Source organism: Shewanella sp. SM20, assembly GCF_025654545.1.
Lineage (GTDB): Bacteria > Pseudomonadota > Gammaproteobacteria > Enterobacterales > Shewanellaceae > Shewanella > Shewanella oncorhynchi.
Genome location: NZ_JAKKRK010000005.1, coordinates 1 through 57,671 on the forward strand (window position 1 = coordinate 1; position 57,671 = coordinate 57,671).

49 protein-coding genes (1 of these 49 running past the window's edge) are annotated in these 57,671 nt (G+C 44.8%); 25 read left to right on the plus strand and 24 right to left on the minus strand.

The genetic code is table 11. From position 1 onward, the window contains the following. Positions 1-143: transposase (locus L5M18_RS03515; RefSeq protein ID WP_263196006.1), on the minus strand; the 143-nt coding region annotated here is incomplete at its 3' end. Between the two features lie 121 nt (positions 144-264). Beyond that, positions 265-1,131 (minus strand): LysR family transcriptional regulator, encoded by an 867-nt coding sequence (locus L5M18_RS03520; RefSeq protein ID WP_263195959.1) that lies wholly within the window; start codon positions 1,129-1,131, stop codon positions 265-267. A 117-nt stretch (positions 1,132-1,248) separates the two neighbouring features. Here L5M18_RS03520 and L5M18_RS03525 point away from each other — a divergent pair, with 117 nt between their 5' ends. After that, complete coding sequence (locus tag L5M18_RS03525; protein ID WP_263195960.1) at positions 1,249-2,355, plus strand: NADH:flavin oxidoreductase/NADH oxidase; 1,107 nt, start codon at positions 1,249-1,251, stop codon at positions 2,353-2,355. Positions 2,356-2,658: 303 nt separating this feature from the next. Here L5M18_RS03525 and L5M18_RS03530 read toward each other — a convergent pair whose 3' ends face one another. Further along, on the minus strand, positions 2,659-4,446 hold the full coding sequence (locus tag L5M18_RS03530; protein WP_263195961.1) for a DUF3413 domain-containing protein: 1,788 nt from the start codon (positions 4,444-4,446) through the stop codon (positions 2,659-2,661). A 66-nt stretch (positions 4,447-4,512) separates the two neighbouring features. After that, a complete protein-coding gene (locus L5M18_RS03535; RefSeq protein WP_011847036.1) occupies positions 4,513-4,731 on the minus strand; it encodes a YejL family protein in 219 nt (72 codons plus the stop codon). A 77-nt stretch (positions 4,732-4,808) separates the two neighbouring features. Between L5M18_RS03535 and yejK the strand changes: the two genes are divergently transcribed. Continuing rightward, a complete protein-coding gene (gene yejK / locus L5M18_RS03540; RefSeq protein WP_006081997.1) occupies positions 4,809-5,837 on the plus strand; it encodes a nucleoid-associated protein YejK in 1,029 nt (342 codons plus the stop codon). Positions 5,838-5,993: 156 nt separating this feature from the next. Here yejK and L5M18_RS03545 read toward each other — a convergent pair whose 3' ends face one another. Then, positions 5,994-6,992 carry a cytochrome-c peroxidase gene (locus L5M18_RS03545; RefSeq protein WP_028759686.1) on the minus strand — a complete coding sequence of 333 codons (999 nt, stop codon included), beginning with the start codon at positions 6,990-6,992 and terminating at the stop codon, positions 5,994-5,996. A gap of 469 nt (positions 6,993-7,461) precedes the next feature. Here L5M18_RS03545 and L5M18_RS03550 point away from each other — a divergent pair, with 469 nt between their 5' ends. Next, the gene (locus tag L5M18_RS03550) at positions 7,462-8,334 is read left to right on the plus strand and encodes a 6-carboxytetrahydropterin synthase (RefSeq protein WP_263195962.1); all 873 of its coding nucleotides are present in this window, start codon (positions 7,462-7,464) and stop codon (positions 8,332-8,334) included. Between the two features lie 298 nt (positions 8,335-8,632). Beyond that, the gene (locus L5M18_RS03555) at positions 8,633-9,571 is read left to right on the plus strand and encodes a M23 family metallopeptidase (RefSeq protein WP_411569169.1); all 939 of its coding nucleotides are present in this window, start codon (positions 8,633-8,635) and stop codon (positions 9,569-9,571) included. Between the two features lie 154 nt (positions 9,572-9,725). Here L5M18_RS03555 and L5M18_RS03560 read toward each other — a convergent pair whose 3' ends face one another. The 3 genes from L5M18_RS03560 to L5M18_RS03570 all read right to left on the minus strand — a co-directional run bounded on the left by L5M18_RS03560 (position 9,726) and on the right by L5M18_RS03570 (position 11,649). Then, positions 9,726-9,986 (minus strand): DUF5062 family protein, encoded by a 261-nt coding sequence (locus L5M18_RS03560; RefSeq protein ID WP_006081993.1) that lies wholly within the window; start codon positions 9,984-9,986, stop codon positions 9,726-9,728. 292 nt (positions 9,987-10,278) lie between these two features. Beyond that, the gene (locus L5M18_RS03565) at positions 10,279-10,962 is read right to left on the minus strand and encodes a VOC family protein (protein ID WP_263195963.1); all 684 of its coding nucleotides are present in this window, start codon (positions 10,960-10,962) and stop codon (positions 10,279-10,281) included. Between the two features lie 174 nt (positions 10,963-11,136). After that, positions 11,137-11,649 (minus strand): murein L,D-transpeptidase family protein, encoded by a 513-nt coding sequence (locus L5M18_RS03570; protein WP_028759690.1) that lies wholly within the window; start codon positions 11,647-11,649, stop codon positions 11,137-11,139. A gap of 172 nt (positions 11,650-11,821) precedes the next feature. On the opposite strand from L5M18_RS03570, the gene L5M18_RS03575 reads away from it, so the two are divergent. Continuing rightward, the gene (locus tag L5M18_RS03575; RefSeq protein ID WP_028759691.1) at positions 11,822-12,679 is read left to right on the plus strand and encodes an ion transporter; all 858 of its coding nucleotides are present in this window, start codon (positions 11,822-11,824) and stop codon (positions 12,677-12,679) included. 45 nt (positions 12,680-12,724) lie between these two features. Beyond that, positions 12,725-14,266, plus strand: coding sequence for an MATE family efflux transporter (locus L5M18_RS03580; protein ID WP_263195964.1), 1,542 nt, complete (start codon positions 12,725-12,727; stop codon positions 14,264-14,266). A 226-nt stretch (positions 14,267-14,492) separates the two neighbouring features. Here L5M18_RS03580 and L5M18_RS03585 read toward each other — a convergent pair whose 3' ends face one another. Next, on the minus strand, positions 14,493-14,690 hold the full coding sequence (locus tag L5M18_RS03585) for a DUF2986 domain-containing protein (RefSeq protein ID WP_028759693.1): 198 nt from the start codon (positions 14,688-14,690) through the stop codon (positions 14,493-14,495). A gap of 338 nt (positions 14,691-15,028) precedes the next feature. Between L5M18_RS03585 and yqfB the strand changes: the two genes are divergently transcribed. Then, complete coding sequence (gene yqfB / locus L5M18_RS03590) at positions 15,029-15,346, plus strand: N(4)-acetylcytidine aminohydrolase (RefSeq protein ID WP_173496818.1); 318 nt, start codon at positions 15,029-15,031, stop codon at positions 15,344-15,346. A 124-nt stretch (positions 15,347-15,470) separates the two neighbouring features. Here the strand turns inward: yqfB and L5M18_RS03595 are convergent, their stop codons facing one another. The 4 genes from L5M18_RS03595 to L5M18_RS03610 all read right to left on the minus strand — a co-directional run bounded on the left by L5M18_RS03595 (position 15,471) and on the right by L5M18_RS03610 (position 24,428). After that, complete coding sequence (locus L5M18_RS03595; protein WP_263195965.1) at positions 15,471-18,518, minus strand: efflux RND transporter permease subunit; 3,048 nt, start codon at positions 18,516-18,518, stop codon at positions 15,471-15,473. Next, entirely contained in the window at positions 18,515-21,766 is a 3,252-nt protein-coding gene (locus L5M18_RS03600; RefSeq protein WP_263195966.1) for an efflux RND transporter permease subunit, read from the minus strand. The genes L5M18_RS03595 and L5M18_RS03600 overlap by 4 nt, the downstream gene beginning before the upstream one ends. Positions 21,767-21,778: 12 nt before the next feature. Beyond that, positions 21,779-22,843, minus strand: coding sequence for an efflux RND transporter periplasmic adaptor subunit (locus L5M18_RS03605; protein ID WP_105252698.1), 1,065 nt, complete (start codon positions 22,841-22,843; stop codon positions 21,779-21,781). A 298-nt stretch (positions 22,844-23,141) separates the two neighbouring features. Continuing rightward, positions 23,142-24,428: a citrate synthase gene (locus tag L5M18_RS03610; RefSeq protein WP_105252697.1), complete on the minus strand. Its 1,287-nt coding sequence runs from the start codon at positions 24,426-24,428 to the stop codon at positions 23,142-23,144. 414 nt (positions 24,429-24,842) lie between these two features. On the opposite strand from L5M18_RS03610, the gene sdhC reads away from it, so the two are divergent. The 10 genes from sdhC to L5M18_RS03660 all read left to right on the plus strand — a co-directional run bounded on the left by sdhC (position 24,843) and on the right by L5M18_RS03660 (position 35,878). Continuing rightward, positions 24,843-25,238: a succinate dehydrogenase, cytochrome b556 subunit gene (gene sdhC / locus L5M18_RS03615; protein WP_263191605.1), complete on the plus strand. Its 396-nt coding sequence runs from the start codon at positions 24,843-24,845 to the stop codon at positions 25,236-25,238. Further along, the gene (sdhD, locus tag L5M18_RS03620; RefSeq protein WP_028759700.1) at positions 25,232-25,579 is read left to right on the plus strand and encodes a succinate dehydrogenase, hydrophobic membrane anchor protein; all 348 of its coding nucleotides are present in this window, start codon (positions 25,232-25,234) and stop codon (positions 25,577-25,579) included. The genes sdhC and sdhD overlap by 7 nt, the downstream gene beginning before the upstream one ends. After that, positions 25,580-27,346, plus strand: coding sequence for a succinate dehydrogenase flavoprotein subunit (gene sdhA, locus L5M18_RS03625; protein WP_105252695.1), 1,767 nt, complete (start codon positions 25,580-25,582; stop codon positions 27,344-27,346). Between the two features lie 11 nt (positions 27,347-27,357). Continuing rightward, positions 27,358-28,065 (plus strand): succinate dehydrogenase iron-sulfur subunit, encoded by a 708-nt coding sequence (locus tag L5M18_RS03630; protein ID WP_028759701.1) that lies wholly within the window; start codon positions 27,358-27,360, stop codon positions 28,063-28,065. Between the two features lie 214 nt (positions 28,066-28,279). Next, entirely contained in the window at positions 28,280-31,111 is a 2,832-nt protein-coding gene (gene sucA / locus L5M18_RS03635; protein ID WP_263171970.1) for a 2-oxoglutarate dehydrogenase E1 component, read from the plus strand. Between the two features lie 31 nt (positions 31,112-31,142). Next, positions 31,143-32,333: a 2-oxoglutarate dehydrogenase complex dihydrolipoyllysine-residue succinyltransferase gene (gene odhB / locus L5M18_RS03640; RefSeq protein WP_263195967.1), complete on the plus strand. Its 1,191-nt coding sequence runs from the start codon at positions 31,143-31,145 to the stop codon at positions 32,331-32,333. A gap of 105 nt (positions 32,334-32,438) precedes the next feature. Further along, positions 32,439-33,605: an ADP-forming succinate--CoA ligase subunit beta gene (gene sucC, locus L5M18_RS03645; RefSeq protein ID WP_006081976.1), complete on the plus strand. Its 1,167-nt coding sequence runs from the start codon at positions 32,439-32,441 to the stop codon at positions 33,603-33,605. After that, positions 33,605-34,477, plus strand: coding sequence for a succinate--CoA ligase subunit alpha (gene sucD / locus L5M18_RS03650; protein WP_263195968.1), 873 nt, complete (start codon positions 33,605-33,607; stop codon positions 34,475-34,477). Before sucC ends, sucD begins: the two co-directional genes overlap by 1 nt. A gap of 400 nt (positions 34,478-34,877) precedes the next feature. Beyond that, positions 34,878-35,285, plus strand: a complete 408-nt coding sequence (rnk, locus tag L5M18_RS03655; protein ID WP_028759704.1) for a nucleoside diphosphate kinase regulator — start codon at positions 34,878-34,880, stop codon at positions 35,283-35,285. A 95-nt stretch (positions 35,286-35,380) separates the two neighbouring features. After that, positions 35,381-35,878: a GNAT family N-acetyltransferase gene (locus L5M18_RS03660; RefSeq protein WP_263195969.1), complete on the plus strand. Its 498-nt coding sequence runs from the start codon at positions 35,381-35,383 to the stop codon at positions 35,876-35,878. Between the two features lie 84 nt (positions 35,879-35,962). On the opposite strand, the gene fur is transcribed toward L5M18_RS03660, so the two are convergent. Beyond that, positions 35,963-36,394: a ferric iron uptake transcriptional regulator gene (gene fur / locus L5M18_RS03665; protein WP_028759706.1), complete on the minus strand. Its 432-nt coding sequence runs from the start codon at positions 36,392-36,394 to the stop codon at positions 35,963-35,965. A gap of 257 nt (positions 36,395-36,651) precedes the next feature. Between fur and cobB the strand changes: the two genes are divergently transcribed. The 4 genes from cobB to corA all read left to right on the plus strand — a co-directional run bounded on the left by cobB (position 36,652) and on the right by corA (position 39,588). Then, complete coding sequence (cobB, locus tag L5M18_RS03670) at positions 36,652-37,383, plus strand: Sir2 family NAD+-dependent deacetylase (RefSeq protein ID WP_028759707.1); 732 nt, start codon at positions 36,652-36,654, stop codon at positions 37,381-37,383. Then, positions 37,380-37,829, plus strand: coding sequence for an ATP-binding protein (locus L5M18_RS03675; protein ID WP_263195970.1), 450 nt, complete (start codon positions 37,380-37,382; stop codon positions 37,827-37,829). The genes cobB and L5M18_RS03675 overlap by 4 nt, the downstream gene beginning before the upstream one ends. A 312-nt stretch (positions 37,830-38,141) precedes the next feature. After that, on the plus strand, positions 38,142-38,513 hold the full coding sequence (locus tag L5M18_RS03680) for a hypothetical protein (protein ID WP_168825387.1): 372 nt from the start codon (positions 38,142-38,144) through the stop codon (positions 38,511-38,513). Positions 38,514-38,640: 127 nt separating this feature from the next. Beyond that, positions 38,641-39,588: a magnesium/cobalt transporter CorA gene (gene corA, locus L5M18_RS03685; protein ID WP_105252689.1), complete on the plus strand. Its 948-nt coding sequence runs from the start codon at positions 38,641-38,643 to the stop codon at positions 39,586-39,588. A 189-nt stretch (positions 39,589-39,777) separates the two neighbouring features. On the opposite strand, the gene L5M18_RS03690 is transcribed toward corA, so the two are convergent. Then, positions 39,778-41,040 (minus strand): HD-GYP domain-containing protein, encoded by a 1,263-nt coding sequence (locus tag L5M18_RS03690; protein WP_028759711.1) that lies wholly within the window; start codon positions 41,038-41,040, stop codon positions 39,778-39,780. Between the two features lie 116 nt (positions 41,041-41,156). Here L5M18_RS03690 and L5M18_RS03695 point away from each other — a divergent pair, with 116 nt between their 5' ends. Beyond that, positions 41,157-41,852: a 2OG-Fe(II) oxygenase gene (locus L5M18_RS03695; protein WP_131523317.1), complete on the plus strand. Its 696-nt coding sequence runs from the start codon at positions 41,157-41,159 to the stop codon at positions 41,850-41,852. A gap of 15 nt (positions 41,853-41,867) precedes the next feature. On the opposite strand, the gene L5M18_RS03700 is transcribed toward L5M18_RS03695, so the two are convergent. The 4 genes from L5M18_RS03700 to L5M18_RS03715 all read right to left on the minus strand — a co-directional run bounded on the left by L5M18_RS03700 (position 41,868) and on the right by L5M18_RS03715 (position 45,919). Continuing rightward, entirely contained in the window at positions 41,868-43,217 is a 1,350-nt protein-coding gene (locus L5M18_RS03700) for a sensor histidine kinase (protein WP_028759713.1), read from the minus strand. After that, positions 43,208-43,882, minus strand: coding sequence for a response regulator (locus tag L5M18_RS03705; protein ID WP_028759714.1), 675 nt, complete (start codon positions 43,880-43,882; stop codon positions 43,208-43,210). Before L5M18_RS03705 ends, L5M18_RS03700 begins: the two co-directional genes overlap by 10 nt. A gap of 182 nt (positions 43,883-44,064) precedes the next feature. Then, positions 44,065-44,424 carry a hypothetical protein gene (locus tag L5M18_RS03710; protein WP_028759715.1) on the minus strand — a complete coding sequence of 120 codons (360 nt, stop codon included), beginning with the start codon at positions 44,422-44,424 and terminating at the stop codon, positions 44,065-44,067. A 172-nt stretch (positions 44,425-44,596) separates the two neighbouring features. Beyond that, complete coding sequence (locus tag L5M18_RS03715) at positions 44,597-45,919, minus strand: dicarboxylate/amino acid:cation symporter (protein WP_173496825.1); 1,323 nt, start codon at positions 45,917-45,919, stop codon at positions 44,597-44,599. A gap of 222 nt (positions 45,920-46,141) precedes the next feature. On the opposite strand from L5M18_RS03715, the gene L5M18_RS03720 reads away from it, so the two are divergent. After that, positions 46,142-48,583: a hypothetical protein gene (locus L5M18_RS03720; protein WP_263195971.1), complete on the plus strand. Its 2,442-nt coding sequence runs from the start codon at positions 46,142-46,144 to the stop codon at positions 48,581-48,583. A gap of 104 nt (positions 48,584-48,687) precedes the next feature. Here the strand turns inward: L5M18_RS03720 and astB are convergent, their stop codons facing one another. After that, positions 48,688-50,022, minus strand: a complete 1,335-nt coding sequence (gene astB / locus L5M18_RS03725) for an N-succinylarginine dihydrolase (RefSeq protein ID WP_173244483.1) — start codon at positions 50,020-50,022, stop codon at positions 48,688-48,690. 330 nt (positions 50,023-50,352) lie between these two features. Between astB and topA the strand changes: the two genes are divergently transcribed. Continuing rightward, positions 50,353-52,995 carry a type I DNA topoisomerase gene (gene topA / locus L5M18_RS03730; protein WP_105252683.1) on the plus strand — a complete coding sequence of 881 codons (2,643 nt, stop codon included), beginning with the start codon at positions 50,353-50,355 and terminating at the stop codon, positions 52,993-52,995. Between the two features lie 205 nt (positions 52,996-53,200). Here the strand turns inward: topA and zomB are convergent, their stop codons facing one another. Beyond that, positions 53,201-53,980: a flagellar motor control protein ZomB gene (gene zomB / locus L5M18_RS03735; RefSeq protein ID WP_028759720.1), complete on the minus strand. Its 780-nt coding sequence runs from the start codon at positions 53,978-53,980 to the stop codon at positions 53,201-53,203. Between the two features lie 228 nt (positions 53,981-54,208). On the opposite strand from zomB, the gene cysB reads away from it, so the two are divergent. After that, on the plus strand, positions 54,209-55,192 hold the full coding sequence (cysB, locus tag L5M18_RS03740; protein ID WP_028759721.1) for an HTH-type transcriptional regulator CysB: 984 nt from the start codon (positions 54,209-54,211) through the stop codon (positions 55,190-55,192). 63 nt (positions 55,193-55,255) lie between these two features. On the opposite strand, the gene L5M18_RS03745 is transcribed toward cysB, so the two are convergent. From L5M18_RS03745 to L5M18_RS03755, 3 genes are all read right to left on the minus strand, one after another. Further along, positions 55,256-55,918, minus strand: a complete 663-nt coding sequence (locus L5M18_RS03745; RefSeq protein WP_263195972.1) for a response regulator transcription factor — start codon at positions 55,916-55,918, stop codon at positions 55,256-55,258. Positions 55,919-56,138: 220 nt separating this feature from the next. Further along, positions 56,139-56,603, minus strand: a complete 465-nt coding sequence (locus tag L5M18_RS03750; protein WP_173244489.1) for an acyl-CoA thioesterase — start codon at positions 56,601-56,603, stop codon at positions 56,139-56,141. Positions 56,604-56,783: 180 nt separating this feature from the next. Then, a protein-coding gene (locus L5M18_RS03755) for a 3-deoxy-7-phosphoheptulonate synthase (protein ID WP_028759724.1) crosses the window boundary here: on the minus strand, positions 56,784-57,671 show its 3' portion. The gene runs 177 nt beyond the window's last position; only the last 888 of its 1,065 coding nucleotides appear in the window; the start codon falls outside the window, past its right edge; the stop codon is at positions 56,784-56,786.

A 57,671-nucleotide genomic window follows, 5' to 3' on the forward strand; every position in this document is an offset into this window, starting at 1 on the left:
GAAAGGGATTGCACGATAGATTGTCCTGTATGAGCTGCAAGTTGAGCCGCCAACTGTACAAGCCGTTTGGTCCTTCGTACATCCCCTAATTGTGCGCGCTGAAAAATGCTTTGTGCCCAGAGTGATGGTTCACTTAAAAACATGGTATGTGGTATCTGAAACAAAAGGTCAGGATCAGATCAGGGTAATTGAAAATGGTTCAAAAAAATCCCTCGGGGCAAACCGAGGGATTTGTGTAGAAGAGACAGATTTTTTAATGGGGTTTTATATTTTCCCCTTTAAAAATATAATCGCTTTTTGGGCTCTGCGTGATAAGGGCCATTCCGCACGGTGGATAAGCCAAATGGTGTCTACAACTTGGCTGCCACATTCCACAACATAGATATCTTCTTGTCGTTCAAAGGCTTTGCGGGCGTATTGCGGGATAACCGTAAATCCTAGCCCTTTTGCGACAGGTTCGAGAATGAGGCTGATTTGGTTGGTAAATCCCTTGCAGGGGATCTCTTGAATGCCGGGGTGAGTTGGATATTTACGGCTAAGCAGCCGAGTCGCCATGGCCTCACCATCGGGATGGGAGATAAACCCTAGCCGTTGTAAATCAGCCCATTCATGTTGTTTATGGTTTGCAGGTACCACAAGTTCAAGCGGCTCTTCGGTAAAATGTGTGCTGTGAATACGAGGATCGGAAGGTTTTAAGGTTACCATGCCGATTTCATGTTCATTGGCCAACACTGAGGCCACTATCTCACTGTCAGGTGCAAAACGGTGGCGAATGCTTAACGCCGGAAAGGCTTGTTGTAATTCGATTAATAGCGGAAAAAGCGTTAAACCAATGCTACCTGGAGTGATAAGGCTAATATCACCGACATTGGCATCATCATGGATCAGTTTCTGCTGTAAGCGCTTTTGCGCGCATTCAACTTCTTTGACGTAGGTCAGCAGGTTTTCCCCAATGGGAGTGATTTCAAGCTGGCGGGTGCGGCGTAAAAACAGTGTGCCGTAGGTTTCTTCTAAGCGACTGATATGCTGACTCACGGCCGCTTGGGTGATACCTATGGCTTCGGCGGTGCGGGTGAAATTGCCTTTCTCGACCAGAACGCTAAAGGTGTGTAACCATTGTGGATTTATCATAAGTAAAATTTATCAAATCTATAATCTGTATGTGCTTTTAATTATGGCACGATAAGACTAGTCTGTCGTCATTCAGTATTAAAATACCTTTTGATCTTAATAGACACAGGAAACACCATGGCCGATCTATTTTCATCCTTCAAACTTAAAGACATCACCCTCAAAAACCGTATTGCCGTTGCACCCATGTGCCAATACCAAGCCACAGATGGACTCATCAACGACTGGCATCAGGTACATTATACTAGCCTTGCCCGTGGCGGAGCGGGTCTTGTTGTGGTTGAAGCCACAGCGGTTTCTCCTGAAGGACGTATTACCCCCAAATGCCTTGGGTTATGGAATGACGAACAAGCCCAAGGCTTAGCAAAAGTGGCTAGTGCGATTAAAAATGCGGGTGCTGTTGCAGGCATTCAGATTGGTCATGCAGGCCGTAAAGCGAGTGCCAATATCCCGTGGGAAGGGGATGACCATATTGCCGATAATGACGCGCGAGGTTGGCAACCGATTGCACCATCAGCTGTCGCATTTGGCGCAAACTTACCTAAAGTGCCTACCGCTATGACGATTGAGGACATTGAGCGGGTTAAAGCCGACTTTGTGGCGGCGGCAAAGCGTGCTTTAGCGGCAGGATTTGAATGGTTAGAACTGCATTTCGCCCACGGTTATTTAGCGCAAAGCTTCTTTTCAACCTATGCCAATCAACGCACCGACCAATACGGTGGCAGTGCGGAAGGGCGCGGACGCTTTTTGTTAGAAACCATTGCCGCGGTAAGAGACGTTTGGCCATCGCATTTACCCTTAACGGCGCGATTTGGTGTGATTGAATTCGACCATAAAGATGAAGAAACACTGACGGAATCGATAGCCTTGGTGAAGCAATTTAAGCAAGCGGGGCTCGATATGCTGAACGTCAGCATTTGCTTCTCGACCCCAACGGCAAATATTCCATGGAGTCCGGCATTTTTGGCGCCTATTGCAGCGCGGGTTCGACAAGAAGTGGGGTTCCCTGTTGCGACGTCTTGGGGTATGGATGATCCACATCAAGCTAATGCGGCCATTGAAGATGAACAAATGGATTTAGTGATGATAGGTAAAGCGTTTTTAGCGAATCCACATTGGCCGTATCAAGCGGCGCAAACCTTGAAAATTGCGCGCCCATCTTGGGTATTACCCGCTTCCTACGCCCATTGGTTAGCACGCTACTCTACGGTTAAAGCCGATTGATTGTAGAGTGACTTGAGTTGATTTAAACCTAAGCCTTAAAAAGCCGTTATCTAAAGATAGCGGCTTTTGGCTTTAGTGGCAGGTAAGATCCATCATTAAGAGGCTAGCTACAAGAGACTAGCTACAAGAGACTAGCTACAAGAGACTAGCTACAAGAGACTAGCTTCAAGATACTGGCCACGCAGCTCTTCAACCCACACAGTTAAATCCAAGCTTCGTGCATTTCGTATTCATCCAGTCGCGAGGGAATAAAAAAGCCCCAATCCTGCGGGAATGGGGCTTTTTTAACTAAGATGATGAAGCTCAGTGGTTATAGAAACGTCGACCTTCACGCATCACTTCAATCAATTCAGGCGCGCTCATTTTTTTATTGAGCCTATGTTCATAGTTTTCATCGTAAATACGATATTTACCGTGGCGGTCAATCACTGTCACTTCTGCTTCTTGATAGATAGCAAAAATACGGCTATCACCTATATAGATCCACGTTTCTTTGTCAGGTTGTAATAGGCTGCGGCCAGCGCTGTAATCTGTCGTGTTATTGGTGCAACCTAGCACGTGGGTCATTAAAGTCGGCGCAATGCCGTAATGGCTGGTGCGGTATTTGACCTTAGAAGCACCCGTATTCGGCCAGTGGATCACTAATGGCACTTTGACACTCTGTGGTGACAGGTTGCGATTCGCTTCATCACTATTGCTGGTGAACATTTTGCCATTGACCCCAGTGATAATCACTAAGGTGTCGTTGGACACATTGGCCAGCATCGCCTTGAGTTGTTGATCGACAAAATACAGAGATTGGCGATATTGATTAAACAGTACTTTTTGTGCTGGCATCAGGTCGGTATTGGCTTTCACTGTTTCGATACCCAGAAAACCCACGGGAGTATCAAAATTTTCTGGCGCTTTTAAGTTAACGAGCGCCAACCAAGGTTTATGTTGGATGCTGTGCCACTCGTTAAAACTGGCCACTGTGTGCAAATCGGCATCGGCACTGCCATTGGTTTCTTTGGCTACGACAGGATTAAAGTCATTAAACATCGCTTGTGATGAACGCAAATTGAGATTGGTTTCAGGGAGGAAAAGCCCCAATTCATAGCCTGCTTGTTGAAAGCTTCTGGTCAGTAAAGGACTGGTGCTATTAAAAATTCGCGCATCGCCATAACTGCCTTGCAGGCCATAGAGTAGCGAAAACATGCCCGTTCTAAATTGGTTGCCGCCGCTGAAATGCTGGGTAAAAGATTGATTATTTTCAGTGTATTGGTGTAGGAATGGCATGCTTTTGCCATCGACCATATCCGCCCGTAAACTGTCGATGGTAATCATCAACACGTTGATTTTCGTGTCGGCTTGGCAGGTGAGTGGCTGCTCTGGATAACTGAGTACACTAGTGTTGTGATTGACGTCATCGCCTTGGTATGAACCATCGATACCGTGACTTTCCATAAAGGAGCGAGCTGTCGCGGGATAAGATAAAGGATAAGTATCGTCGAAACGGGTAATTTCGGTGATATCGGCGGCATCGGCCCAAATGTGGATCAAGTGGCTGCTGATAAAACAGATACACACTAAGGTGATAACTTTATTCCCTAAATTGAGTTTTTGAATTTTCTCTATGCGTTTCCACAAAAAATTGGCCATGGTCAGTTCAATGGCGATGATGGCCAACGGGGTGACGATATAAGAAGTACCACGGAGCAGGGCATTGAGATCCGCCCAAGCTAAATCGAAGGCAAAGGGGCTCAAGTGCATGCCATAATCGGCGTAAACAATGGTATCGTACAGTAAGATACAAAGACTTAGGGTCGCGATCACCGCCGCGACACCTCTTAATATCTTTGAATAGGGCAATATCAAGGTTAGTGGAAATAGGCAGATCAAATAGGCGATAAAGGCGAGAAAGCTAAACTGACCAATAGTGCTGACGCTCAGATAAAACCAGCCATACCAAGTTTCTGGATAACCCACGCTGCCAAGGTATCGGCTTCCGACTATCATGGCTAATAAGCCATTGAAGAAGGCGAACCAATGCCCCCAGTTGATGAGCCGGGAAACCCGATCGCGGCTCATTTGCTTTTTTCGCTCGACCATAGTGATCCGCTTATTCCTAAAAGGCCTTGTATCTTATATTCTTTTGATGATTATTACCCAGTTAACTTACTGGGATTTAACCGATTGTGCGAGTGCTTTTGCAAATTGTTCGGCCACGGCTTGGCGCGATTCGCTGGGCACTTTACGTTCTAGCAGGTTAGTCACGCAGTTACCCAATGCCATCAGGCTCAGGTCAGTCGGTGCTTTATGCTTTTCTAACACAGCCAATATTTCGGCGATTAATGATTCAACTTGGGTGTTTGAGTATTTCGATTGGATTGCCATAATCAAAAAATGTTTCACTTTGGAATGGATTAGCGGCATATAATAGCGGATTTATCCCAGTATCACTATCAGGGCTTATGAGTATTAACATCGAACACGCAATTATTCACGAGATTTCTCAGGACAGTCAGGGGCAATTACGCTGCCGTTTGCGTCCTCAACCTCTGCTGAACGGTCAGGCGGTCGAGGTGATGCTCGACGAGTTGCATCAGACATATACGGGAAAGGCCGGTAAAGGTTTTGGCTATTTTGGTATTCACGGCGACGACGGTGAGGCGAATCCTGCTTTTGCCAATGCGCTAACTCAATACCGTGGCGGCGATTTAGGGTTTGTGGAGTTTTCCGGTCAAGCCAGTAAATTGCTGCAAGAAGAATTGTCAAAGTACGACTTCAGTCAAGGCGGTTTCCTGTTGATGTCTTGCTATACCAGCATCACCAGCGATTATTTGTTTGTGGCTTTATTAAGTGCGAAGTCGTCAATGACAGTATTAGACGATATGGAACTGTCGCAAAATAACCACTTGGATTTAAATAACATCCAACTCGCGGCACGTATCGATTTAACCGAGTGGCAAGCCGATAAGGATTCTCGCAAGTATATCTCCTTTATCCGTGGCCGCGCGGGACGTAAAGTCGCCGACTTTTTCCTCGACTTTATGGGCTGTGTAGAAGGCGTCAACACTAAGGCGCAAAACAAAACCTTAATGAATGCGGTTGAAGATTTTGTTGCCAGTAGTGAGTTGACGAAAGACGAGCGTCAGCAGTGCCGTAATAAAGTGTTTGAATATTGCAGTGAGCGTTTCGATGAAGGCGCTGACATTGAGATCAAAGACTTGGCCGATGAGTTAGCCGATCAAGGTATGGACTCCTTCTATGATTTTGCCCGTGGCGGCAGTTATGATCTCGATGAAGAGTTTCCGGCCGATAAATCGACCCTGCGCCAATTGAAGAAGTTTTCTGGTACAGGTGGCGGCGTAACGTTAAGTTTTGATGGCGGCCACTTAGGTCAACGGGTGATTTACGATCCCATCTCGGACACGATTTTAATCAAAGGTGTGCCAGCAAACTTAAAAGATCAGCTTGATCGTCGTCTTAAAGGCGAATAGCACTTAATTAATCCATCGTTTTTAAGCGAAAGAATAACCAAAGGCCGAGAGTTTTTACTCTCGGCCTTTTTGCTAACTAAGTCGCGCTGACTTAGTGTCTATGCTAAGTGAGTACAGCTAAGTGAGTACTTCTTAGTCAGTGACTCGTCGCCTATGTTAATTATTGGAGCTAAATGGCACTGGACGTGGCGTATCTTTATTCGATGGTGGCAAAATAGGTAGCGTGATTTGCGGCTGATCGCCCGTTAAGGACTCAAGGAAGGCGACCATTTCTTTCACTTCTTGGTCAGAGAGTTTTTGCCCTAATTGAATGTCTGCCATGGTATTTACCGCTTCTTCCAAGGTCCAGACGCTGCCATCATGGAAGTAGGGGTAGGTGAGTTCAATATTGCGTAGTGTCGGCACTTTAAACACATATTTATCAGCTTCTTTACCTGTGACGCCCTTACGGCCTTCTGCTGGGTTATTGGTGTGGAACGGTTTGATGAGTCCCATTTTCATATACATGGTTCCACCAACTGCGGGGCCGTTATGGCAACTCACGCAACCTTTATCCTTGAAGAGTTGGTAACCCGCTTTGGCATTCGCGCTGATGGCATCTTGCTTGCCCAGAAGATATTGATCGAAGGGGCTATTAGGGGTAACTAAGGTTTTTTCAAAGGTGGCAATCGCATCGGTTAAACGGTCAATTGTGACTTTTTCATCGCCATAGACCTTGGCGAAGTGCGCTCGGTAGGCGGGCATAGAGGCGATAGTTTCAGTTGCGAGTTCATGGGTAAAGCCCATCTCTTTCGGGTTGGCGATAGGGCCCGCGGCTTGTTCTTTCAAATCACTGGCACGACCGTCCCAAAATTGAGCCAGCATAAAGTCGGCATTAAGCACTGTGGGCGAGTTAATTGGGCCTTCCTGCCAATGATGACCAATGGACGTTGGCAGAGCATCGACACCACCAGTGGATAAATTATGGCAAGAGTTACAAGAGATAAAGCCAGATTTAGACAGTCTGGGTTCGAAGAATAGCATTTTACCTAATTCAACTTTTTCAGGTTCGGTGATCTTGGCTGCTGTAATGACTTCGATGGGTTCTGCACTGATAGCATGGGTACTGGCTAACATACCTGCGATGAAAATGGCGATAGATGTAAGTTTGGTCATCTTATTTCTCCCTGTATAACCTTGGTTTTTGTATGGTTTAATAGGGATGCTAGCGGTTAATGATGCTGAGTGATAATGCTTTGTTTCGATTGGGTCTATCGCTGTTGCGGATTAAGCTTTTGCGATCTAATTCGCTGTTTTTACGTTGTTATTTTGCTAGGTTGAGTGGTATTTCTGTTAAGGCTTTATCTGTTAATCGGCAAGGTCGATGCATTGTTGCTTTCTGCCTATCGGTACCTGATGGTTGCAATGAGTTGCATTGCTGGATTTTCGAAAACCTGATACACACATCTGATACAAAATATTAGGCCGAGTGGATTCATTTGTCGCGACAACAGACGGAATTGATTAGAATCTCTGTTCATGTTGAGTTAACTCGTGTTGAGTGCCTCAAGTTAGCATGCTCGGCCATCGCCAAGCGGTGCTATAAAATTACATAGGCGGACTGTTTTTCTGCCGAGGAGCGTTAATGCAATTGTTTGTCAAAGATTTAACTGTGATCGATTTTTCCTATTTGTGCCCAAAGCGCGGCATGGTGGGGGAGAGTTGGATTGTTGATGTTCTGCTAGAGGGCGGATTAGACGAGCAAAACATGGTGCTCGATTTTGCTAAAGTCAAACGCACGATCAAGCAAACCATAGATGCGGTGGCTGATCATCGTTTATTAGTGCCTACGGCCTGCAGCAGTGTGCGATGGCAACAGCAGGGCGATAGAGTATGGATGGATTTTGATAGTCAGTTAGGTGAAATTCATTTAGCCTGTCCTTCCCAAGCCTTTGCCTTAGTGCCGACCGAAGAGATTGATATTCCCAGCGTGAATGCCTTTTTACAGAAAGCGTTGCGCGAAGCTTTACCTAAAAATGTCGAAGGGATCACGCTCACCTTGAGACACGAAATCCTCGATACGCCTTATTACCATTACAGCCATGGTTTACGTAAACACGATGGTAATTGTCAGCGTATCGCCCATGGGCATCGTAGTCCTATTCACGTTTATGAAAATGGCAGTCCAGTACCTAAGTGGGATGAGTATTGGGCCAAACGTTGGCACGATATTTATTTAGGCAGTGAAGAGGACTTGGTTTCAGTTAAGACCCTTAATCTTTCGCCGCAAACGCGGATAACCGATGACAGCCACTATGGCTTTCATTACCAAGCCCCTCAAGGGGATTTCCAATTGGCAATGCCAAAGGAATGCTGTGATTTAATTCCCCACGACACGACGGTTGAGTTGTTAGCCGATTATATTGCCACGACATTAGTCGCTAAAGTGCCAGGAAGTCAGTTTAAAGTGGTGGCGTTTGAAGGTGTTGGCAAGGGCGCGATTGTCGTTAAGGGATAGGCACTACGAGCTGATATAAGTGAATGGACTTAAACTATTCACCTTTTAATCACGGATTTAATAGGCCTCGGTAGATTATCGGGGCTTTTTTGTTTGTTTTTAGCATAGGCTGAACTGAGATTACGACAGGGATGTGGGTTTGCAGAATCGATTTTTATGGTGCGTTAGGTTAACGTGGCATTGATTGAATTCGGCTGCGTTTTGTGTCGCGATGAATGTATTGAGTGGGTCTTGATCCCTATTGCCCCTCGATAAGGATTTTTTGAAGATGTTGGAAACTAGGATATTGGAAACTAAGATGCTGGAAAATAATAAGATGTTGGGAAATAAAGTATCGCAATTTTTATCTCACGGTGGAGCCCCCCTAAGTTCAAATCCAGTGCGCTGCTTATCGGCATTATTCACTTTGGGCCTAGTGCTCATTGCGCCTCAGGTACAAGCTGAGGTGAGTTTACAGGGTAAGTTAGAGCAAGGCGCATTAATGCGGGGTCAAGCGCCAGCGGGCACTCAGATTAGCTTAAATGGTGAAGCCATCAAGGTCACGCCTGACGGTCATTTTGCCTTTGGTTTTGATCGCGACGGTGAATTGAGCCAGCAGCTAACCTTGGTTTATCCCGATGGTTTGACTGAGGTTAAGCCTTTAACCTTAACCAAGCGAGAGTACGATATTCAAAGTGTAAAGGGCATTAGCTCGAAGATTATGAAGCCTGATCCTGTCGCGCAGGAAAGAGCGGCGAAAGACACGGCGCAGGTGAAAGCGGCGCGGGCAACATTTAGCGAGCAAACGGCCTTTTTACAGGAGTTTATTTGGCCGCTGACGGGGCGTATTTCAGGGGTTTATGGTAGCCAACGTATTTATAACGATGTACCCGGTAATCCACACTTTGGGGTGGATGTGGCGGCGAAAACCGGCACTGTAGTGGTCGCCCCTGCCGATGGTGTTATTAGTCTTTCTGTGCCTGACATGTTTTATTCGGGCGGTACTATGGTGATCGACCATGGTTATGGCGTGAGTTCGAGTTTTTTGCACTTAAGTAAATTGTACGTCAACGCGGGTGAAGCGGTTAAGCAAGGCCAAGCTGTTGCAGAGGTGGGCGCAACAGGCCGTGCAAATGGCCCACACTTAGATTGGCGAGTGAACTGGTATCAAATGCGCCTCGACCCTACAACCATAGTGCCGCCAATGGCAACAGTGCTAGCGAATGAGAAAGCCAACAAAGCGGCCAAAAAGGGCTAGGTTTGATATCCAGTTCTGGCTCACTTAAATGGCGCAATAATGCGCCATTTAATGGTGATCCTTATCGTGAACACTTAGCGAGTTGGCTTCTTTCTAGGCTAGCTTCAAATGTCCGCTTGCCAATAATCATTTTTAACCGAGTCGTCTAAAAAGACTATTTCAACAGTGGATGATCAGCAGGCAACTGGCGGGTGATCCATAAAATCAGTTTGTGTTTCATGTTTGGCCCATCTTCTTTATCTTTGGCCAGTGGCTGGATTAAGTTGTCGGTGACCAATAAACGATAAATGCATTCCACTTTGTCTTTGGGTGAGATGCCTTTGTCAAAGTCTGCATATCCGCGTTTTTTGGCATAGCCCACGCCGATTTCCATGGCGAACTTCAATATTTGTGCTTCGTTCTTGTGTGGCTTCATTGGCGATCCTCTGTTTGCACATAGCATCCATCTAGTGGACACGATAATTTGTGCCTGATGGCATCTGCGAGTTATATGTCCTAAGTTACGCTAAATATGCTGTTTTTTAGATTTAATTTTGGCGATTTTTGACAAAACCACCAAAAAACTGGCCTAAAAATAACGAGAATATTGAATCTGATTAAATTGTCATCAACTCAGATGTTAACTCAGTTACTGTCGTAGGTTTTAGCTAAGGCAAGTGCCGATGAAAATCTAAGCTCAGTTTTATCTGCCTGAGTTTAAGTCTGACTTAACATTCGGATACTTGTTCGCTCGCGATGACCGCTTTTATGCCATGGGGATGCACTTTAATGCACACATTGCCGCGTTTAAAGGCGATAGTTGGATTGGCTAAACGTTCTTTATCGCCTTTGGGCGAGCTCATTTTGACTTTAATCTCAGCAAGGGATGGCAAGTCTGGTAATCTTGACTGCTCTGATTCAGCTGTCTGCTCAGATTGCGGCAATGGACTCAGTCCTAGGTTGAGTAAAGGGTGGAGTGTTGGACATAAGACCAGTAAATCTTGGCTTAAGGTATCGCAATCTTTGGCTTTAGAATCAATAACTAATTCTATGTGCTCCCAGCCTTCCTGTGGATAGACTTTGTCGCTGGGGTAGGGAAGCTCGACGCAGGCAATGCTAAATTGACCGAGTGTGAGTGGCGTGTCTAGCTCGATGATCAGAATCGTACGGCCATTGATGATGTTGTCTGAAATGATTTTTCCTATGCGGCTAAAGGCGTCGCGCAGGGCATCGGCACTGGCGATGGAATTGACGCGCAGCGCGACATGGTCGCAAACCAGTGCTTTATCTGCTAAGTCTAAGGTTTCAAGCAAGGCTAAAATCTGTGCTTCGAAGGCTGGCCAGCCTTGGATTAATTGCTCATAGCTGAGGTTTGCACTGTGCGGCGCAACAGGCTCGTTGAATTTAGGCATAAATACTCCAAGGCATTTCTATTGGCGTTAGTTTTATCCCTTAAGTAAATGACTGAGACGATTACAACTAACATCATGCTTTTAATGGTTAAATAAAAACGCCCATTAAGCTGGGCGTGTTTGATATCGTTCAATTATCTATTTGGCATTTTGCCATCTGGATATTGGCTAAGGTTACGGCCAAATCTCAATTGGTGTTCCTTCATCGACCACTTTCCACACTTCATCCATTTCGGCGTTGGTAATCGCGATACAGCCGTCAGTCCAGTTGTATTGCTGGGCTTGTTCTGGCGGCAGTGACGACTTAGGGTTTTGGCCGTGGATCATGATCATGCCTCCGGGTCTAATGCCTAAGGCTTTGGCTCTGAGTTTATCCTCTTCATTAGGATAGGAAATATGGATCGATTTATAATAAGCACTATCTGGCTTTTTATAATCTAGGGTATAACGCCCCTGTGGTGTGCGTTGATCGCCTTCCTTTAATTTGTGTCCAGCGGGTAGGTCACCCATGGCGATGCGATATTGTTTGAGCACTTTGCCATCGCGTAATAAAGCCATACTGGATTCGGATTTAGTGATCACCACCAGATCCACTTTACCCATGCCAGAGGCATGTAATTCGGGTGAAACGAGAGCCGCGATAGTCACAGTGAGAGATGTCAATGTGGAAAGTAGGGTGGCGCGCATGAAGTCCTCGAAAATAAACACAGGTTGTTGGCTTTTTTCGGCATCATACCGCAATTTTATCTTACTGTGAGTAGATAATTTTGAGCTAGGTGCAATTGCATGGCAGACTCGTGGCATATTTATGCTGTAATCCCTGTGTTAGTCAGTTTGTTGCAAGGAAGTAAAAGTTTGTATGTCTGAGAATATCGAATCCGAAAGTCCGTTAAAACGTCAATTACGTACCATTATTTTTGGCACTGATACTCCCGCTGGCCGCTATTTTGATATCGCCCTCATGGTGTGTATTGTGTTGAGTGTCGGCTTAGTGTTCCTCGACACAGTAGAGATATTCCATCGCGAATACGGCCAGCTTATTTCTGTGTTGGAATGGGTATTTACCATTATTTTTACGATTGAATATGGCCTACGTTTGTACTGCGCGACTCATCCTGTGTTATATGCTCGCAGCTTTTATGGTTTAGTGGATTTGTTATCGGTATTGCCAAGTTATCTGGCGTTGCTGATCCCTGGTGCTAACTTTACCTTAGTCATCCGGATACTTAGGCTGTTTAGGATTTTCCGCGTACTCAAATTACTGCGCTATTTAAGTGAAGGAAATGTGCTGCTTAGGGCGATGATGCAGTCGAGTCGTAAGGTTTTTTTGTTTTTCTTCTCGGTCAGTTTGATCGTTATGGTACTGAGTTCAGTAATGTATGTGGTTGAAGGGCCTGATAATGGTTTTAGTTCAATCCCTAAATCTGTGTACTGGACAATTGTGACTATTACTACAGTTGGTTACGGCGACATTACCCCGAAAACCGGATTAGGTCAGGCGATTGCGGCTTTTACTATGCTAATTGGTTACTCGATTATCGCAATCCCAACGGGGATTTTAACCGCCGAGATATCCCAAGAAGTAGGGCGTCATCGAGATTTACGCTCGTGTAATCAATGCCATAAGACAGGTCATGATATTGATGCCATGTATTGTAGTCGTTGTGGATGTGAGTTAGATAGCTTGGATGTGCCCGTTGATAAAGGCGTTTCATGATGACTTCGGCGAACACTTTTTATTTTTTGTAGGTAAAAGACACGTATGACGCAAGCCAAGTTTGTTGAAGGCCCCATATTACGCCATATCTTAGTGATGAGTTCGACCGCCGCGGTAGGGATTTCTGCCTTATTTGTCGTGGATTTACTGGATATCTTTTTCCTGAGCCTATTGGGAGAGCATGAACTCGCGGCGGCTGTGGGCTATGCGGGGAGTATTTCGTTTTTTACCACATCGATTGGAATTGGTTTATCGATTGCATTAGGGGCTTTAGTGTCTTGCTCGATTGGCGCAAAAGAGGTGGTGTTGGCAAAGCGCTTATTACTCAATAGCGCGGTTGTGACGACACTGATCAGTGTGCTGGTGGCGGCAGTGGTCACCACCTTCATTCCTGAGCTAGTTGCCTTAGTAGGCGCGAGTGGTCATACGGCAGAACTTGCTGCGAGCTATTTGTATATTCTCGTGCCTTCCTTGCCCTTTATTTGTCTTGCGATGGCGCTCGGCGGGGCTTTGCGCGCTGTGGGTGATGCAAAGTTATCTATGATGTCGACCTTAGCGGGGGGCGGCGTTAATGCGGTACTCGATCCGATTTTTATCTTCATGTTCGCCATGGGGATTGAAGGCGCTGCATTGGCATCCGTTTTAGCGCGGGTGGCGGTATTTGTGATTGCCGCTCGCGGTGTGGTGGTTAAGCATAAATTGTTAGGCCATTTCGATAAGGCACATTTTATCGCCGATCTTAAGCCCATCTTTGCCATTGCAGGCCCTGCGATGTTAACCAATGTGGCAACTCCCATCGGAAATGCCTTTGTGACCCGAGCGATCGCCGATTTCGGTGATGCTTATGTGGCAGGCTGGGCAGTATTGGGGCGTTTAATCCCTGTGGCTTTTGGGATGATCTTTGCACTCTCTGGCGCGATTGGACCTATTGTTGGGCAAAACTTTGGCGCAGGTCAGTTTGACCGAGTACGTGAGAGTTTAACGCGAGCGATTCAGTTTTGTACTGTGTATGTGCTGGTAATGTCTTTGCTGCTGTTTATGCTTAAGTCACATTTGGTCAGTGTGTTTGATATGAAGGGCGATAGTGCTGATCTTATTCACTTTTTCTGCAGTTATATCGCGGTATTCTTTATCTTTTCGGGGATTTTATTCGTGGCGAATGCGTCCTTTAATAACCTTGGCAAGGCCAAATATTCCACGCTATTTAACGTAGGTAAAGCCACTTTAGGCACAGTGCCCTTTGTGTATTTTGGTGCACTTTGGGGCGGGGTTTACGGTGTATTGATTGGGCAAATTTTAGGGTCTATTTTGTTTGGCACATTAGGTGTATGGGTTGCCTATCGTTTAGTGGATAAAGTGGCGGCGCAGGCACAGTTTTCAGCTGCGCCTAATCTTGATGCTGCGAATGCTATCCCCCGCAATGTCGTACTGAGTGAGGAAGAGGAAATCGCTAATTGTGTTGCACAGAACTTACCGAGTGCGACCAATCCGCTTTCATCCTCTTGCGTGCAGATGGCGCAATTAACGGAGGAGCAAGAGAATGAGCCCGTATTACCCTATTTAGACGAGGGGAAAAAGCCTAATTGACGTTATGTGGCTTAGCTGTGCCGTGTAGAAGCAGTGGGCAAGAACGCAGATAAAAATGAGCTCTTAATAATGAGGAGCAGTCAGAAAGCTGCTAATGATAGGAATGCTGAAAAACAAAATGCCACAAGATTGCTTGTGGCATTTTGTTTGAAACGGCGTTTGCACTTCATTTAGTTAAGTTAACAATGCCAAAATACGCCGCTAAAAGACTATTCTGCTGAGCTTCTTATTCTTCAATACTTGGCGTGTCTTGTTGGCCTTCGACTTGTTCAGTCGCAGCTTCTGATGCCGCCATTTTTGCGCGATCAGCCTTAGAGATGTAACCTGATTTTGCAGGTGAGCCGATAGTCACTGGGTCGACTTTATTCAGTCTGGCCTTAGCGCGTTTAGCTATTTTCTTGATGATCTTTTGTTTCTTGTTCATGACGTCTCTAATTTCGTTTCGCACCCGCTACGCGCAGGAATATGAGGCCAAGGGCTCAATTGAGGCGGGATTCTAACTCAATCTGAGCGAACTGACCATGTTTTGCTGAATTTTGTCGAAAACAACGGCTACTCTTTGAGAACTAGTTTTGCTAAATGGCGTTAGCATAACAATTTGACTTAAACGGCGCTGTTAGTATTTCACACGACAAATGCTGCAAATTCTGCGGTGTAGACTGTCAGTGTGGATCAAAAGCCATTATATTGCCTAGCATTATGAGTTTGAATAATTGACTCTACTGTTATTTTATTGCTCATATCCTGAGTTGAGGAAGATGTGTGTTATTAACTAAAATCACTTTTTTTGAGCGCTTTGAGCACGATATATTAAGTGGCACTAAAACCATTACATTGCGTGATGAAACGGAATCCCATGTGATTGCAGGTCAAACACTTCCCGTTTCAACCTTCGAAACCGACCGCTGGTTTTGTGATATCTATATTATTGATGTCGTGCCAGTGACCTTAACTGAGCTCTCAGACATTCATGCTAAGCAAGAGAATATGACGTTGCCGCAGCTACGTGATGTGATTGCAGAAATTTATCCCGGTCTTGAGCAATTGTTTATGATCCAGTTTAGGGTTTTACCGCAGTAAAAGTATAGAGCGTAATTCGTAAAAGAAAAAAGGCCGCACAGCAGCCTTTTTATTACAAATTCAATGGCATATTAAGTTGTCGAAGATTGCTGAACTGTTCAAGAACATCAGCTATCCAAGACAACTAAACCGTCCAAGGTAACAGTTTTTTGGCAAAGTGATCGGCTTGGCCTAAGCGAATCGCTGCGCGGTGACGCATCCGATAAAATGCTTGATAGCACAGGGGGACTAAGTACAAACTAGTCACTGTCGAGAACGATAAGCCACCGATAATGGCGATTGCCATGGGGTAATATGGCGGGCCGCCACCACCGATTTGGGTATCACCCATCGCCAGTGGGACTAATCCCAGTACTGTTGTACCTACTGTCATTAACACTGGCCGCAAACGGGTGATACACACCTCCCGAATGGTGTCAGACAATTTGTCGAGATCCGGTGTCATCTGATTGATTTGATCTACCAGAACGATACCGTTGTTTACCACAATCCCCATTAAAATCAAGATACCTATCATTGCCATCACAGAAATAGGGGTGCCTGTGATAAACAGCGCCCAGAATACACCTGTGATGGAAAATAGGATCGAGGTAATAATCGCCGTCGGTAACAGTAGAGATTCAAACAACGCCGCCATAACAATATAAATCATCGCGACAGCCAAGAGCATATTAGTCACCATCACGTTCTGATCTTCATCTTGGCGCTCGAAGCCACCACGGAGTGAATAGTCGTAACCATCGGGGAAACGGATATTTTCCATCACTTGCTTAATCTTAGTTTGCGCCTCTTCTGTGGTGAGGTTTTCTAAGTTAGCCCCAATCGACAGCGAAGTTTGGCGATTGAAGTGTTTGATAGTATCGAAGCGGGGTTGGATCTCAATCTTCGCCAGATTATCTAAGGTGTACACTCTTTGGTCGAGGCGTACTATGGGTAACTGCTTGAGTTTCTCAAGTGACTTTTGCCATTCTTTCTCGTAGGCCATTTCGATGCGCAGCTCGCCATTAGGATCGTGGCGGAAGGATCGCAGCGGTGAACCGCGCAGTGCCATGGAGATACTTGAGGCAATTTCATTGAGTTTTAAATCTAACCGCGCCGCCATTTGTCTATCAATGCGGATAATCACTTCTTGCTGAGCGCCGTTAAGCTCGGAGCGAACATCTTGCAATCCTTTGATATTTTGCAATAAAGGAATAACTTGCTCGCTCAAATTAATTAGCTCAGAGGTTGAACGTCCTGTCAGTGTGACTCGCACGCCAGAGTTGTCATTGCCCCAGCCAAATTGCGGTTTGGCGATGGAATACTTAGGGAAGCCGCTACGGATTTTCTTTTTTAACTCATCCACTGATATAGGCAAATCTTTCTTTAGGAGGATCACCGATGAGCCATCGTCAGAGGCATAATAGCTGTAGACCGAATCAATATGGAATTCCTCTTTATTGTTATAAAGATACTCTTCCATTTGGTTGATCATCGCCTCAGTGACATTGAGATTATGTCGACCTTCTACTTGGTAGTTAATGTAGATTCGTTCATTGCTCTCGCTGTCTTCTTGATCCTGTTTAACCATAGATAGCGGCAGGGCGGTGGATGCGAGTATCGCTACAGCAATCACGCCTGAACGCCAAGGTCTGAGCAATACCCAATCTAGGGTATTATTGTAAAAACGTTGTAATTTACCCGCATCCTTTTCGGGGGCGATGTCGAAGTGGAACTTAGTCAACATCAAAGGGATTAAGGTTTTTGCGACCAATAGCGACGCGGCGAGTGAGATACAAATCGCAATAGCAACATGCTCTAGAAAAATGGTGATCTCGACTTTTACGCCAAAAATATTAGGTAAAAATACAATGGCGGTTGTCATTGTGCCTGCCAATACCGCCAGAGACACTTTATCGACCCCCGTCATGACAGACTCTTCATTGTCTTTAGGGTGTTTACCTTGTTTTTCCTGCAGTACGCTCTCAGTGACAACTACAGCGTTATCAATCAACATACCGACGGCGAGCAGGAGTCCCATCATAGACAGAATATTCAAGCTGTAACCGAGTAGATACATAGCGGCGAGCGTCATACCGATTGAAATAGGCACGGATGACACAACCACTAAAGTCATTTTCAAATTACGCAGGAATAAGTACAGCACTATAAAGGACAGCAGTGCACCGATTAACCCTGAAAGCAGCAAATCCATTAGTGAAGATTTTACTCCAGAGGCTTGATCTTCCATGATAAACAGGCGAATACCTTGGAACTGTTGGTCCTGTTTCGCAAGCTCAATCACCTTCATGACACGGTCTGACACTTCGACTAAGTTAGCGCCAGATTCCTTAAAAACATCCAAACCCACGGCATAGTGCTTATCTAAATGTCGACCTTCGATACGTTCAGGTAGGGCAAATTGCACATCGGCGATATCGCCTAAGGTCAATCCGGGGATAAGTACTAGTGCTTTGATATCTTCAAGGTTTCTAAACTCACCCTTAGGTGAAACTTGGTAAACGATATTACTGGCCCTGAGTGTACCTGCGCTCAGCACAAAGTTCTCTCTGCCGAGACGTTGTTGCAAATCTGTGGCTGAAAATCCACTGGCGGCAAGGCGGTCGGCATTGATGCGTACCTCAATTTGCTTTTGCTCAACGCCGTACAGGCTGACCTTAGAGACACCTTCAACACGTTCAAGTGGACGCTTGAGCTGTTTATCGAGTAGATCGAATGCACCTGAAAGCTCACGATCACTTGAGATGCGTATGGTGAGCACAGGCATGTCGGCGGTGGAGAATTGGCGGATAAAGACCCGCTCCACATCCTTGGGCAGTAAATGTCGCACTGCATCGATTTTTTCCCGCGCTTCTAAGCTCTTAGTAGCAACGTTTTCCCCCCACTTCATGTTGATTTCGATTTCGGCGCCTTCTTGGGAGGATTCTGATTCAAGCTCATCAATCCCACCCATAGTCGCGAGGGATTCCTCCAGCACTTTGGTAATATCGCGTTCCACTTCAGCAGGGGTCGAGCCTTTGTAAGGCACTTCCACCACTATCTGTGGGATATCGATACCGGGGAACATTTCCAGCGGTAATAGGCGACTCGAGGCGAGACCAAACAGCAAGATAGCAAAGAAGAACATGCTGGTGGTTACGGGGCGCTTAATGGCTAAACGGGTGAGGTTCATGGGCGAGCCTCCTCTACGTTTATATGTGAGCCAGTTACTGCGTATTCTTTACGGTCGAACAGGGCATAGAGCACTGGGAGCACTATTAAGGTCAGTAATGTTGACAAACTCAGACCAAAGATCACCGTAATCGCCATCGGTGCGCGTACCTCTGAGCCATCACCTAGACCTAGCGCCATCGGCAATAAGCCTAAGGTCGTGGTGAGGGTTGTCATCATAATCGGGCGTAGGCGCGATTTAGCTGCATCGCGAATGGCATCAAGTTTTTGAGCACCTTCGCTACGCAGTTGATTGATCCGATCCACAAGCACAATCGCGTTGTTCACGACGATCCCCGCCAACATGATAAGGCCAATAAATACCACCACACTCAAGTGAGTTTGGGTGATATAAAGCCCAAGTACACTGCCACCTAATGCCATAGGTACGGCAAAGAGGATAAGCAAGGGATGTAATAGTGATTCAAACTGACTCGCCATGACTAAATACACTAAGAAAATCGCTAAGATAAGGGCAATTTTGAGTGATTGGAATGAGTGCTCCATTTCCTCATTTTGACCACCAAAACGGGCCTGAACCGATGCGGGTAACACTTGTTGCGATAGTATCTGCTGCGCCTGTGCAACCGCATCGCTTAAATCACCATAGGCGAGGTTAGCTGATACGAGAGCCACACGTTGTTGGCTGATGCGGTTAATCGCAGATGGGCCTAATTGCAATGAAACTTCTGCAACTGCGCTTAATGCAATAGGTTGGTTGCTGTTCGGGTTGATAATTAAGGCATCGATATCGCTGATTTGATCCCGCTCCGCGAGTTCACTGCGCACCAGAATATCAATCTTACGGTCACGCACTGTGTATTGACTGGCAACAGTACCACCAACACGTTGGGCAATACGGTTGGCAACCGTTGGCGCATCCATTCCTAGAGCCGCTAACCTTGCATGATCGAAACGGATACTTAGCTCAGGTTGACCATCACGTAGACTGGTGTTCACGTCGGCAAAACGCTCCGATGCGGATAATGCTTTGACTAGACTATCTGCGCTGCGTTTGAGTAAGTTTAAATCGTAACCTGTGAGCTCAATTTCCAGTGGCGTTTTAAAGCTGAATAACTCAGGTTGCTCAATTTTCGCTTCAAGTTCAGGAATGCGGCGCGCAGTATCACGTAATACTTGAGTGACTGCGTTATAGGCACTGTGGTCGTTAAGCACTACTTGCAAGCGGCCCCAGTTTTCACCCCCGCGGGCAGTATCCGAAGTCATCAAACCGCCACTACCGGCTTGGCTATAAGCATGTTTAACTTCGGCTCTGTCTTTAATGGACAGTGCAAGTTGCTGTAATATCTTGTCGGTTTCGCTCACTGCCGTACCCGGCGGTAGCAAGATCTCCACATAAAACTCACCCTGATTCATTGGCGGAATAAGCTCCATACCAAGTCGCGGTAACAAGCTAATACAAGCGCCTGTTATTGCAATCGTGAGTAACAGTGTTGCTTTTTGTTGGCGCAGCGCCGAGGCCAGAAGCTTGTAATAAACCTTCTCAATACTGTGGTAGACAAAGTTAAATGCTGAGCTTAACGGGCGCATCACTAGACCAATAAGCCATGAGAAGAAGCGGCCTAAAATCAACACTAAGGTCAGTAGTGCACTGGGTAAGTAACTAACAATTAATAGAATAGGAAAGGAAAACACAGTCGCGCTATAGTGTTTAAGCTTGCCCATTTTAGTGGTGGGTTTATCCTTAGGTGTCGTTTTTATCAGCGCGGGTAAGGTTTTAAAGCCTTCACGTGATGCCAGCATTGGAATGGACGTTAACGCGACTAATAGCGATGCTAACAGCGCAAAAGTGACCGTTAGCGCTTGGTCTGAGAAGAGTGCGCCAGCAATCCCATCCACAAATACTAGCGGTACAAACACCGCAAGAGTGGTGAGTGTTGAGGCAAAAATTGCGCCTGCCACTTCTTTAGTCCCCGTCACTGCAGCTTCTAATTTACTCATGCCTTCGCTACGGCAGCGGTCTATGTTCTCTAATACCACAATGGCGTTATCGACCAAGAGACCGATGGCAAGGGCAATACCACCTAATGACATGATGTTTAAGCTGATATCGGCAAAATACATCATGTTAAAGGTGGCGATCACTGAGAAGGGAATCGAGATAGAAATAATCAGTGTCGGGATGATATTACGCAAGAACAGGTAAATCACTAGCATAGATAACAAGCTGCCCATCAGCGCAGAAGAGGTGACTTCGCTGACCGCACTTTCGATAAACTCAGACTGATCGTAAATCACTTCGAGCTTATTTTGCTTAGGGTCTTGATTGATTTTGACGAGTTCATCGCGCAGTTTTTTGGCGACAGCGACAGTATTTGCATCACCTTCTTTATAAATGGCCAGTTCAATCGATTCTTGACTGCCGATGCGGGTGATATCACTACGCTCTTTGTAGGCATCTGTGATGGTAGCAACTTCGAATAAACGGACTAAAGCTTGCTCGTCGCGATAGACGATCACTTGGCCGAGTTCATCTAATGAGTTGAATTGGTTTAGCGTTCGTACTAAGTATTCGCGATCACCTTGGATCACTTTACCCGCAGAGAGGTTGATGTTTTCCTCATTAATACGACGTTTAATATCATCGGCATTGAGATTGAGCTGCGACAGTTTTTCTTGATTGAGCTGAATATGCACTTCTTGCTCTAGGCCGCCAGATAAACGCACGGCGGCGACCCCAGATAGCGCCTCTAAACGACGCTTAAGTTCTTCCTCTGCATAGGTGCGCATTTGTTTGAGATCGGCTTCAGATGCATTAGGCACAGACAGCGCGAGACGCATAATAGGGTCAAGGTTGGGGTTAAAACGCAGTAATAAGGGCTTTTTAACATCGAGCGGCAGAGCGATAGTGTCGAGTTTTTCACGTACATCTAAACTCGCCATATCCATTGTTGTGCCCCATTCAAACTCGAGCACCACATCTGACATGCCTGAGCGCGAAATAGAACTGATTTTACGTAAGCCTTTGACCACCCCAACGGCTTCTTCAATCGGTTTAGAGACGAGCTGTTCGACTTCAACTGGCGCCGCGCCGTCATACATAGTGCGAATGGTTAATGTGGGATAGCTTAAGTCTGGCAGTAACTTCACCGCTAGGCGGGAAAATCCCACCATACCGAATAAAATCACCGCCAGCATGAACATCCATACCGTGACAGGCCGTTTAACAGAAGTGCTGATAATTGACATGAAAGGCTCCTATCAGTTCTTAGCGGAAGCAAGATCGAGTGGGGTGATCACTTCGACTAAGGATTGGTCTTTCAAGTTTTGCTGGCCACGGGTAACGACTTGCTCACCGGGGTTAATACCTGTAATCACTTCTACCGAATCACCTTCACGGTAGCCAATTTCGACTTCACGACGGTTCGCATTGGTACCATCAATAACATAAAGCGCTTGTTTGTTGTCTTGGTTAATCAAGGCGCTGTAGGGAACAGTAATCACGTTCTCGTGGGTATCGTATTTGAGCTCAACCCGGGTAAACATGCCAGCTTTAAGGCGCGCCTCTTGATTCGGCACAGCAAGTGTCACCTTAAAGGTGCCACTTTGTGGGTCCACAATCGGGCTTATGCGCAACACTTTGGCATGGATAGCATTCTTGCTATGTTGATTACTAAACACTTGTGCTTCTTGGCCGAGTTTTAAGCTGGCAAGCTGTTGCTCTGGGAGATGAACAATACCGTGGAGTTCATCTTGATTGACGATGTAGAACAAGTCGCCAAATTCCTTCGCCATATTGCCAGCTTTCACATAACGTTTAGCTACGACGCCGCTAATAGGGGACAGTACGCGGCTTTCTTTTACTTGCAGTTCGGCGAGATCTTTTTTAGCGATAGCGGCTTGCAAGTTATATTCAAGTTTGGCCATTGAATCCGCGCTGATAAATTCTCTGTTGCTCATTTTCTTCAGACGATTTAATTCTTGCTCGATGATTTTGACTTCGGCTTCTGAGCGGTCTAAATCATATTGCTGCCTCTTGGCATCAATAACAGCCAGCACTTGTCCCTTTTGAACGCGGTCACCTTCTTCAACAGCGAGAGATTCAATGAGCCCTGATATACGGCTCACTACATTGGCTTCCTGTGGCGCTTCTAAGGTGGCAGTTGTACTGTAAAAAGATGAAACGTTTCCTTGCATCACTGTAGTGGTTTCGACGGGAATGGCATATTTTTCTTCTTTTTTGACCACTTCTTCCTCACCACAGGCTGCTAGCATCGAAATCATTAGCAGTGGCAGGGTGAATTGAGCAATTTTTGACTTTTCCATAAGAATGTTACCTGTTGTCTTTATTGTGATGTCAGTTGTCAGCAGAAACCATGCCAATGTTTAAATTTGTTTAATTTCAGTCTATTAGTCGTATTTTTGGCTAAGTGTAATTTGTGATTCTTACTAAATGTAGCTAAAAGGTTTAAAAAGTGATGAGAATAACTAAACGCGGTTAATTAAGATTACACAAGTGCGCAATTGCAACAATGTATTTTGTCAGGAGAAGGAAGTTTAAAAGAGGATTATTTGAAATGAAAAAAGCGCCCTTAGGCGCTTTTTAATGCGTAAGTCGTGGGACTTAGCGTTTGTCTTGTGCGACGAAATCACGCGCAGTTTCACCAGTATATAACTGACGTGGACGGCTGATTTTGTGGCCTGGTTGATCTAACATTTCTTTCCAGTGAGCAATCCAGCCTACAGTACGTGCCAGTGCGAACAGCACAGTGAACATACTGGTTGGAATACCAATGGCTTTCATAATGATGCCAGAGTAGAAGTCGACGTTTGGATACAGCTTTTTAGAAATGAAGTATTCGTCTTCAAGTGCAATGCGCTCAAGCTCCATTGCCACATCCAAGAGTGGATCTTGTACTTTCAGTTCTTTCAGCACTTCATGACAGGTTTCACGCATCACTTTGGCTCGTGGGTCAAAGTTTTTGTAAACACGGTGTCCAAAGCCCATCAGACGGAAAGGATCATTTTTATCTTTAGCGCGTTCAATGAATTCAGGAATACGGTCTACTGAACCGATTTCTTCTAACATTTGCAAACAGGCTTCGTTAGCGCCGCCGTGTGCAGGGCCCCAAAGAGATGCGATACCCGCTGCGATACACGCAAATGGGTTTGCACCTGAAGAACCGGCTAAACGTACTGTTGAAGTCGATGCGTTTTGTTCATGATCTGCATGTAAAATGAAGATCCTGTCCATTGCACGTTCAACAATAGGGTTCACGACGTATTCTTCGCACGGTACAGCAAACATCATGCTTAAGAAGTTGCCCGCATAGCTTAAGTCATTACGTGGGTACACGAATGGCTGGCCTGAAGAATACTTGTAGCACATGGCTGCTATCGTAGGCATTTTTGAGACTAAGCGATAAGCGGCGATTTCGCGGTGACGTGGATCGTTAACATCCAGAGAGTCTTGGTAAAATGCAGATAATGCACCCGTCACACCACATAACATGGCCATAGGATGAGCATCACGACGGAAACCTCTAAAGAAGAAGGCTAGCTGCTCGTGAACCATAGTGTGGGTTTTAACTGTATGTACAAACTCAGTATATTGCGCTTTGGTCGGCAGTTCACCGTAAAGCAGCAAATAACACAGGTCTAGGTAATCGGAGTCAACGGCAAGTTGATCGATTGGATAGCCACGGTGTAACAATATACCCAGATCACCATCAATATAGGTAATTGCAGATTCACAGGAGGCAGTCGCAAGAAAACCTGGATCAAAAGTAAAGTAACCTTTGCTGCCAAGTTTACTGATATCGATTACGTCAAAACCAGCGGTTCCCTGCTTTACTGGCAATTCTATCGAGTCGTTCCCTGGTAATTCTAATTTGGCTTTTAAATCAGCCATACCCCGTTCTCCTTACTTAGTTCTTATCTGTGAGTGCGGCATGTCAAACCGCCATTACTTTACAGCCATTCTAGATCACATTTCAATTTAAATAAGCGTTTAAATTTGTTAGACCATGGTATAAAAGCCTTTACTTTTCTATTTGTAACTGGCACTTACAGTAAAAAATAGTCAAAAAAACATAATTTGCATTCTGTGATGTTTGTATTTGACATTTGCCGCGAGTATACTTGCCTCGCCCAATAAGGGCCGCAAACAACGATTATAAAGCACCCTTTGTTTACATGTTAAATGAGTGCGTGCTCAGATAGTTAACTGTTTGTTTAAACTTTGCTTTTGTGTTTACTTTTGCAGTGATCAACCTCCTGTTTAAAGTTTGTACAAAAGCGGTTCACATAACAAAAAAAATGCTCAATGGAGCTGAGTGAGCAGAACGTGAAAAAGCAAAGACCTGTCCATTTAGATCTGCAGACCATTCGCTTTCCTGCAACAGCGATTGTGTCAATTCTTCACCGTGTTTCCGGTGTCATCATGCTGTTCGCAGTTGGCATTCTCATTTGGTTGCTAAATTCATCTTTAGCATCAGCTGAAAGTTTCGCTGGCGTACAGTCTCTATTCGATAACTTTGTGATGAAGTTTATCCTGTGGGGCATTATGACTGCACTGGTGTATCACTTGTTTGGTGGCCTGCGCCACTTAGTAATGGATACCGGTCGTTGGGAAGAATTGTCATCGGGTGCCGCATCAGCGAAAGCTGTATTTGCCTTAACGGTAGCCTTTTCAATCATAGCGGGGATCTGGGTATGGTAACCAATGCAGCAAGTTTTGGACGCAGTGGTGTTCATGACTATATTCTACTACGCGCTAGTGCAGTGATCCTCGCCTGTTACACCATTTTCTTGGTTGGCTTTATTGCATGTAGTTCCCCTCTCACCTATGACGTCTGGCATGGCCTATTTAGTGCTCTGCCAATGAAAGTGTTTACACTTTTGACGCTGGTAGCCTTATTAGTACATGCTTGGATTGGTGTATGGCAAGTGCTGACAGATTACGTTAAGTGCACGTCGTTACGTGGTGTTTTACAGTTCACCTTTGTCGTTACCGTATTTTGTTATTTAGCGGCCGGCATTGTTATTGTGTGGGGTGTCTAAGTGAGTATTCCAGTACGCGAATTTGATGCTGTAGTGATCGGTGCCGGTGGCGCTGGTATGCGTGCAGCGCTGCAGATTTCCAAAGAAGGTAAAAGCTGTGCGCTTTTATCAAAAGTATTCCCAACCCGTTCTCATACCGTATCTGCGCAGGGTGGTATCACTGTAGCGTTAGGTAACGCCCATGAAGATCATTGGGAACAACACATGTACGATACCGTGAAAGGTTCCGATTTTATCGGTGACCAAGAAGCGATCGAGTTCATGTGTAAAACCGGTCCTGAAGCCGTGATTGAACTTGAGCAAATGGGTTTGCCTTTCTCTCGTTTCGAAAATGGTACGATTTACCAACGTCCATTTGGTGGTCAATCTAAGAACTTTGGTGGCGAGCAGGCTGCGCGTACTGCGGCAGCTGCCGACCGTACTGGTCATGCTTTGCTTCACTGTTTATACCAACAAAACGTTAAGCATAAGACGCAAGTCTTCTCAGAATGGTATGCATTAGATCTCGTTAAAAACGATGATGGCGCCGTTGTGGGTTGTACTGCGATTGAAATTGAAACGGGCGATATCGTTTATTTCAAAGCTAAAGCAACGATTCTTGCGACCGGTGGTGCAGGGCGCATTTACGCTTCGACGACTAACGCGCATATCAACACCGGTGACGGCGTTGGTATGGCAATGCGTGCTGGCGTGCAAATGCAAGACATGGAAATGTGGCAATTCCACCCAACTGGCATCGCCGGCGCGGGTGTACTTGTGACTGAAGGTTGTCGTGGTGAAGGCGGTTATCTGCTGAACAAAGACGGCGAGCGTTTCATGGAGCGTTATGCCCCTAACGCGAAAGATTTGGCATCACGCGACGTGGTAGCACGTTCTATGATGACTGAAATCCGCGAAGGTCGTGGTTTAGACGGTCCATTAGGCCCACACTGTTTGCTCAAGCTTGATCACTTAGGTAAAGAAACATTAGAAGCACGTTTACCAGGCGTGTGTGAATTGTCTCGTACTTTTGCCCATATCGATCCAGCCGATGGTCCAATTCCAGTACTACCAACCTGTCACTATATGATGGGCGGTCTACCAACTAAGGTCAGTGGTCAAGTTATTCGTAAGAATGAAGACGGCACTGAACAAGATGTTATTGGTCTGTTCGCTGTGGGTGAGATTGCCTGTGTATCTGTACATGGTGCAAACCGTTTAGGTGGTAACTCACTGCTTGATTTAGTGGTCTTTGGCCGCGCAGCGGGTCAGCATTTAGGTAAAGCTTTGGATGAGACTGACGATCCAAAAGACGCTAGCGATGCGGATATTGCTGCCTCTCTGGCGCGTCTGAATCGTTGGGAAAGCAACAAAGATGGCGAAGATCCAGCGCAAATCCGTAAGGATTTGCAACTGTGTATGCAATTAAACTTCTCTGTATTCCGTCGTGGCGATGCTATGGCTGAAGGGTTAGAGCAGTTGAAAGTGATTCGTGAACGTCTTGCAAATGCTAAATTGTCTGATAACTCTCGTGAATTCAATACTCAACGTATTGAATGTTTAGAGTTAGATAACTTGATGGCAACGGCAATCGCCACGGCTTATGCGGCTAACTTCCGTACCGAAAGTCGCGGTGCTCACTCACGTGAAGATTATTTAGAGCGTGATGATGAGAACTGGTTATGCCACAGCTTATTTGACCCAATCACTGAAACGATGGATCGTCGTGCAGTGAACATGGCACCTAAGTTACGTGAAGCATTCCCGCCGAAGAAACGTACCTACTAGGAGTTGCAAAGATGAAATTGACATTTGCAGTTTATCGCTACAATCCTGACGTAGATACTAAACCGTATATGCAGGATTACAGCTTAGAAGTGGCAGAAGGCTCTGACATGATGGTGCTCGATGCACTGATCAAGTTGAAAGAGCAAGATCCGACTTTGTCATTCCGTCGTTCATGCCGTGAAGGCGTGTGTGGTTCAGACGGCGTGAACATGAATGGTAAGAATGGTCTGGCGTGTATTACCCCAATTTCAACCTTTAAAGGTAAGAAATTAGAAATACGTCCATTACCAGGTATGCCAGTTGTTCGTGACTTAGTTGTTGATTTAACTCAGTTCTATAAGCAGTATGAGAAGATCAAGCCTTACCTCATCAATGATGAGAAACAACCTGCTCGTGAACACTTACAATCCCCTGAAGAGCGTGCTCATTTAGATGGTTTGTACGAATGTATCATGTGTGCCTGTTGTTCTACGGCTTGCCCATCATTCTGGTGGAATCCTGATAAGTTTATCGGTCCAAGCGGTCTGCTTCATGCATATCGTTTCTTGATCGACAGTCGCGATACAGCTACAGAAGAACGTTTATCTGAGCTGGACGACGCCTATAGCGTGTTCCGTTGCCATGGCATCATGAACTGCGTTGACGTTTGTCCAAAAGGTCTTAATCCGACTAAAGCAATTGGTCATATTAAGTCCATGCTGTTGAAGCGAGCAGTGTAATGCGAGAACCCGAGCTGAAACCAATAATAATATAGCTCTTGAAGAGTCACTTTCTGGTAGCAGAAGGTGACTCTTTTGCGTATGTAATGGAAGACAACGCGCCGTATATCTGGACATCTAGGGGCGGCAGAAATTATGCGTCGAAGGTAATCTCTACAGACTGCATATTTAATACTATGGCTAAGCACGTGTATAAAGTTTGAAAGGAATAGAAATGCACCAAGGCATCATGAAAGCCTGGCTCGAATCATCTCACTTAAGTGGTGCAAATTCGACCTACGTAGAAGAGATGTATGAAGCCTATCAAGAAGACCCACAGTCAGTCGCTGATGATTGGCGTGCGGTATTTGATAATCTCCCTCCTGTGAACGGTGCCTCTGTTGATGCGCCTGAAGCTGCTCACTCAAAAGTACGTGATTATTTTCGCAGTTTAGCGTTAGAAGGTCGCCATAAGAGCTCAGCTCGTGTGACGGATCCTGAAATGGATGCTAAGCAAGTTAAAGTCCTGCAATTAATTAACGCCCATCGTTTCCGTGGTCACCAAGGTGCTAATCTTGATCCCCTCGAACTGTGGAAACGTGAACCCGTAGCTGATTTAGATCCTGCTTTCCACGGCTTGACTAAAGAAGACATGGAACGTGAGTTTAATACAGGTTCTTTTGCTCATGGTGGCGAAACCATGAAGCTCGCGGATTTGGTAAAAGCGCTGAAAGCCACCTACTGTGGTTCTATCGGTGCTGAATATATGCACATTACCGATACCGATGAGAAACGCTGGATCCAACAACGTCTCGAACCTTCCTTAGGTAAAGCTAACTACGATAAAAGTGTTAAGACACGCATTCTTGAAGGCCTTAACGCCGCAGAAGGTATTGAAAAATACTTAGGTGCTAAATTCCCTGGTGCGAAACGTTTCTCGTTAGAAGGCGGTGATGCGTTAGTGCCTATGATGCGCGAAATTATTTATCGTGCAGGTGAAGCCGGTACTAAAGAAATCGTCGTCGGTATGGCTCACCGTGGTCGTCTGAACGTGTTGGTGAACGTATTAGGTAAGCGTCCAGCTGAACTGTTTGACGAGTTCGCGGGTAAGCATGCTGATACCCACGGTTCTGGTGATGTTAAGTACCACCAAGGTTTCTCCTCTGATTTTGAAACGCCGGGCGGCAATGTGCATTTAGCACTGGCCTTCAACCCATCGCACCTTGAAATCGTTAACCCTGTGGTCATTGGTTCTGTACGTGCCCGTCAAGACCGTCGCGGTTGTAAGGATGGCTTACAAGTCATGCCTATTACTATTCACGGTGACTCTGCAATTGCGGGTCAAGGGATAGTACAAGAGACATTCAACATGTCTCAAACCCGTGGCTTTAAAGTCGGCGGCAGTATTCGCATCGTAGTGAACAACCAAGTGGGTTTCACGACGTCTAACCATGCGGACACTCGTTCGACTGAATACTGTACTGACATCGCTAAGATGGTTCAGGCACCGATTTTCCACGTTAACTCTGATGATCCCGAAGCCGTTGCTTTTGTGTCGCAGTTAGCCGTTGATTATCGTAACGAGTTCAAACGTGATGTGGTGGTTGAATTGGTGTGTTATCGCCGTCATGGCCATAACGAAGCCGATGAGCCAAGTGCAACTCAGCCGCTGATGTATGCCAAGATCAAGAAACACCCAACGCCACGTAAGATTTATGCAGACAAGCTAATCGCTGAAAACGTGATCGCTGCTGATGATGTGACTGGTCTTATCAATAATTACCGTGATGCATTAGATCAAGGTGATTGTGTAGTTAAAGAATGGCGCCCAATGACGCTGCATTCTGTTGACTGGACTCCGTATATCGGTCGTGAGTGGGACGAAGCGTATCAAGCCTCTATGTCGGCTGAGCGTTTACAAAGTCTGGCTGACAAACTGAGCTATGTACCTGAAAGTCATCCATTGCAATCACGGGTTGCTAAGATTTATAGCGACCGTTTAGCGATGGCAAAAGGCGAGAAGCCACTCGATTGGGGTTTTGCAGAAACGCTGGCTTATGCCTCAATTCTGGAAGACAACAAACGTGTACGTATTACGGGTCAGGATTCTGGCCGCGGTACTTTCTTCCATCGTCATGCTGTATTGCACAATCAAAACGATGGCACGACTTACATGCCACTGCGCAATATTGCTGATGAACAAGGCCCAATTGATATTACTGACTCAGTATTATCTGAAGCCTCAGTACTGGCGTTTGAGTATGGTTATGCCACAGCAGAACCCGGCGGATTGACTATTTGGGAAGCGCAGTTTGGTGACTTTGCTAACTGTGCCCAAGTGGTAATCGATCAGTTCTTGTCATCGGGTGAGCAGAAGTGGGGCCGTTTATGTGGTCTGACTATGCTGTTACCCCATGGCTATGAAGGTCAAGGCCCTGAGCATTCAAGCGCCCGTTTAGAGCGTTTCTTGCAGATGTGTGCTAACCACAATATGCAAGTGTGTGTGCCTTCAACACCTGCACAGGTCTACCATATGTTGCGCCGCCAAGTGGTGCGTCCTATGCGTCGTCCACTTATCGTCATGTCGCCTAAGTCATTACTACGTCATCCATTAGCGGTTTCAAGCTTGGAAGAATTAGCCAATGGCAGTTTCCAAAATGTGATCGGTGAAATCGATACGTTGGAAGCAAGCAAGGTTGACCGAGTTGTCTTCTGCAGTGGTAAGGTTTACTTCGAACTGCTGGAAAAACGTCGTAAAGAAAATATCACTAACGTAGCGTTAATCCGTGTCGAACAGTTATATCCGTTCCCACATGATGAAATGATCGTTGCTTTGGCTGATTACCAACATGTGAAAGATTTTGTTTGGTGTCAGGAAGAGCCACAGAACCAAGGTGCTTGGTACTCTAGTCAACACCATTTCTGGGCCGCGGTTCCTGCAGGTGCACAGTTAACTTATGCTGGTCGTGAAGCGTCAGCTGCACCAGCGTGTGGTTACCCTGAGTTGCACACACATCAGCAAGAATCTTTAGTGAACAGTGCCCTGAAACTTACAATCACACTGTAGTAATAGACATTTTATAAAAGGATAGTTTTTCATGAGTATCGAAATCAAGGTACCCGTACTACCAGAATCTGTTGCCGATGCCACGATTGCCACTTGGCATGTGAAAGTGGGCGAGCAAGTTTCTCGTGATCAAAACCTGGTTGATATTGAAACCGATAAAGTGGTTCTTGAAGTGGTTGCGCCAGAAGATGGCCATATTGGCGAGTTTTTGTTTGAAGAAGGCGCCACTGTTCTGGGTGAACAAGTGATCGCTAAATTCATCGCCGGTGCTGTATCGGGCAAAGAAGTCACTAAAGCGCAAGCTGAAGCGGCAACGCCAGCAGCTGAAACCAGCGATGAAAGCAGTGATGCGTTAAGCCCATCTGTACGCCGTTTACTGGCTGAGCACAATGTTGATGCCAACAAAGTAAAAGGCACTGGTGTGGGTGGTCGTATTACTAAAGAAGACGTTGAAGCCTTCGTTAAGTCTACCCCTAAAGCTGCGGCGCCAGCAGCACCTGCTGTAGCTCCGTTAGCGGCTGGCCGTAGCGAGAAGCGCGTGCCAATGACACGTCTGCGTAAGACAATCGCAAACCGCTTGTTAGAAGCGAAAAACTCTACCGCTATGCTCACGACGTTTAACGAAGTGAACATGAAGCCCATCATGGATATCCGTAAGCAATACCAAGATATCTTTGAAAAGCGCCACGGTATCCGTTTAGGCTTTATGTCTTTCTACATCAAAGCCGTGACTGAAGCGCTGAAACGTTTCCCAGAAGTCAACGCGTCTATTGATGGCGATGATATCGTCTATCACAACTACTTCGACATCAGCATTGCAGTATCAACACCACGTGGTCTGGTAACACCAGTGTTACGTGACACAGATACCATGAACTTAGCTGAAATCGAAAAAGCAGTTCGTGACTTAGCCCTTAAAGGCCGTGACGGTAAGCTGACTGTGGCTGACATGACTGGCGGTAACTTCACTGTGACTAACGGTGGTGTTTTCGGTTCACTGATGTCTACACCGATCCTTAACCTGCCACAAAGTGCGATTTTAGGCATGCATGCCATTAAAGATCGCCCAATGGCAGTCAATGGTCAGGTTGAAATCCTGCCCATGATGTACCTAGCACTCTCATATGACCATCGTATTGTTGATGGCCGTGAGTCTGTTGGTTTCTTGGTTGCGATTAAAGACTTCCTAGAAGACCCAACTCGTCTGCTGCTTGATCTGTAACACAACTCGATAAGAGATTGCGCTTAAAGAAATAGCCAGACATACCCTCGTGACTGGCCCAAACGGGCCAGTTGGATTTGATTAGAAGTATACGGATAGATCATCATGAATTTGCATGAGTATCAGGCAAAATCCTTATTTGCCGAATATGGTTTACCAGTGTCAGAAGGTTTTGCATGTGATACAGCCCAAGAAGCTGTAGAAGCGGCAGGCCATATTGGCGGAAATTTATGGGTTGTTAAGTGTCAAGTACACGCAGGCGGCCGCGGTAAAGCAGGTGGCGTTAAAGTCACTGGCGATAAAGAAGAAATCAGAGCCTTTGCCGAACACTGGTTAGGCAAAAATCTGGTGACTTATCAAACTGATGAGAAAGGCCAGCCAGTTGCTAAAATTTTAGTAGAAAGCTGTACCGACATCGCTAACGAACTGTACTTAGGTGCCGTTGTTGACCGCGCGACTCGTCGTGTTGTGTTCATGGCGTCGACTGAAGGTGGTGTTGAAATTGAGAAAGTGGCAGAAGAAACGCCAGAACTCATCCACACTGCAATCATAGATCCTTTGACTGGCCCACAAGGTTATCAAGCACGTGATCTTGGCTTCAAGTTAGGTTTAAACCCAACTCAAATGAAGCAGTTCACTAAGATTTTCATGGGTCTGGCGACTATGTTCGTTGATCATGATTTCGCATTGCTTGAAATCAACCCACTGGTTATTACCACTGAAGGCAACCTACACTGCCTAGACGGTAAAATCGGTATCGACGGTAACGCACTTTATCGTCAACCAAAAATCAAAGGCATGCACGATCCATCACAGGATGATGCCCGCGAAGCTCACGCTGCTAAGTTCGAGCTGAACTACGTTGCATTAGACGGTAACGTTGGCTGTATGGTGAACGGTGCAGGTCTGGCGATGGGTACTATGGATATCGTTAACTTGCACGGTGGCAAGCCAGCGAACTTCTTAGACGTAGGCGGCGGCGCGACGAAAGAACGTGTAGCAGAAGCATTCAAAATCATTCTGTCTGACAGCAATGTGAAAGCGGTTCTGGTTAACATTTTCGGCGGTATCGTACGTTGTGACATGATCGCAGAAGGTATTATCGGCGCAGTTAAAGAAGTGGGCGTTAAAGTACCTGTTGTGGTTCGTTTAGAAGGTACTAACGCTGAACTTGGCCGTGAAGTATTAGCTAAATCAGGTCTAGATATCATTGCAGCTACCAGTCTAACTGACGCGGCTGAGCAAGTAGTTAAAGCTGCGGAGGGCAAATAATGTCTGTCTTAATCAATAAAGATACCAAGGTAATTTGCCAAGGTTTCACTGGCGGTCAAGGTACATTCCACTCACAACAAGCTATCGATTACGGTACGCAAATGGTGGGCGGTGTGTCTCCTGGTAAAGGTGGTCAAACTCACTTAGGTCTGCCAGTGTTTAACACTGTGAAAGACGCTGTGGCTGCGACTGGTGCAACTGCTTCTGTGATCTATGTACCGGCTCCTTTCTGTAAGGATGCCATTCTTGAAGCTATCGACGGTGGCATCGAGCTTATCGTTTGTATCACTGAAGGCATTCCTACACTGGACATGCTGCAAGTTAAAGTGAAGCTTGAAGAAACTGGCGTTCGCATGATCGGCCCTAACTGCCCAGGTGTGATCACCCCAGGTGAATGTAAGATTGGCATTATGCCAGGTCACATCCACTTAAAAGGCAAAGTGGGTATCGTTTCTCGTTCAGGTACTCTGACTTATGAAGCGGTTAAGCAAACAACGGATGAAGGTTTTGGCCAATCTACTTGCGTAGGTATTGGTGGTGACCCAATTCCAGGTACTAGCTTCATTGATGTACTGGAAATGTTCCAAAACGATCCACAGACTGAAGCGATCGTTATGATCGGTGAAATTGGTGGTAACGCTGAGGAAGATGCGGCGGCTTTCATTAAAGCACACGTGACTAAGCCTGTTGTGTCTTATATTGCGGGTGTAACTGCACCTGCTGGTAAGCGTATGGGCCATGCTGGCGCGATTATCGCTGGCGGTAAAGGTACTGCAGAAGACAAATTTGCTGCATTAGAAGCAGCGGGCGTGACAACTGTCCGCTCGCTTGCTGATATCGGCAAAGCGCTGCGTACTCGTACAGGTTGGTAAGCTAACCTTTCGAATATAAAAGGCGCCTAAGGCGCCTTTTTTATTGGCGGTAATTTACGCCGCTAAGCGCAGTAAATCATAGGAATGGGATTGAGCTAACACCATGAAGACTAGATATTTTTGCTTCTACGGGTTAGATTGATGCTTCTCTACTACGCGCTCGTCTGTGTCATTGGCGAGGATAATGTGAGTAGAGCCATTAACCATGAGCTAAGTGCTTATGGCTTCAGTGCTGTTCTGCAAAAAATCTTGAACTCAAATTTATTTAACACGGTTGCAGTCTATCGTTGCGAGCGTATTTGTTTTATGGGGCTTATCGCATTGGGGGAGGGTAAGCAACAGAGTCGATGTTAGCCACAGTAACGGCTTAAACATCACATTTTTTTACGAGGGAAAAACTGTGAAAACACCTAAAATCATTATTTCGGAAATTGACTTAGAAAGACTAGAGCGATTATTGGAGTCACTGCCGGCAAATGCGTTTCCGGGCAAAGCGGCATTGGAGGCTGAATTAGACAGAGCCGATATTGTGCCTGCATCACAGGTGCCCGCGAATGTGGTGACCATGAATTCAGAAGTGAAGTTTAGCGTTTCATCCAGTAATGAGACTTTCTGTTTACGTTTAGTGTATCCAAAAGACGTGAACGGCGCGGGCACGATTTCTATTTTGGCGCCAGTGGGCAGCGCATTATTAGGGCTCTCTCAAGGTGATGAAATTGAATGGCCAGGTCCGGGTGGTTCTATGGTAAAAGTGCGTATTGAAGAAATCCTGTATCAGCCTGAACGCAGTGGTGATTTCCACCGTTAAGCTTGAGGTATTGGCGTAGTGTCGTTGACGTTACGCCAGTGCACTTTAAGCGAACCATTGGTTGATTTTTAAGTGCCATTTTTGAAGGAGCAAAGATGATAACCCAAACTGAACGGTTAATTATTCGACCATTTACTGAGCAAGATTGTGAAGCGCTTTATTTGATGAACAGTAATTCTGCGATGCTGAAATACATTCCCACCGCGGCATTTACAGCTCGCGAGCAGGCGGTTGAGTTGTTTCACAAAGTGATCCAAGTCGATTATCAGCAACATGGTTTTGGTCGTTGGGCGGTAGAGCATAAAGCCGATAAGCGGGTGATTGGTTTTTGTGGTCCGAAATTTATTCCAGAATTCAGTGAAGTCGAACTGGGTTATCGTTATTTCCCTGAGTATTGGGGAACAGGAATTGGTACTGAGGCCGCATTTGCTGCATTAGCCGAATTTAAACGTTTTGGCATTGATCAGACGATTGCACTTATCTTAGCAGGGAATCTCGGTTCTGAAGGCGTGGCTAAGCGTGTGGGCATGCATTGGCGTGAGCAAAATGAGTTTATGGGCCATAAAGTGAATATCTACGCCAAGGTGTTATAGCGGTTTGCCCGTAAACATCATCCAATAAAAAAACCAGCCTTAGGCTGGTTTTTTGCTTAATTCTTTATAAACACAATGACCGACTTAGGCGTCGTTATGCTCACAGGTATCGTTGGTGCAAGTGCCGTACAAATATAAGCTGTGATTAGTCAGCTTAATATTGTGTTTCATGGCAATTTCATCTTGACGACGTTCGATGACTTCATCTGAAAACTCAATCACTTTGCCACACGATAGGCAAACTAAGTGATCATGATGATGCTGAGTCGATAGTTCGAAAACGGCTTTACCGCTCTCAAAATGATGGCGACTGACAATACCTGCATCATCAAATTGGTTTAACACACGGTAGACGGTGGCTAGACCAATTTCTTCACCGATATCGAGCAGCTTCTTGTACAAATCTTCTGCACTGATATGTTGGTTTTCAGGTCCTTGCATCAGTTCTAGGATCTTGACTCGTGGCAGGGTAATTTTCAAACCCGCTTTTTTTAGCGCTTGATTTCCATCTGTCATTGCTAATCTCTTGATTGCAGAACCAATAGGTTCATCCGTGGATAGTGTTTGCCATTATAGGTGCTCAGGTTGAAAACTTAAACCTTTGTTCTGGCTTTCTAGGGCGATATGCAGATAAATTGTGTCAATAGGCGTTAAATCACAATATTTTGCGGCAATTCAAGCATAGTTTTTGTATGGTTATACCAAGGAATAATATTCACGGCTGCCAAAGTCAGTGAGAATAATTCAAATAAATAAAATAATAAGGAATCGGCATGTACCAGCAAATTGTGGTGTTAACCGGCGCAGGGATCTCTGCTGAGTCGGGTTTACGCACCTTTCGCGATCAAGATGGTCTGTGGGAAGAGCATCATATTGAAGACGTTGCTACACCAGAAGGTTATGAGCGTGATGCTGAATTGGTAGAGCGATTTTACAATAGTCGTTGGTTGCAACTGCACAGTGGCACGGTTGAACCCAATGCAGCGCATGTGGCCTTGGCAAAGTTGGAAGCGGACTTTAAAGGTCAATTACTTATCATCACACAAAATATTGATGATCTGCATGAGCGTGCGGGCTCGCGCCGCTTATTGCATATGCACGGTGAATTATCCAAAGGCCGTTGTCCGCGCTCACGTCAGACCTTTATTTTACGTGAGCCCTTTGGTGCCGATAATTGCTGTACTTGTTGTATTCCGGCTCAGCGATTACGCCCCCATGTGGTGTGGTTTGGTGAAATGCCCTTAGGGATGGATCGAATTCACGATGCGCTCGATAACTGCGACTTGTTTATTGCCATTGGCACCTCTGGCACTGTGTATCCTGCCGCTGGCTTTGTGGATACAGCTAACCATCATGGTGCTCAAACAGTAGAAGTGAATATGATGGCACCCGATAGACACAGTCAGTTTCAATATCACCTCACAGGAAAAGCGGGGGAGTTAGTGCCTCAGTTGGTTGATACCATTTTAGCGGGTCGAGTGATTGGCAGTGAGTCGAACACATGAGCGAAAAAGTTGCGATTATAATGCGTGGCTTACCGGGCAGTGGTAAGTCACATTGGGTTGAAGCTTACATTCTTTCCCTTCCTTTAGAAAAAGCCATTGGCGTGCGGCAACGTGGCGTATTTTCGACTGATAGTTTTTTCTACCATGAAGATGAATACCGTTTCGATGCCAAGAAATTACCTGAGTTTCATCAATGTAATTTGACGGGGTTTATTCAGGCACTTTCTTCAAGCGAGCCTGTGGTGATTTGTGATAATACCAATCTGTGCCACTGGGAATACATGGCCTATGAAGCGGCGGCAAAAGCCTTAGGTTATCAAGTTAGAATTGTGCTTGTGGGTGAACCAAGCAGTCTGGCTCATCAGCAGGAATGCGCGAAACGCAATCGCCACGGCGTTCCTTTGGCACAAATTCAGCGGATGGCGAAGGTATTTGAAGATTTTTAATTTCAGGTACTTACTTATGTTGAGTGTTGTGGTCTGTAGCAATCAATTTTAAGTATGGGTCCCGCAGTGTTTTCGTCCTGTCATAAGTCTGTTGTACTCTGTTTCAACGTTCTGCTTTGTCTATGTGTATGGCTCGTACATTCGCCTTGTTTATTTGACTGTGCACTTTAAGCTTGATCCCAAAGACAGTTTATCCACATAAGTCTGCGTATAATGCGCTAACTTGTGTGGCATTGAAGGGTCAATGCAAGATTGCTGCTGGCTTGATCGAGACCATTGAGCACAAGCGGACGTTTATCAGAGGAAAGAGCCATGCTCATTAAAATTTTACTAACAGTCTTAGTCATTGCTGGCGCTTGGTTTTTACTGGTGAAACGCAAGCGTCAGATTGAACCTCTGGCAGTTAATCTCAGTTCAAAGCGTTTTAGTGAACCGCTGTGGCGCCGATACCTGTTGACGGGTGTGTTTGTGGTGATTGGATTTAGCCTGCTGAGTTACAGTGTTTGGTATTGGCGCGATCAGCATAGAATTGTCACTGTGAGAATTGTGTCACCGAATGCCGACAATAACGGCGAGTATCGTGTGCGAAAAGGGGATATCTCAGACTCGAAAATGGTCACTATCGATGGCATCCATATTCGCTTTTCGACCCAAGAACGGTTGGCAATTATCGAAACCGACTAAGGCATATTTATTTTACTAAATAACCTTGCACGCCTTTTCATTACCAACTTATGCGGTAAACTAGCGACAATTTTTTAGCCTGCACTTAAGTGGAATCGTTAACTTAAGTTTTTTTTCAGGAGGACAAATGATTACTGCTTATGTCTATGATAATCGTCACCTTACTGTGACAGAGCTCGGCATACTGGACAGTATTCCCGCATCGACCATTTGGTTAGATCTGTATAAACCCGATGATGAGGAGCGAGAGTGGTTAAGTCATTTTTCTGTTGAAGAAGTGCCTGACGAAGAAGATATCAATGAAATTGAGGCCTCGGCACGTTTTTATCAAAACAGTGACGGCTTGCATATTAATTCGTTATTCCCACAGCGTGTCGGCCAAGATGTGCGCGGCGTTAACGTTTCCTTCAACCTTCGTAGCAATTTTTTACTGACAATTCGTGAAGAAGACGTAGGTCTTATCCGTTTACTGCGTAACTATTTGCGTTTAGGGCGGTTAGAAGTATCGACACCGCAGGAATTGTTTCTCGAATTATTTAATCTGAAAGTGGATTATCTATCTGACTTAATTGAAGACGTTTACACTGTACTTGAAAATGTCGGTGAGCAAGTGTTTGATAACGATGAACTTGACGATGTATTTAAGCTCATCACTCTGCAAGAAGACTCTAATGGTAAAATCCGATTAAGTTTGCTCGATACACAGCGTTCACTGCGTTATATGCAGCGTTATTATCGTGGCCAGTTATCCGATGAACATTTAAAGGACTTGCGGGAAATGTTGTCGGATATCGAGTCGCTGATGCCCCACAGTCAGTTTATTTTCGATAAGTTAAACTTTCTGCTCGATGCGGCTATGGGGTTCAGTGGTCTGCAGCAGAACAAAATCATCAAAATCTTCTCGGTTGCCGCTGTGGTATTTCTACCACCGACCTTGATTGCCAGTAGTTATGGGATGAACTTTGCCAGCATGCCTGAGCTTGAGTGGCAATACGGTTACCCTATGGCGATTGTGATGATGTTAGCCAGTGCCGCAGGTACTTACTTCTTCTTTAAACGTAAGCATTGGTTATAAGTCTGGCGCTAGCTGTGTTGATTTCTCGAATTAAAAATAAGGGTCGAATGCAATATTCGACCCTTATTGTTATCACTTTTATTTAATCATGTTCATTCAATGACTTTTATTCAATGAGTGAGACTCGATGACTTTGCTTAAATGAGTGCAGCTCGTTAGACATAATCGTTAAGCCAGTTTCTTAATCAACTACTTACGACTATCGCCGCCAAAGTAGTAACTCACTCGCTCGCGCGGATTTAGATACTCGTGGACTTTTTCAGGAAGCGCCGCAGGTGGTAAGCAGCGCACTATGCTGATCCCTTCAATTTCCAGATCAACGATAGGCGCCTGATCTTTGGGCACTAAGGCATCGTAAACTAATATTTTTGGACATAGCAGTTTAGTTAAGTTAACCGACATCACCATGGCATATTGACCGCTGGATAATTCCACCACACTGCCGGGGGGGTAAATGCCCAGCATCTTGATCATCTTGCCAATATACTCTTGATTTAGCTTAGTTTTGTATTGCTTATACAAATGCCCCAGTGCGGCGTAGGGCATTCTGGCTTTGCCCTGTTGGCTTGGGTAACACAAGGAGTCATATTCGTTCACTACCGCAATCAGTTGCGATACCTTATCGAGAGCCTCTTCCTTTAGGCCTTTGGGATAACCACTGCCATCGAGAAACTCGTGGTGATTGGTGATTGCAGGTAAGGCTGCTTGGGGAAAATTATCGGCTAATTTGAGCAGTTCAATCCCAAGTAATGGATGCTGTTTGATAAAATTAAGCTCTGGTGCTGACCAAGGTGTCGATTTTTTTAGAATTTGTGGTGGGATTTTTAATTTACCCACGTCGTGGAACAGGGCACTGAGACCGACCGTTTCGATTTCACTTCTATCCCATTCCATTTCTTTGGCGATCAGCATAGAGAGGATAGCAACATTCAAGGAGTGGTAGTAAATGCTTTCATCCTGCTTAGCATCACTCATTAAATGCAGCACTAAGTTATCTGAGTTGAGCAGCTGTTCGACTATGGTGTGGACCAAATCTTTGGCGTCATCGACCGCATTTAAGGGGCGATTACGTAGCTTAGAGATGAGGCTGCGCATCATGGCTACTGAGCGGGTAAAATTTTGCTCAGTTTTATTAATGTCACGGCGTAATTTTTTTTGCACTTCGATTTGCTCAGCCTTGTATTGATCCATGTCGTTTTTAAGCACATTGATTTCAGCACTTGGCGGCAATTTGATAGGGTTGACCGCATCAGCATGTATCGGGGCGACGTCGCTGCGTTCTAAATCGACGATGACATGTTCGATGCCCAGATTTTTAATCAACTCGATTTGCGCAGCTTGTTTAATATGAAAGCTACTGAATAAAAAGGGATGATCTTTCCAAGCCACGGGCAAACGCACAAAGTTGCCGACTTGAAGTTGATGGACTGAAACTTTACAGCTTTTTTTCATATTCTTGTTATCGTGAAGCGTTGTGGGTTATTTTATCTCAATGATGCTGCTTTACAATTACTTAACTAACATGTCAGCATAGTAAGCCTAGAAAGTAGCCACTCCATTGAGGAAGTATGGACTTTATTGAAGTATACCCTAATGCGTTGCCGAATGACTTGTGTGACCGTCTCATTCTGGCATTTGAGCAACATGCTGGCGTTGTTGATGGACACACGGGCAATGGCGTCGATTTGGAGAAGAAGATCAGCCGCGATTTGACCTTAGATAGTTTCGTCGACCTGCAGCCCATCAGAAACGAACTCTTAGGTTATACCTTAAAGGGCGCGGTAGATTATTTTACAAAGTATTCAATGGCATTAATGGGTGCGGTTGCTGTGTCAGTGAGTGATGAGCAGGGCCAACCAGTGACGCTAACTCCGACTAATTTTGCGACGCTGGGTGCGCCTAGGGCCGATGGCTTAGTGAAGTATTTGTATCGCAGTGGCAGTATTAATATTCAAAAGTATCAGCAAAATAAAGGCGGTTATCCCCATTGGCATTCGGAGCAATTCCCGCAGAATGGCCACAATGAAGCTCTGCATCGCGTCGTGCTCTATATGTTTTATTTAAATGATGTGGAAGAGGGCGGCGAAACCGAATTTTATTATCAACAGCGTAAAATCTCCCCCAAAAAAGGCACTATGGTGATAGCGCCTGCGGGATTTACTCATTCACATCGGGGAAATAAACCTGTGAGTGGTGACAAATATATTGCCACTTCTTGGATCATGTTTAATCGAGCCGAACAGTTATATGCGGTGATAGCATGATAATATCCCAGTTTCTTACACTGGGATACGGATCCTAAAGAGCGCCCCTTCTAAGCGACTTTCTTCAATTTTTAAGCTGCCACCGTAGCTGTGAACGATTTCATCACAGACAGCTAATCCGATCCCTTGCCCTGGGGACTGGGTATCGGCACGCACGCCACGTTGGATAATCTTCTGTCTTAAGCTTTCTTCAACACCAGGGCCATCATCTTCGACAATAAGTTCAAACTCACCTTGTGAGTTAATTTTAGCCGATACATGCACTTGGCTGATACACAGGCGGAAAGCATTTTCCATAAGGTTGCCACACAGCTCCATTAAGTCACCCTTGTTGCCGGGGAACATCAAAGAGGGGGATATGTTGGCCGAGAACTGAACTTGTTTTTCTCGATAAATTTTAAACAACATTTGTGCTAATTGATCGACTAAGGGCGCAATAACAGTTTGTTCTTGCTTCAGGCCTTGGCGACCCAACATAGCCCGTTTTAATTGGTATTTGACCAGCTGATCCATCTGGCTGACTTGTTCCATGATCTTTTCGCTCGCCGATTGTTTACTCAAACTGGCGTCATCTGTAATGGCATGCACGGCGGCTAAGCGGGTTTTAAGACTGTGTGCCAAGTCATTCATAGCATTTTGATAGCGCTGTTGTTGGGCACTCGATTGTTGCAACATCTGGTTGAGTGCTTGCGTTACGCCTTCAAGTTCAACAGGATAGCCCTCAGAAAGTGATTTACTCTTACCTTGGTTAATTGATTGCAGTTCATTTTGCATCCGTACCAAGGGACGCATGCCCCAATAGGCGGCGCTGACCAATAGAATTAAGGCTAAGGCCAATACCATGGCTAAACGAATATAAGTACGTTTACTGAATTTACTGTATTCCTGCTCCAGTTTGGCGGCATCTTTCATGACGAGGAGGTTGTAATGCACACTGGCAATTTCTACCGCGAGCAAATAGACGAAATATCCTCTGTCGTCAGCCATGGTGAGGTAGTAGGGCGGGGAGTCGTTACGGATTTCGTTAAAACGCTCACAGGTATCAAATAAGCCACGATCTACTGCGAGGGATGAGGTCCAAACCTGCTTAAATTTGTCATCGCAGCTCGCTATTACATAACGCTCTTGTTTATTATTTTCTTCCAGCCAAGCACTGGTATCGGGGATAAGATCGTGCTCCCGTAATTCGGCGGCGACTTGGGGGATTTCAGCAATGAGTTGGGCAGTTTCTTCGTTATAACTATTTTGCGCATGCAGAATATTAACCATCCATGCGAGACCAAAACCCACTAAGGTAATAATTGATAGTGAGGTGAGAAACATCCGTGTCAGCAGACGTTTCTTGAATTTTAATCTTAATTGCATGGCAGGTTAAATTTATATCCTTGGCCGCGGATGGTCACTATGGGGTTATCTATACCATCGCGGGTCAGTTTTTTACGCAGGCGGCTGACCATGACTTCAATCGTATTGGGATCGCCTTCCTTATCACCATAAATCACATCGAGTAAACGTTGCTTGGCGACAACCTCATGACAATGGCGCATCAAATATTCGAGGATTAAATATTCAAAGGCAGTGACTTCCATGACTTCGTCACCCAGAGTGACTTGTTTGGCGGCGAGATCGAGTTTCAATTCTCCACTGCAAATCACGGGTTTAACAAAACCTGCGCTACGGCGCACTAAGGCATCAAGCCTTGCAACAAGCTCTTCTTTTTGAAAGGGTTTCACTAAGTAGTCATCGGCTCCGGCGTTTAGGCCTTCAACTTTATCCTGCCAATTAACTCGTGCCGTGAGAATTAATATTGGTGCTTTAAGACCCGCTTCACGGAGCTGTTGAATTAAGCTAATACCATCTTGATCGGGTAGCCCTAAATCGACAATGGCGACATCGATGGGATAATTAGTGGCTTGATAAAAACCTTCTTTGGCAGTCAGTGCCACTTGAACTTGATTGCCGAGATCGCTTAATTGCACTTTTAAGTGGTGGGATAAAATAGGATCGTCTTCAACAACCAAAATTCTCATAATATAATGCCTTAAAGTGTATGAGCTAAGCTTTAGCAAACTAGTCTACGCAAAATCACACTGATAACCAAATAGAGGATCAGCATATCTTAGTTGAACTTAACCTTTGCTGACCGAGTTGAGCTTGTGGTCAAAATAAGTACTAATTAATTGTTGAATAAGAAGGTTTTGCCGTTAAAGTGTTAGCGTATCGGGGAATTTCCCCAAGGCGATTTTTGTTTTCTGATCCGCAAAATGCCGTTGCCACACATAATCGCGCCTAAGGTAAATAACATCACCGCCATCATGATAAAAGACAATCTCAACCAAGGCATTTCTTGCGCTAATCGCAGATGTACCGCTTCGATGGTTGTGACGCCCCAGACAGCAAAGACACTTATAAATAATAAAATTTGTAATAAACGAAGTAAGTAAACTGAGTTAAAAAATAAGACCAAAGGCGCAAGTGCAAAAGGAATGGCAAAGTTAATTTGTTCGTAACGTACGAAGTGGGCACTCAATAGCCAGCATGCAATCAGGATCCAAAGACTTCTCCACCACATTTATACCCCCTCCCATTAAACGTATTAAAATAGTAAACATAATGTATCTAAAAACAAACTTCCGTACTATTGGCGCGTTCACATTTTGCTAACAATAGATATGTTAACTGTATTGCGTTCAAACAAAAACGCCCAACACTGAAGCTGGGCGTCATTTTGGTCTTTGTGAGGTTTAGTTCGATTTATCTAAATGATGAACTTGTTCATCAAAACTTCTAGCAACTTTACCCGCTTGAGTGTTGTTAAACACTTGCTCGTTAAATTCGCCCTCTGATTTAGCAATAATTACAGTTGCTACGCAATCACCAGTGACGTTTACAGCAGTACGTACCATGTCGAGTAAGCGATCGACACCGATAATCAGGGCAATCCCTTCCACTGGTAAGCCAACTTGATTTAACACCATGGCCAGCATGATAAGTCCGACACCTGGAACACCCGCTGTACCAATTGATGCTAACGTGGCAGTCACAACAACAACGGCATAATCGGTTAGTGAGAGCTCAATGCCAAAAACCTGCGCAATAAACACAGTGGCAACGCCTTGCATGATTGCTGTGCCATCCATGTTAATCGTAGCGCCTAACGGTAGCGTAAAAGCGGCGATTTTATTATCGACACCTAATCTATGTTCAGACGCTTCTATGGTAATGGGTAAAGTGGCATTTGAACTGGCGGTTGAAAAAGCAAACAACTGCACATCACGCATTTTACGAATAAATATTAAGGGATTGAGGCCTGAGAAAAGTTTTAGAAGTGTAGGGTAAACAACAAACGCATGGATCAGTAATACACCTAAGACCACGAAGAAATATTTAACCACACTACCAAAGGTCTCTAAACCGAGTGTTAATGCAAGTTTTGCCATCAGCGCAAATACACCATAGGGCGCGAGTTGCATTATCAGTGTCACGACACGCATGATGACTTCATTTAAATCTTCAAACAACGCCGCAATACGTTTACCTCTCTCACCAATATGGGCAATAGCAAAGCCAAAAATCACCGCAAAAATAATAATTTGCAGCATATTACCTTCGCTCAATGCCTGCATCGGATTAGTGGGCACTATGTTTATCAGCACATCAGCAAGACTTGGGGCTTCTTTTGCGACGTACTCCATTTTTTCTGACGCCAGTGAGGCGTTTCCAGGATGTATAAGGACTGCGCTGACAATCGCAATCACTAAGGCAATGGCGGTTGTGAATAAATAGAAGGCGAGGGTTTTCCCCCCTAAGCGGCCTAATTTTGAAGGTTCACTCAGTGAGCAAGTTCCGCAAACTAATGAAATAAAGACTAAAGGAACGACTAACATTTTTAAGCTGGAGATGAAGATAGTACCGATAACATGCAAGAAACCTTCGGTAATATAATCTTTTACTATATCGCTTTCTGGAAAGGCATTGCGGAGAAAGAGGCCTAAAGCAATACCTGTTCCCATACCGATCAGAATTTTACTTGTAAGGCCGAGTTTATTTTTTATAGAAATTGCCATAGAGAGTCCTGTGTGTTTTTTATACATTCTATTTTTTGGCGCTCACAAGACTAGCAAGAAAATCGTGAAGATGAAATGACAATTAATGTTAAAGTATTTATCAGATTTGCGAAATAAAATAAGATAGTTATGGGAAAGTTGCGTGAAAATTGTGTAATGTTAGCCTATAAGTAATAAGCGTCTCGCTTAGGTATTATCATCAGAGTAACAGGGAGCCTGACAATGAAGTCAGCGTATAAGGTTTTTCTCGCAGGATTGTGTTCGCTTTTATTATTAGCATGTGGTGGTGGAGGCAGTATCTCTGATGATGGTTCCGGTACTCCGCCGACGCCAAGTGTCGTCACTGTCACTCTGAGTATTACTAATACGGATATTTCTGCTTTAGCACCTGCCACAGTATCAGCTAACGTTGTTGATTCGAAACTCGGTTCCTTGGCTGGTGAATTAGTTACTTTTACTCTGAGTAATTCTAATATTGGGTCTTTTGATCCTAGTACGGCAACGGCATTAACGAATACCGAAGGTGTTGCTACTATTGTTTTAAATACAGCAACTATTGCGGGTGCAGGTACTGTCACTGGCAAAGTTGATACTGGGGAGTCTGGGAAAATCGGTTTTGTGATGAAAGGTGATGGCGGTGAAGCGGGTGGCGGTGCACAAGTTAATTTAGCCTTAACTGATATTACAGGTTTACCTATTCAAACTATCACATCCTTAAATCCAGGTAAGTTAACTGCTACTATCACCGGCATTAATAAACCCACGATAGTGACCTTTGACAATGATATTGGGGACCTTCCTATCAAAACTGCTGTAACAAATAGTCAGGGAAAGGCTAGTGTTGATATTTATGCTGGTAATACGTTAGGTGCAGGAACTATCGTTGCCTCTTTAGCTAGTGGTGAAAAAGGTAATACAGTAGTGGTGGTTGGTGCTACAAATGTAGTCATGGGTAGTGGAAGTCCTTTTGTTGCTGGTAAAGCAAGTGTTAGTTCAAGTGATTTAACTGCAGGTGGCACCGCGACTATTTCTGTCGTTATCCAGGACGATCAAGGTAAGCCTTTTACCCAACCTGTGGATGTTAAGTTTTCATCGGCCTGTTCAACTAAATCATCACCAGAAGCCATAATAAGTTCACCCGTACCCTCTGTGAATGGCGTAGCTACAACGACTTACCTTGCAAAGGGCTGCGTTGGAGATGATCCTATTAATGTTACTGCTAACGCAGGTGGATTAAATCTTTCAGCTACGGGCACTATTAAAGTACTTCCTGCTAACGTGGGAAGCATTATATTTATGTCTGCGACACCGCAAAATATCGCCATTTTAGGTACAGGTGGCTCAGAATCTTCTGAAGTTAAATTTAAGGTACTTGACACAAATAGTAATCCGGTAAGTAACCAGTTAGTTAACTTTAGTTTGAACACTACGACGGGAGGCATAGTGCTTGACCCATCAAGTGCAACGACTAACAATCAAGGCATTGTTCAGACAGTTGTAAGAACAGGGACTGTTGCTACTTCGGTAAGAGTAACAGGCACTATTGCTGGCTCTTCGCCAGTTATTTCAAGTCAATCAAGTCAGCTCATCATCTCGACAGGGATACCCGATCAAGACAGTTTTTCACTTTCTGCAACAGTACTCAATGCTGAAGGTTGGAACGTTGATGGCACCAAAGTGACCGTTACTGCACGCCTAGCCGATGCATTCAATAACCCTGTTCCAGATGGCACAACAGTATCTTTTACCACTGAAGGTGGCTCTATTGAAGATGCTTGTCAGACTGTTAAAGGTACATGTAGTGTTGTTTGGACGAGTCAGTTAACTAGGCCTGAAGGGCAGTCTCTTATTGACGCAACAGGCGCATTAATTCGCAATCCTATTGCGATACTTGCGCCTAATTTAGGTAATTATTATGGCCAGAAATATGGTGGTCGAGCAACTATTACTGCAACTGCGATTGGCGAAGAATCCTTCCCAGATCTTAATGGCAATGGTCGCTTTGATTCTTCTGAAGCAACAGCATTTTTAACTCAAAAGGATGTAAGTGGTAAGCCATTTGATTTGGATGATGCTTTCAATGATTATAATGAAGATGGCATTTTTAATCCTCAGCAAGCGGGTGGACAAATTGGTGGGGAATTAGAAGAGTTAATTGATTTTAATTCTAATGGTGTTTTTGATATAAAAGATAGTAAATATAACGGTGTACTCTGCTCTGAGCCTGCACATGCTGCTTGTGCTGATGGTATTACAGATTCAAAATCACTATATGTGAGAGGCAGTTTAGTGATTGTCATGTCAGGAAGTACTGCTTATGCGACTCCGATTGCTGATGTGCTTATCGACGATAGTTACAGCATCAGCAAAGACCAACGTATTGACTTAATAGGTAAAGATGCCGCTACTGTTTATTTCACTATATCTGACTTACATAACCAACAAATGCCTGCTGGTAGTATTGTTAGATTTAAAGCAAGCGCAGGTTCTGTTGCTAGTAGTGCTCAATATATTTGGCCAAGTAGTAACTATAACGCGGGACGTGAGTTTAGTGTGACACTGAAAGGTGAAGAGCAACCTAATGCAGGTACTCTTATTGTTGAGGTTGAAACCCCTAATGGGTCAGTGACTCAGGTTCTATCTATTCCGATTAGAATCAGCTAGTTTTAAGGACCTTATTCAAATAAAAAGAGCATCTAAGGTGCTCTTTTTCTATTGTAGGTCTGTCGAATTTTATAATGATGTAGTTCCAGCGTTAGGAATAATTCCTAACGCTGGAACTGATACACGCTACCTAGTTTCATGATCTGTGTCAGTTCATCTAGAGCTGTTCGAGATTCGATGATTAGCTGAGGGTCTGCAAGATCTTGGGTGGTTAATCTGTCTCGATAATGTTTGTCTACCCAAAGGTTTAAACGAGTAAATAAAGCATCATTCATCAGAGTGTGTTGATTTACCGCTGCGACTTCCACTTCATTCATGGCGACACGTAAACGAAGACAAGCAGGACCGCCACCGTTTTGCATGCTTTGTTTTACGTCGAAATAAAGCACTTGCTTAATCGGCGTGTTTAACGTGAGTAATTCGTTCAAATAGGCAAATACCGCGGGATTTTCTTGGCAATCTGTTGGGGCAATAATCGCCATTTCACCGGATGGCAACGTAATAATTTGAGTATTGAATAAATAGCTTTTGACTGCGTCGTTAATTGCTACTTTCGCGGTTGGCACTTCAATGAAATACAGCTCAGTGTCGAGTTTACGTTTAATTTCATCGATCTTATTCTGGGTATTTAAGAAGGCTTGTTCGTGGTAGAACAGGACATTTTGATTACCTACTGCGATAACATCGTTATGGAATACACCTTGATCAATCACATCAGGATTCTGTTGGATGAAGACGCAATTATCGTCTTCCAGCTGATGTAAGCGTGCGACTGCCATCGACGCTTCTAAGGTTTGTCTTGCTGGATATTTTTGCGGTTTAGGTGCATTGGGATTAGTGGCTTCTTGTCCATAAACAAACAGCTCAACACCAGCATGGCCGTATTCATTGCAGAGACGAGTGTGGTTTGCGGCACCTTCATCACCGAAGCTATTATGCTCAGGTAAGTGACTATGGTGATGAAAATAGTGGGGATCACTGAAAGTTGCTGTTAATATGCGCCCCGTTGTCAAAGGCTCGATGCTGCGATGCAGTTTGTCGACTAAATTTGCTGGGGTGAAATGCAGTTTGCCGTCACGTGTATCTGCACTTGGTGAGACGGTAGCGGCATTGGCTGTCCACATACTGGAAGCACTGCAACAGGCATTAAGTAACATAGGCGCTTCTTTTGCCGCTTGTTTTAATACATTAGCATCAGAGCCGGAAAATCCAATTCGGCGCAATGTATAGAGATCTGGGCGCTCTTGAGGAGCTAATATTCCTTGAACCATGCCCATATCGGCTAGTGCTTTGGCTTTTTGGAGTCCTTGTTTTGCTGCAGCTTTGGGGTTGGAAACTAAGGCGGCATTGCTAAGTGAGGCTACATTGCCAAAAGACAACCCTGCGTAATTGTGTGTTGGTCCAACGAGTCCATCAAAATTCGCTTCAAAGTGCTTCATTGCTTATCCTTGTGATAGGGAAAGTTATTATTTGTTCATATGGTCCCTGAGGGAACCCAGTATACTGAAGCTTTTCGAGTGCACAAGCGGACGGTTTTGTGCTCAAAGCGACTTTTTCACGATAAATGCATAACTATTTCTTGCTTGCTGGCAAATAATGAAATATTAGTTTTTAATTACGCATATTATATTTTGACATTTTTTCAACTTTGATTAAAAAGTGACTCGCTGGTACATATAAAAGAGGGATTAACTTGAAACTATCAGTACAACCCTCTATATATGGTGCCAATTTCCACCTTCTTGAGATTTTTTGGCGCAAATTAAACTATGGGTAAATCGCTAGTTATTGTCGAATCACCGGCCAAAGCTAAGACTATTAATAAATATCTTGGCAAAGAATTCATCGTTAAATCGAGCGTAGGTCACATCCGTGATCTGCCGACATCATCGACTTCAGAAGGCAATGAAAAGGTTAAATCCGCTGCCGAAGTTAAGAAGATGTCGCCAGAAGAAAAAGCTCAATATAAAAAGGTGAAAGATCAGCAAGCGCTAGTGTCTCGTATGGGCGTAAACCCTGAAAAGGGCTGGGCGGCTAAGTACCAAATTTTGCCGGGTAAAGAAAAAGTCGTTAAAGAGTTACAGGCACTTGCCGATTCTGCTGACCAAATCTATCTCGCAACCGACTTAGACCGTGAGGGAGAAGCTATCGCCTGGCATTTGCAAGAGGTGATTGGTGGTGATCCTTCACGGTATCAACGTGTTGTTTTCAACGAAATTACTAAGTCTGCGATTCAAGATGCTTTTAGTAAACCGTCGACACTCGACACTAACATGGTTAATGCCCAACAAGCGCGCCGCTTCTTAGACAGAGTTGTCGGTTTTATGGTGTCGCCTCTGCTGTGGAAAAAAGTCGCTCGTGGTTTATCCGCTGGGCGAGTGCAGTCGGTTGCCGTGCGTTTAGTGGTCGAACGCGAAAGCGAAATCAAAGCCTTTGTGCCTGAAGAATTTTGGGATGTACACGCAGAGCTCAATACGCCCGCTCAAGAAGCTTTGCGGATGGAAGTGGTTAAGCATCTAGATGCTGCCTTTAATCCTATCAATGAACAGCAAGCGATGGCTGCGGTTCAAGCATTATCTGCGGCAAGTTTTACTGTGCTGGCCCGCGAAGATAAAGCGACTCAAAGTAAACCATCGGCTCCTTTTATTACGTCGACACTGCAACAGGCCGCGAGTACACGTTTAGGTTTTGGTGTAAAGAAGACCATGATGATGGCGCAGCGACTTTACGAAGCTGGTCATATCACTTATATGCGTACCGACTCGACCAATTTGAGTCAAGAAGCCGTTGAAAACTTGCGCGATATGATTGCCAAAGAATTTGGTGATAAGTATCTACCCGCCGAACCGATTCGATACGGATCAAAAGAAGGCGCACAAGAAGCTCACGAAGCGATTCGTCCATCGAACGTTCAAGTGCAAGCAGCGACCTTATCTGACATGGAACGTGACGCTCAGCGCTTATATGAGCTTATTTGGCGCCAGTTTGTCTCATGTCAAATGACACCTGCACAATATGATGCCACTAAGTTGACCGTGAAAGCGGGTGACTATGAGCTCAAGGCTACTGGACGTACTTTACGTTTTGATGGTTGGACTCGCGTGCAAACAGCACTCAAGAAGAAAAACGAAGAAGACAATACGTTGCCATTTGTGGCACAAGGCGATGTATTAGCATTAAAAGAATTGCAGCCTAAACAACATTTTACTAAGCCGCCAGCACGATACAGCGAAGCTTCTTTAGTAAAAGAATTAGAAAAACGCGGCATTGGCCGCCCATCAACCTACGCAACCATCATTTCAACGATTCAAGATCGTGGTTATGTAAAAGTCGAAAATCGTCGTTTCTATGCCGAAAAAATGGGTGAAATTGTCAGCGAACGATTGGTGAGCAGTTTTGCTGATTTGATGAGCTATGACTTTACCGCCAGCATGGAGCAAACATTAGATGATGTGGCTCGGGGCGAGTTAGACTGGAAAAAAGTACTTGATGGTTTCTATGCTGACTTTACTAAGCAATTAGAAAAAGCAGAGCTGGATCCTGAAGAAGGTGGTATGCGTCTTAACCAAATGGTGATGACGGATATCAAGTGCCCAACTTGTGGTCGTCCTATGGGGATCCGCACTGGAACGACAGGTGTTTTCCTTGGTTGCTCTGGTTATGAATTACCCCCTAAAGAACGCTGTAAAACGACGATGAACCTCACGCCCGGCGTTGAGGCGATTAGCGAAAACAGTGAAGATGCCGAAACAGATGCACTGCGTGCGAAGCACCGTTGTAGTATTTGCGGCACGGCAATGGACAGTTACCTGATCGATGAGAAGCGTAAGTTACACGTCTGCGGTAACAATCCAATCTGTGAAGGCTATGAAGTCGAAGAAGGTCAATTCAAGATCAAAGGCTATGAAGGTCCACTGATTGAGTGTGATCGCTGTGGTCACGATATGGAACTGAAAAATGGTCGTTTTGGTAAGTACTTTGGCTGTACCAATGAGGAATGTAAAAATACTCGTAAACTGTTGAAAAATGGTGAGGCGGCGCCGCCAAAAGAAGATCCAATTTATTTACCCGAACTGAAATGCAGTAAATCGGATGCCCATTTCGTATTACGTGATGGTGCTGCGGGTATCTTCTTAGCGGCCAGTACTTTCCCTAAATCACGTGAAACCCGTGCGCCTCTGGTTGAGGAACTGGTTCAATACCGTGAGCTGCTATGGCCTAAGTATCAGTATTTAGCGGATGCGCCAGTCACTGATGATGAAGGCAATAAGGCTGCGGTGAAGTTTAGCCGTAAGACGAAAGAGCAATACGTTGCGACTGAAGTCGATGGTAAAGCCACGGGTTGGTCTGCGCATTACGTCAATGGTAAGTGGGTGAGTGAATCTACCAAGAAGGCCAAGAAAGGCGCATAGCGACGGATTAAGCTAGCTTAACGCTAAGAGAACAACAAAAAGCCAAGTCATATTTGACTTGGCTTTTTGTTTGCATTTTTTCGATATTAATTTGTTGCTATAGATAATAATTCAAACATGTTGAGTACTTTACACGCAATGACGCGGTAGCATGAGTGGCAAATGTGTCGCTAATTCAACTTAACGGTAAGCAAATAGAGACTGATCACCATTTCTTTTTAGGTTGAAACAGCATATCGATATCATCTTCTTCATTTTTAGGTCTAGGTGCACTGGGCTCAGATTGTTTCTGTGCACCCATAATTTCATCAAGTAATTGTTTAGCCTCATCGACTTTACGCCCAATGAAGGGATCATTAGGCGTTTGTGCCTTAATGGCGTGTAATGTTGATAGGGCTTTGGTTACCATTTGTTTTGATGAGCCATATTGCTTCATAAAGCTGGCCGCGCGGGCACGAGAAAGCATAGAATCGACATTAATTCTGAGCTGTAAACTGTCGATGCGGCTTTCTTCTTGAGCAAAAATGCTCGGATCAACTTTACCTTTATTATGCTCTGCTCTGAGTATCGCCTTTAATTTTTTTAAGGTTTGAACAAGCGCTAAAATTTGCTTGTCATTATCGGGTAGTCTGAAATTCTCAATTGGAGGAGTTTGAGGTTGGCCAGACTGTAAGCTTGTTATTTGATTATTGATATCGGCTAAGCGGCGTTGGTAGTCTGACTGTTGTTGGCCATTACTGATCGCTGTTGCAGACTGCAAGGCATCTTGTACACGCCGGTACAAAACCAACACTATATTCGTGCTACAAGGCATCATTCCTGTGTTTGATAACACAGTTTCAGTTTCATCGATAATTGCTCTTTGACGGGCAAATTCAATGCGACGCTCAGCCTCTACACGTTCTTTTTGTTGCTGTAATACGTTAATTCCGATAACAAGCAGTAAAAGCGCACCGATGAGGATCAGAACCAAGGTGAATGACATAGATGTTCCATTATTTATCCAATTGAGCTAATGCTACAATAAATCAATAAACTAGCATAGTTATCTTAGCCTAGGTTATCATTTCTGTCGTATGAATCTGTAGACTTGTGCTCTATATTCCTATTTGCTTTAATTTTTACTATATACTATAACGATTGATTATAGCTGAGAGTGCTTTGAGGGCTCAGTTGTTAATGGCATTTTGCGTGTTTGAGACAAGGAAATAAGATGAAACTGCAACAACTCAGGTATATTGCTGAGGTCGTAAAACATAACCTCAATGTATCGGCGACAGCTGAAAACTTGTATACCTCTCAACCCGGGATCAGTAAACAAGTTCGTATGCTTGAAGATGAGTTGGGGATCCAAATATTTGGCCGTAGCGGTAAGCATTTAACCCATGTCACACCTGCGGGTTTGCAAGTGATCAGCATTGCCAATGATATTTTAGGTAAAGTTGAAAGTATCAAAAAAGTGTCTGAAGAATATACTAAGCCAGATCAAGGTGAGTTAAATATTTCCACAACAGATACTCAGGCACGCTATGCATTACCGACGATAATTCGTCAGTTTATTGATCGCTATCCTAAAGTGAACTTGCATATGCACCAAGGGACACCGTCGCAGATCAGCGAACAGGCAGCTCGCGGTGATGCAGATTTTGCTATTGCGACCGAAGCAATGCATTTATATTCAGATCTGATCATGTTGCCTTGTTACCACTGGAACCGCTCTATCGTTGTGCCAAAAGACCATCCTCTTGCGACCCGCAATCAAGGCAGCTTGATTAGTATCGAAGATTTAGCCCGTTTCCCCTTAGTGACCTATGTCTTTGGTTTTGACCGTGCTTCTGAAATTGAGAAAGCGTTCAATCGGGCCAATTTAGAGCCGCGTGTTGTCTTTAGTGCGACCAGTGCCGACGTGCTTAAAACCTATGTTCGTTTAGGATTAGGCGTGGGCGTCATCGCGTCTATGGCCATTGATCCAAATGTTGATAAAGATTTAGTCGCTATTGATGCTGGCCATTTGTTTGCCCACAGTACAACTAAAATTGGTTTTAGGAAGGGCAGTTTCTTGCGCAGTTATATGTATGATTTTATTCAGCACTTTGCGCCGCATTTAACCCGTGATGTGGTGGAGAAAGCCGTAGCATTACGGGATCAACAGCTCATAGATGAAATGTTTGCCGATAAAAATCTGCCAATGCGTTAACTTGGATGATTTACAAACATAAAAATGTCGCTAATAAAAGCGGCATTTTTATGGGTTTAGCGATTAAGATAAATCGACTTTATCCATCTCGAGTTGCGCAAGGGCAATAACTGCTTGAGTGCGGTTACGAACACCAAGTTTTCTAAATATGGCGGTAGCGTGCGCCTTGATGGTCGCCTCAGATACGCCAAGATCGTAGGCTATTTGTTTATTTAATAAACCTTCGGCAAACATCTGCAACACTTTATATTGTTGCGGCGTGAGATCGGATAACTTGTTGGCCATTTTATCAATGGCATCGTCATTGATAGCAATAATCTCAGTGCCTTTAGGCAACCAAATATCACCGAATAACACCGCACTTAGCGCCTCTTTTAGGGTTTCCATTGAAGCTGATTTAGGGATAAAACCACTGCTGCCATAATGAATCGCACGGCTAATGGTATTGATATCCTCGTGGGCTGAAATCACCACAACGGGTAACTCAGGATAATGTGAGCGTAGGTGGATAAGTGTGGAGTAGCCGTGGGACCCCGGCATCTGCAGATCTAACAGTACAAGATCGTAATCGACGCTTCGAACATCCAATACAGATTGCAGTGCGTCAGCACTGTCTGCTTCAAACCACTGTGCATGTTCGAAAGCGCTGGTCAGCGCTTGACGTAGTGCATTTCTGAACAATGGATGATCGTCTGCGATAATAATATTTAAGTTTTCTAGCTTCATGGCTTTTATGATTATGTTCGGTGCGCGTGAAGATTGAACTCAATGTAACAGAAAAGTAATCAAGGATCCTATTGCTTTATTCAGGAATAAGGACAAAATTTTGATATGTTTCTGGTTGTTAGACTTTGGTCGGTGTTTTACAAGGAAAAAGATGGACCGTATAGTTTCAATTGAAAGCCCGAAAGTACGGGCTAACCTATACTTTAAAATCGTCTAAAAACTACCCATATGTCCACACTTTTGTGGGATTTCGTTGTTCGTCAACCGCAACAAAGGTGAACACACCACGTATAGCATGCTCTCGATGGTCTTGATACATGTCTTCTACATAGATGTTGACTTCAACTTTTAATGACGTATTACCTACATGGATCACACGAGCTATGAGTTCTGCTAGTGTGCCTGCTGGGATAGGCTTTTTAAAATCAATTCTATCGGAACTCACTGTGACTAAGGTTTTACGGCAGAAACGAGTTGCTGCAATAAAGGCTGTTTCATCCATCCACGCTAAAGCTTCGCCACCAAATAACGTATTGTGATGGTTGGTGATTGAGGGGAATACTGCTTTAATCACACGCGCTTCTGAGGAATCAATTCGAGTTTGAATCGCGTCAGAAAAGGGTGTTTCAGCGGCTTCGATTCGTGAGGTATTTTCGGTGTTTGGAGAAATGGGCGTAAGCGACATACAGCAACCTAAGGTAATGCAGCAAAATAAGCTCGAATTATAAAGATTTATGGTGGTTAAAGATAGAAAGCTACAGGCTTTAACCTGCAGTAGGCATATGACTGAGGATAATGTCATGCTTCCAATAAAAAAACCGAAATGAGATCGGTTTTTTATTGGACGATTTATTTTACTTCAGATTTATTTGGTTAATAGTGCTTTTCTTTCGCGGGAAGCCGCAGCGAGCTTACGTAGCAGAATTTCAGAGTCATCCCAATGCAAGCAAGCGTCGGTGATACTTTGGCCATAACAGAGTGGCTGGCCTTCAACGACTTTTTGATTACCTTCTTGTAAGAAGCTTTCAGCCATAATACCTGCGATGGCAGTGCTGCCAGCACGCATTTGAGTCATAATTTCATCGGCGACCATCAGCTGTTTGAGATGGTTTTTCTCACTGTTTCCGTGGCTGAAATCGATAACCATACGTTGAGTTACCCCAACAGATGCAAGCTGTTGACGCGCTTCTTCAATATCTTGTGCGTGATAATTAGGTTTTTTGCCACCACGTAGGATGATATGGCCAAACGGGTTGCCGTGGGTGCGATAGACCGCCATAGCGCCATCTTTATCCGGTGAATAGAAAACATGTGGCACTTGTGCGGCACGCACTGCATCAACGGCAATATTGATGTTCCCATCAGTACCATTTTTAAAACCAACCGGGCAGGACAGTGCTGAAGCCATTTCACGGTGAACTTGGCTTTCCGTGGTGCGCGCACCAATCGCACCCCAAGTGATGAGATCTGCTATGTACTGACCGTTCACCATATCTAAAAATTCGGTGGCGATAGGCAATTTTAATTCAGTGATTTGTTGCAGCAATTCGCGGGCAATGCGTAAGCCTTTGTTTGGCTCGAAACTGCCATCGAGATCGGGATCCGAAATTAATCCTTTCCAACCGACAATTGTGCGGGGTTTTTCAAAATAGACGCGCATTAAGATACACAAGTCATCTTTCAATTCTTGGTGTAACGCGGCTAAGCGTTGAGCATAATCTAATGCCGCTTTAGTATCGTGGATTGAGCATGG

What these genes read in the sequence shown, in the direction of transcription:
- L5M18_RS03520 (WP_263195959.1), bottom strand. Translation starts at nt 1,131, where the DNA reads ATGATAAATCCACAATGGTTACACACCTTTAGCGTTCTGGTCGAGAAA.
- L5M18_RS03525 (WP_263195960.1), top strand. Translation starts at nt 1,249, where the DNA reads ATGGCCGATCTATTTTCATCCTTCAAACTTAAAGACATCACCCTCAAA.
- L5M18_RS03530 (WP_263195961.1), bottom strand. Translation starts at nt 4,446, where the DNA reads ATGGTCGAGCGAAAAAAGCAAATGAGCCGCGATCGGGTTTCCCGGCTC.
- L5M18_RS03535 (WP_011847036.1), bottom strand. Translation starts at nt 4,731, where the DNA reads ATGGCAATCCAATCGAAATACTCAAACACCCAAGTTGAATCATTAATC.
- yejK (WP_006081997.1), top strand. Translation starts at nt 4,809, where the DNA reads ATGAGTATTAACATCGAACACGCAATTATTCACGAGATTTCTCAGGAC.
- L5M18_RS03545 (WP_028759686.1), bottom strand. Translation starts at nt 6,992, where the DNA reads ATGACCAAACTTACATCTATCGCCATTTTCATCGCAGGTATGTTAGCC.
- L5M18_RS03550 (WP_263195962.1), top strand. Translation starts at nt 7,462, where the DNA reads ATGCAATTGTTTGTCAAAGATTTAACTGTGATCGATTTTTCCTATTTG.
- L5M18_RS03555 (WP_411569169.1), top strand. Translation starts at nt 8,633, where the DNA reads ATGCTGGAAAATAATAAGATGTTGGGAAATAAAGTATCGCAATTTTTA.
- L5M18_RS03560 (WP_006081993.1), bottom strand. Translation starts at nt 9,986, where the DNA reads ATGAAGCCACACAAGAACGAAGCACAAATATTGAAGTTCGCCATGGAA.
- L5M18_RS03565 (WP_263195963.1), bottom strand. Translation starts at nt 10,962, where the DNA reads ATGCCTAAATTCAACGAGCCTGTTGCGCCGCACAGTGCAAACCTCAGC.
- L5M18_RS03570 (WP_028759690.1), bottom strand. Translation starts at nt 11,649, where the DNA reads ATGCGCGCCACCCTACTTTCCACATTGACATCTCTCACTGTGACTATC.
- L5M18_RS03575 (WP_028759691.1), top strand. Translation starts at nt 11,822, where the DNA reads ATGTCTGAGAATATCGAATCCGAAAGTCCGTTAAAACGTCAATTACGT.
- L5M18_RS03580 (WP_263195964.1), top strand. Translation starts at nt 12,725, where the DNA reads ATGACGCAAGCCAAGTTTGTTGAAGGCCCCATATTACGCCATATCTTA.
- L5M18_RS03585 (WP_028759693.1), bottom strand. Translation starts at nt 14,690, where the DNA reads ATGAACAAGAAACAAAAGATCATCAAGAAAATAGCTAAACGCGCTAAG.
- L5M18_RS03595 (WP_263195965.1), bottom strand. Translation starts at nt 18,518, where the DNA reads ATGAACCTCACCCGTTTAGCCATTAAGCGCCCCGTAACCACCAGCATG.
- L5M18_RS03600 (WP_263195966.1), bottom strand. Translation starts at nt 21,766, where the DNA reads ATGTCAATTATCAGCACTTCTGTTAAACGGCCTGTCACGGTATGGATG.
- L5M18_RS03605 (WP_105252698.1), bottom strand. Translation starts at nt 22,843, where the DNA reads ATGGAAAAGTCAAAAATTGCTCAATTCACCCTGCCACTGCTAATGATT.
- L5M18_RS03610 (WP_105252697.1), bottom strand. Translation starts at nt 24,428, where the DNA reads ATGGCTGATTTAAAAGCCAAATTAGAATTACCAGGGAACGACTCGATA.
- sdhC (WP_263191605.1), top strand. Translation starts at nt 24,843, where the DNA reads ATGGAGCTGAGTGAGCAGAACGTGAAAAAGCAAAGACCTGTCCATTTA.
- sdhD (WP_028759700.1), top strand. Translation starts at nt 25,232, where the DNA reads ATGGTAACCAATGCAGCAAGTTTTGGACGCAGTGGTGTTCATGACTAT.
- L5M18_RS03630 (WP_028759701.1), top strand. Translation starts at nt 27,358, where the DNA reads ATGAAATTGACATTTGCAGTTTATCGCTACAATCCTGACGTAGATACT.
- sucA (WP_263171970.1), top strand. Translation starts at nt 28,280, where the DNA reads ATGCACCAAGGCATCATGAAAGCCTGGCTCGAATCATCTCACTTAAGT.
- odhB (WP_263195967.1), top strand. Translation starts at nt 31,143, where the DNA reads ATGAGTATCGAAATCAAGGTACCCGTACTACCAGAATCTGTTGCCGAT.
- sucC (WP_006081976.1), top strand. Translation starts at nt 32,439, where the DNA reads ATGAATTTGCATGAGTATCAGGCAAAATCCTTATTTGCCGAATATGGT.
- sucD (WP_263195968.1), top strand. Translation starts at nt 33,605, where the DNA reads ATGTCTGTCTTAATCAATAAAGATACCAAGGTAATTTGCCAAGGTTTC.
- L5M18_RS03660 (WP_263195969.1), top strand. Translation starts at nt 35,381, where the DNA reads ATGATAACCCAAACTGAACGGTTAATTATTCGACCATTTACTGAGCAA.
- fur (WP_028759706.1), bottom strand. Translation starts at nt 36,394, where the DNA reads ATGACAGATGGAAATCAAGCGCTAAAAAAAGCGGGTTTGAAAATTACC.
- cobB (WP_028759707.1), top strand. Translation starts at nt 36,652, where the DNA reads ATGTACCAGCAAATTGTGGTGTTAACCGGCGCAGGGATCTCTGCTGAG.
- L5M18_RS03675 (WP_263195970.1), top strand. Translation starts at nt 37,380, where the DNA reads ATGAGCGAAAAAGTTGCGATTATAATGCGTGGCTTACCGGGCAGTGGT.
- L5M18_RS03680 (WP_168825387.1), top strand. Translation starts at nt 38,142, where the DNA reads ATGCTCATTAAAATTTTACTAACAGTCTTAGTCATTGCTGGCGCTTGG.
- corA (WP_105252689.1), top strand. Translation starts at nt 38,641, where the DNA reads ATGATTACTGCTTATGTCTATGATAATCGTCACCTTACTGTGACAGAG.
- L5M18_RS03690 (WP_028759711.1), bottom strand. Translation starts at nt 41,040, where the DNA reads ATGAAAAAAAGCTGTAAAGTTTCAGTCCATCAACTTCAAGTCGGCAAC.
- L5M18_RS03695 (WP_131523317.1), top strand. Translation starts at nt 41,157, where the DNA reads ATGGACTTTATTGAAGTATACCCTAATGCGTTGCCGAATGACTTGTGT.
- L5M18_RS03700 (WP_028759713.1), bottom strand. Translation starts at nt 43,217, where the DNA reads ATGCAATTAAGATTAAAATTCAAGAAACGTCTGCTGACACGGATGTTT.
- L5M18_RS03705 (WP_028759714.1), bottom strand. Translation starts at nt 43,882, where the DNA reads ATGAGAATTTTGGTTGTTGAAGACGATCCTATTTTATCCCACCACTTA.
- L5M18_RS03710 (WP_028759715.1), bottom strand. Translation starts at nt 44,424, where the DNA reads ATGTGGTGGAGAAGTCTTTGGATCCTGATTGCATGCTGGCTATTGAGT.
- L5M18_RS03715 (WP_173496825.1), bottom strand. Translation starts at nt 45,919, where the DNA reads ATGGCAATTTCTATAAAAAATAAACTCGGCCTTACAAGTAAAATTCTG.
- L5M18_RS03720 (WP_263195971.1), top strand. Translation starts at nt 46,142, where the DNA reads ATGAAGTCAGCGTATAAGGTTTTTCTCGCAGGATTGTGTTCGCTTTTA.
- astB (WP_173244483.1), bottom strand. Translation starts at nt 50,022, where the DNA reads ATGAAGCACTTTGAAGCGAATTTTGATGGACTCGTTGGACCAACACAC.
- topA (WP_105252683.1), top strand. Translation starts at nt 50,353, where the DNA reads ATGGGTAAATCGCTAGTTATTGTCGAATCACCGGCCAAAGCTAAGACT.
- zomB (WP_028759720.1), bottom strand. Translation starts at nt 53,980, where the DNA reads ATGTCATTCACCTTGGTTCTGATCCTCATCGGTGCGCTTTTACTGCTT.
- cysB (WP_028759721.1), top strand. Translation starts at nt 54,209, where the DNA reads ATGAAACTGCAACAACTCAGGTATATTGCTGAGGTCGTAAAACATAAC.
- L5M18_RS03745 (WP_263195972.1), bottom strand. Translation starts at nt 55,918, where the DNA reads ATGAAGCTAGAAAACTTAAATATTATTATCGCAGACGATCATCCATTG.
- L5M18_RS03750 (WP_173244489.1), bottom strand. Translation starts at nt 56,603, where the DNA reads ATGTCGCTTACGCCCATTTCTCCAAACACCGAAAATACCTCACGAATC.